Genomic DNA, 56221 nt, shown 5'->3' on the forward strand with positions numbered 1-56221 from the left:
ACCTAGCGAATACGAGGAGGCCCTATGGAAAGCCCGCTACGCGACCTTGCTCCCGCAGACTTGGTGATCATCGAAACACTGGGCTACACGCCCAAAGACGGCTTTGCGCGGCTCGGGTTGCACATGGATCGCGCTGTACGCACTTGTGCGCAATTGGGTGTGCCGTTCAATCGCGGCGAAACGCTTTATGCGCTGGGCACGGCGGTGGATGCGCTGCCAGCACGGGTGCGCATGACCATTAATTTGGCAGGTGAAGTAGGCGTGACAACAGCTGAATTGACCCAGACGCCCGATGTTTGGGTTGTTGCGATCAGCGATCAGGTTTTGCGATCTGATGATCCGTGGCTTGGTGTGAAAACATCGCAGCGTAAATTGTATGATCAAACGCGGGCCGAATTGCCAAACGGTCTGGATGAATTGATTTTCATTAATGAAAACGGCCATTTGTGCGAAGGCACCATCACTAATCTGTTCGTTAAGCGTGGGGATGTATTGCACACACCGCCCCTATCAGCAGGGGTGTTGCCCGGGGTGTTGCGCCAAGATCTGCTCGACAATGGTGAAGCGGTTGAAGCCGATTTGACCGTTGCAGACTTGGCGGATGCAGAGGTGTTTGTCGGCAATTCCCTGCGGGGTTTGATCAAGGCGCAGATGATATGAAAACCATGCGCTGGGCCGAATTAATCCTGATGTTTGTGGGGGTGCCGTTCGTGCTTGCGGTTTTTTTGCCGCCACGTGCGCTCTATCCCGTGCTGGGCACTGGGGCAGTGGTTGGGATCATTCTGTTGCATTTCACCGCGGGGTTCCGTTGGCGGGACCTGATTGGCCCCGTGCGATTTTTGGAAACCCTGGCTTTGGGCGTTGTGACATTCGTGTCGGCAACGGCGCTGTGTTGGGTGATCCTGCCAGAGCGGTTGTGGTATATTCTGATCCATGCGCCACAGATCATGATTGGCATCGCGATTTTGTACCCTTTAATTCAGGTAATTCCCCAAGAACTGGTCTATCGCGCCTTGTTTTTTGAGCGTTATGGGCATCTGTTTGCGTCACAGCGGCAGGCGATTTTTGTAAACGCTGTGCTGTTTTCATTCGGGCATCTGATGTATTGGCATCCAGTGGTTTGGATTGCCACGTTCATTGGTAGCTTTCTGTTTTCACACGCCTATTTTCGCCCGCGCGGGTTTTTACAGGCCTGCGCATTGCATAGCATTGCTGGTGTGGCCATCTTTGCCAGCGGGTTGGGGTGGCTGTTTTACTCAGGCGGCAATGTCGCGCAATAATCACGTTTTGCGATAGACCAGCACGTTGGCCTGATCCTTGCCATGAGGGCTGTTCGGATCAGAAAATATCGGCACGGTTTCAAGCAATGGGGGGCTGATAAGCCCCTGCGACCGCATCGCATCCAATGCAGGGCCAAACCCTTTTGCCACATAATGTTGCGCGTTCACCCCAATGCAAAACAGTGCATTTGGTGCGGCCAAAGCCAGCAGGTTTTTCAGTGGATCAGGGCCCAAATGTCCATGAGTGAACGTGCCTGCTGAAACCACCGCGCCAAAAACTGCGGGGGGTGTGAACGGCGCGGTCAGATCAACAGTGTGCAATCCTGCATAAAGCCCCTTGCGGCGGGATTTTTCCAACATATCAGGGGAAATATCAAAACCGTGAATAATGTCTTTTGGCAGGTTCATCGCCTCTGCCACCAGTCCCGTTCCACAGCCGATATCGGCCACAGGGCGATCTGCAGGCTCTGCATGTTTGTGATAAAACTCTGCAATGACAGCAGGATAGATGTAACCAAGTTTTTTCGCGAACTCCGCATCATAGTGGTCGGCAAAGTCTTCGTAGTAGTCCAGATTGTCCTTTGGCGTTTCAATCGCGTAGGCCCCTTGGAGCAGTTCTGTCGGTGTTCGTTTTTTCATCATAGGGCGATGATTTTCCGTTGATCGCATTTTTGCAAGGATTCGCTGTGAAATCAGGGCAAAACGGGTGCAATGGCTTGACAATACGGCCCCAACACCGTCAATGCGCGGAAACCTAAACGACGCCAGAGGATATCCCCATGCACGCCTATCGCAGCCACACTTGTTCAGAGCTTACCGCAGCGAATGTTGGGGATAATGTGCGCCTGTCTGGCTGGGTGCATCGTGTGCGCGACCACGGTGGCATTTTGTTTATTGATTTGCGCGACCATTACGGCATGACGCAGGTGTTGGCCGACCCTGATAGCCCTGTGTTCAAAGACGTTGAGAAAGTCCGCTCGGAATGGGTGATCCGCATTGATGGCAACGTTATGGCCCGTGATCCAGAACTGGTGAACGACAAGCTGCCAACGGGCGAGGTTGAGGTGTTTATTCGCGATATCGAAGTGCTGGGCGAAGCAGCTGAACTGCCATTGCCTGTGTTTGGCGATCAGGAATACCCTGAAGAAACCCGCCTGAAATACCGCTTTATTGATCTGCGCCGCGAAAGCCTGCATGACAACATGATGCTGCGCTCTAAGGTGGTTTCCTCCATGCGTCGTCGTATGGAAGGGCAGGGGTTCAACGAATTCCAGACACCGATTATTACTGCATCTAGCCCAGAAGGGGCGCGGGATTTCCTCGTGCCGAGCCGTTTGCACCCTGGCAAGTTTTATGCGCTGCCTCAGGCTCCGCAGCAGTTTAAGCAGCTGATTATGGTTGCGGGCTTTGACAAATATTTCCAAATCGCCCCGTGTTTCCGTGACGAAGATCCTCGTGCGGATCGCTCCCCCACTGATTTTTATCAGCTGGATATGGAGATGTCCTTTGTGGAGCAGCAGGACGTTTTCGACACGATTGAACCTGTGTTGAAAGGCGTGATGGAAGAGTTTGGCGGCGGCCGTCCCGTGAACCAAGAGTGGCCGCAAATCAGTTATAAAGACGCGGCATTGTGGTATGGGTCGGACAAACCAGACCTGCGAAATCCTATTAAAATGCAGGTGGTTAGCGAGCATTTTGCGGGATCAGGGTTTAAGATTTTCGCAAGCCTGTTGGAGAATGAAGGCACGGAAGTGCGTGCCATTCCAGCGCCGACTGGCGGGTCACGTAAGTTCTGTGACCGTATGAACAAATTCGCCCAGCAAGAGGGTCTGCCGGGGATGGGGTACATCTTTTGGCGCGATCAGGGCGAAGGCATGGAAGCGGCGGGGCCATTGGCGAAGAACATCGGGCCAGAGCGGACGGAAGCGATCCGTCAGCAATTGGGGCTCGAAGTTGGGGATGCGGCGTTCTTCCTTGGCGGGAAACCATCCGCGTTTGAAGGCGTTGCAGGGCGTGCGCGCAATGTGATTGGCGAAGAGCTGGGGCTGACGAAAACGGACACGTTTGAGTTCTGCTGGATCGTTGATTTCCCGATGTACGAAAAAGACGAAGAAACGGGTGAAATCGATTTCAGCCACAACCCGTTTTCGATGCCGCAGGGCGGTATGGACGACCTTATGAATAAGGAACCGACCGAGATTTTGGGTTATCAGTATGACCTTGCGTGTAACGGCTATGAGCTGATTTCGGGTGCTGTGCGGAACCACAAGCCAGAGATCATGTATAAAGCGTTTGAACTGGCGGGTTATCCGAATGAAGAGGTGGACAAACGCTTTGGCGGGATGGTCAATGCGTTCACCTATGGTGCGCCGCCCCATGCAGGGTGTGCAACGGGTATCGACCGTTTGGTGATGCTGTTGGCTGATGAGCAAAACATCCGTCAGGTGATCATGTTCCCAATGAACCAGCGGGCAGAAGATTTGATGCTGGGCGGGCCGTCTGAACCGACAAACGAACAGCTGCGCGAATTGGGTTTGCGGGTCATTCCGCAAGAGGATTAACACATTCGTTAACGGGGGGATTGGAAGAAAAGCAAACCACCCAGCAACGTACCCGCAAACCACCCAGCTTTCGTGACGGGTTTTGCCAAAGGTTAAAGTGTTAACGGCGTTGCGTGTGAACCACGCAACGCCGTTTCTTTTTCAGTTTCGGGTGTCAGGCTAGCGGCGAGCGGCGCTGCAATTTAAGATTGAGTTAAACCACAAAGTCGACGAGATCATGACAGCAGAACCGACAACATTGGGCGAAAAGCTCGCGCAGCTTGCGCCCAAGGAACAGGCGCCTGTGATGGTGAAAATGCACCCGATACAACGGGTGGCAAATTGGGTATTTTTGGCCGTGTTCGGAGCGGCAATTTTTTGGTATTCTGTGCAGCCTGTTATGGACCTTTGGATCCTGCTTGGGGCCGTAGTGGTGTGGGTAGGTTTGGCGTGGTTGCTGTTTCGTCCCAAAACCGCGCAACGCAGTCGCGCTGCGGCTGTTGATCGCCATTTCCTGTTGGCGGGGGATCGTCAGGGGGTCATGGTTGATTTGAGTCTGCGCGAGAGAACAGCGGTGATAGACGGGAGCAATATCTATCACTTTGGCCACCAAAACCAATTGGATGCACAGGTTTTGGGTATGATTGCGGATCAGCTGCGTGCGCAAAAATTTCGCATTGTTTGTTTTTTCGACGCGAGCATTTTTTACACCTTATCCGAGCATGGCGCATTTTTAGACCGTGAGCCGCATTCATGGGACTTGCTGTGCGATATTTTCGGACTGAACCAACACGAGATTTATGTGGTGCCAAGCGGGGTGCAGGCGGACAAGTTCATCCTGAGTTGTTTGCGGCATTTACCAAAGGCAGTGGCTGTTACCAACGATCAGTTTCGGGATTACACCAAGACGTATTCGGATGTGATGAAGGGCGATGAGTGGCGCAAAGGGATTTTCATTTCAAAGAATGAAATCAAAATGCACAAACATCGGTTCAAAGAGCCACTTTTTCTGGCCTAGCTTTTAACATCCGACCCAATCGGTTTTTTCGGGTAGATGCCTTTGGGGTGCAGGATGACTTTGGTGTCCATGGCGGTACGGTTGTATAAATCGACCGCGTGCAGGTTCACCAATCGGGCGCAGCCGTTGGACACGTCTTTGCCGATTGTGTTGGGCTTGTTTGTGCCATGCAGGCGCAAAAAGCTGTCGCCGCCATTGGGGTAGAACAGGTAAAGCGCACGCGCGCCAAGGGGATTATTCGGGCCACCTGGCATGCCGTCTTCGAACCGTTTGTAGGATTTTGGGGATCGTTTGATCATATCCTGCGTCGGGGTCCAGCTGGGCCATTCTTTTTTGGCTTTCACATAAAACGTACCGCTTTCGTACAGGCCATCGCGGCCCACGCCCACATAGTACCGGATTGCCTTGTTCTTTTCGATGGTCAGGTACAGCGAATAATGATCGGGAACCACGTGGATTTCGTTTTCATTGCCACCTTTGATGCGCACCACTTTGGGTGCAAGGATATCGGGGATTGGCGGTTCCTTGGCGATGGTGCTGTCAAAGGCACGCGCAATGTTTGGTGCAAACAGGCCAGCGGCTGTTGCGGACACGATGAAGTCACGTCGTTTCATTATTGTTTTTCCCCTTAATAACTTTTGAAAAGCCTAGCGCATTGGCTGGAATTATTTAACCTCTTTTTCATCGCAATGTCGTGAGGATAGGGTATCAGAGGTAGGCGAGATTGCTTTGCGACTAAATCTGGAAGGGAAAGAGATGAGAATTGTTCGAACCATTGGCGTGGTCGCGGCAATATTCTGTGCCTTGGCAAGTGGTGCAATGGCGCAAACCGTGCAGGCCGGGTTCAACGATGAGGATATCACTTGGGTCGATTTCCAAAACGGTTTGGAACGCGCCCGATCAGAATGCAAACCTGTGTTTGTGCTGTTTCACACGGATTGGTGCCCCCATTGCAAACGGTATCGGGCCGCGTTCAAAGAACCTTCGATTGTGGAATTGTCCAAGGATTTCGTGTTTGTGATTGTGGATCGGGACCATGAGGAAGCGATCAATGATCGATATGCGCCAGAAGGTGGATATGTACCACGATCTGTGATGTTGAACGGGGCAGGGGTTTTGCAAACCCAAATTTCAGGGCCAAGAACGGATTACAAGTATTTCTTGGACCCTGATAATTACCGCGAACTGGAAGGGTTTTTGACCCGTGCAAAAGCAGAGTTTGATCCCGCACACTGCGATTTCAAACCTGTGTAGCTTGCGTGGATTTAAGGCGCGATGATTGGCTGGGCCTTTAGATCAGAATCGCGTGTTGGCACATCTTTAAAGGTTGAGCCGTGTTCAAACCAACTGCGCGGGGCGGCGGCGCCCCAGAGGGTTTGGCGTTGGGGGTCTTTGAGGTCCCAATTGATCGGTTCGTGATCGGGATCAACGGTTTGATAATCTGAACAATAGATTTCCGTGCGATGTCCATCAGGGCAGAGAATGTACAAGAAAAACGCGTTTGATATGCCGTGGCGGCCTGGTCCGCGTTCGATATTTGCAACGTAACCCGTAGTGGCCATCAGATCGAGCAGGTCGATAATGTTCAGCGGTGTGGGAACCCAGAAGGCCAGATGGTGCAGACGCGGGCCTGTTCCGTTGGTGAAGGCCACATCGTGAACGCCCCCTTTTCGGTGCATCCAAGCAGCCCAATTTCGGCCCGTTTCCGCATCAGACGTGTGTTCAGTGACGCGAAAGCCCATGTCGTTCCAGAACGCGATGGAGGCATCCACATCGGGAGAGAAATAGTTGAAATGGTCGATGCGCAGCGGTTTGACGCCATTGTAGAGTTTGTATTTCTGATGGATCGACGGCAGGCGTTCCATTTTGTGATAAAATTCAATCGGCATACCCATGTTATCGCGTGTGCGCAGGGTGCGGCCTTGGTGGGGGCGGGTGATCCATTCGGTGGGCAGGCCCTTTGATTTAAAAAAGGTTTCAGCGCGGTCGAGGTCTTCTTCGTCGTAGACTTTGAATCCGCAAACGTTCACGCAGGGTGTGTCGCCTTTCATCAGGATGACGCAATGGTGGCCGCGTTCTTCCATCGCACGCAAATAGATGTGGGTGGAATCTTCGTAGGTGATTTGTAGGCCGAGCGTGTCCACATAGAACGCTTTGGATTGCGCGAGGTCGGTGACAACCAGTTCGATGTGGGACAGGCGGATGATGTTGAAATCGGGATAGAGGTTTGGTGCGGGAAGAGCCATGTTCAGCCTCCGAGTTTTGGGATTTTGTGATCGGACATGGCAAAGGCGATGTTTTTGGTTTCCATGTAAAAATCAAAAGACCAATCGCCGCCGTCGCGGCCAATGCCACTGGCCTTAGCGCCGCCAAATGGGGCGGGCAGGTGGCGGGTGTTTTCGGAATTAACCCAGATCATACCTGCCTCTAGCGCATCGGAGAAGCGCAAGGCGCGGGTGACGTCGGAGGTCCAGATGTAGCCTGTGAGTCCGTATTCCGTGTCGTTCGCCATGTCGAGCGCGTGAGCTTCGTCCGTGAAAGGGATGGCCGTGAGGACGGGGCCGAAGATTTCTTCGCGTGCGATGCGCATGTCGTTGGTGGCGTTGGTAAACAGAGTTGGTGCGATGTAGCAGCCTTTGCCGAGGCCATCGGGTTTGAAACCGCCTGCGGCGATCGTTGCGCCTTCTTCGGTGGCCAGGTTGATATAGCTGTTCACCTTATCTTCATGCACGGGATGGATGAGGGGGCCGACGGTTGTGTTTGGATCAAGCGGATGGCCAACGGTGATGTTCTTGGCTTTTTTCGCGACTTTGGCGGTGAAATCGTCATAGATGCTTTCGTGCACTAACAAGCGCGAGCTGGAGGTACAGCGTTCGCCGTTGAGCGAATAGATCATGAACACGGCAGCGTCTGCAGCGCGTTCCAAGTCGGCGTCGGGAAAGACGATGACGGGGTTTTTGCCACCGAGTTCAAAGTGGAAGCGTTTGAGCGTGGCAGAGGCTTGGCGCATGATGTGGGAGCCTGTGGCCCCTTCACCGACAAAGCCTATGGCCTTGATCGCGGGGTGTTCGGTGAGGGCCTTACCTGCGTCTTCGCCCATGCCGTTTACGAGATTCCACACACCTGGTGGCAAGCCGGCCTCTTCGGCGATTTCGATGAGCAGGCGGGCGGTGAGGGGGGAGAATTCGGCGGGTTTGTGAACCACAGTGCAACCGCAGGCAATCGCGGGAGCGATTTTCCAAGTGGAGAGCATGAAGGGCGTGTTCCACGGGGTGATGATGCCAACGGGGCCAATGGGTTTGCGGCTGGTCACGTTGAGTTGGTTCGGGGCGTAAAGGGATTTGCCGTCGCGGGCTTCGACCGCCTTGTCGGCGAAAAAGCGAAAATTCACGGCGGAGCGGATCGCGGCCTTTGACATGAAGCGCAGGGCTTGGCCTGTGTCCATACATTCGGTGAAAGCGATTTCTTCGGCGCGGGCTTCGATGCCATCTGCGATGCGGTGCAGAATGGCGGCGCGGTCTTTGGGATCGGTTTCAGACCAGCCTTTGAATGCGGCAGCGGCGGCCTGTGCGGCCTTGTCGATATCAGAGGCTTTGCCGTGGGCGACTTCTGCCAATGGCTGTAAATCCACGGGGGAGATGGTTGTGAAGGTTTCACCATCATCTGCTGGCACAGCTTGCCCGTTGATGTGGTTTAACACGCCGTTTTGGGCAAAGCGGGCGAGGTATTTTTCGGCCCTTTTGAGATTGGTTTTCAAATCAGACATTTTTGATCTTTCACGTCTTTTGCGCACGAATGCGCGGATGAATGGCGTTTTTCTTCCAGCTGAAATCAGGGTCGATTTCGCGAATTTCCATGGTTAGAGCGAAGTGAGGTGTTTCAAACTGAGGGGCGAGGAAATCCGTTAATGCGGCCCAAATGTGATTTCCTGCCGCTTTTTTCGTATCTTCTGCGCGCCCTGCACCGATTGAAATAGTCAGATGGAGAAAGCCGTTTTGAGGTAACAGGTCCGCAACTGCATAAGCCGTTGATTTAAGGGCGCGAACCCGCAATGCGCCAAGTTCAAACATGCCTGTTTCCAAAGCAGCCGAGTGCAGGGCCACGCAAAGTTTTTCGTGGTTTATGACGCTGTCTAAATTGGCGGAGTATTCATAAGAAAGATGGGGCATGGGTCCTCATTAATGTTAACACGTTAATTACATTTGTTGCGCAACAGAGTCAATATCGCTGTTGAAATGGGCGTCTTGCGGTTTTGGTGTCTCTCCGTTTTTGAGTATGAGGCTGCGGCTCGCTCTCCCTCAGGTTATGCAGAAGGACTTGCTATTCCACTGAAAATCAATTTATTTAATGTGTTAAATGATTTCGGATGACCAAAGGGTATTGAAGTGACGGAGCAAACGACAAAGTCAGAAGAATTAGGGTTGATGCCCGTTGGCCGAACCCTTCCTATTTTGTTGGTCCGCGCCCGAGAAGTTTTGCTATCCCATTGGCGCGATGTGTTGACAGATATGGGGTTCACGGAACAACAGTGGCGCGTGTTGCGCGTTACAGCAGAGCTTGGCCCGCTTGATATCAGCAAACTGTCCGAAGAAACGGCCCTACATATGCCAAGTGTCACGCGGATTTTGCGCACGTTGGAAGAGGGCGGTTTTGTAAGCCGCCGCCGCGATGAAATGGACTCGCGGCGGTCTTGGATTGATGTGACCGACAAAACCCGCGAAAAAATGGCGCAAGCCGCGGTGCATTCGGATGTGATTTACAAAGAGATTGGCAGCAAGTTCGAAGCGGACAAGATGAACGATTTGATCAAGCTGCTGAATGAGTTCACCGAGATTCGCAAATAACAATTCTGCACGTTCGCTGTGTGATCTGTACTCTTGCACCAAACCGCGCTAGGTTCTGCGCAGTTAAAAAACTGTGGGCAAACCACACGAGCGGCAGGCCATCCATCCTATGACCAAGACATTGTTTCTGATCCGCGCTTTGCGATTTGATCCTGTTGCCGCGCAACTGGCTGATACATTGACTAAAGCAACGGGGCAAAAGGTTGTTTTTGTCTGTGATGAAAGCCGCGGTTCGACCGATACAGCAGGGTATGACAAGATTGCATTGACGCCCGGACGGTTGAAAACCCTTGGTTTGGCCAAAGCGCCTGATGATTGGGGCTGGTTTTGGGGCGATGTTTGTTATTACGCCGCTTTGGCGCGATATGCGGAATACGATTATTACTGTTTGATAGAGTCCGATGTGTTTCTGTCAAAAGATGCGGCGGCACAATTTGTGGATCGGTTAAGCCGCCAACACGAAGACGCATTGGCCGTGCGGTTGGGCCCAATGGACGCGCCACAAAAGTATTCCCGCCCGTTAGAGTTTTTAGGGCTCGACCCGAAATGGGGCTGTATTTTTCCTGTGAGCCGCGTGCATCGCAGCGTGATCAGATCCATGTTGAAGCTGCGGAAACGATCCATTGAGCAAACCCCGAACGGGCGATTGAACGACGAAGGTGTGTTGGTTGGTGCGATCCAAGAGGGGGGTTATAGCCATGCCGCGCTCGATCAGATTTTGCCTGATGTGTTTCGCCCCAAGACCTTTGACACCAATCCCCCCCATTTGTTCGAACCACTGATGGATGGGCCTGATCTGGGTCATGCGTTCCACCCTGTTGTACGTTTTGAAACGGTGATGGAGCGGATTGAAAACAAATACAAAAACTATGGTCGCCACAGGTTGCGTATGGTGCTGCGCGCAGCATCGCCCGACATGCGTGCAAAAATCGAAGCGGTGCTGGATTAAATCAGAAGTCTTCGCCGAAACCACAAAAGCCGCAGCGTGTTGCTGCGGCTTTTGTGGTTTCGAATTGGAGCGGGCGATGAGATTCGAACTCACGACCCTAACCTTGGCAAGGTTATGCTCTACCCCTGAGCTACGCCCGCGTCCTTTTCGTGAGGCCGTCTATAACGAGTTGGCAGCGCATAGGGCAAGGGGAAAATGCACATGAATTGCGAAAAAATTGGGTCTGGGTGATTATGCGTCTGGCATGGCATCCGCAGAGGGCTGTACATCGTCTTCTGCAAGATCGAAATCTTCGGAGTGGGCGATGATTCCGTCAGCGGTTAACAAGATCACGCCATAGGCGGCGGGTTCTGGTGTGGACAGCGACAGATCGGGGTTTTCCAGCGCGAGCGGCATCTGATGGCAGGTGCTTTTAACCACGGTGAAGCCGTGGCCATGCCAACTGCCTGAAATGGTGCGATGCACGTGGCCGCAGATGAAATGCACGTCCACGCCCGCGGATTTCAGAACCTCGGCCATGCGGGTATCATCGCGCATGCGGATTTGATCCATACCTGCGAAGCCGACTTTCATAGGGGGGTGATGAGCAAACAAAGCCACGTTTTGCCCCGCATCTTTGGCCTGTTGCAGCTGATCGGTGAGCCAAGCAAAGCGTTTGTCGCAATACTGGCCGAGATGCGCATAGCTGACGAAAGGGGGGCCGAATTGCGTATCAGTGGTCAGCACGCGGGTTGTGCCATAAACGAATGCGTCTTGGACAAAGCCGTTGTCATCTGTGCTGGCCCAGGGAAAGGCCGCCGTGAGGTTATCCCGTTGATCGTGATTGCCGCACATCAAAGTAACGGGAATAGGGCAATCGGCAATGATTTCGCCGACGCGGGCGTATTCTTCGGGTGTGCCAGAGTTTGTCAGGTCACCCATCAGAATCACACGTTCCGCATCAGGATGGTGAGCGATCGCATGGGCCAGCCCCCTTTTGAAGTTTTCAAATGGGTCGATTCCGATGATTGTCTGCCCTTCGGGCTTCATATGGATGTCGGTGAGGGCGAGGAGTTTGGTCATAGCTTTGGCTCTGTAAGGATGGGCCAAATATACGGTGCAATGGGCGGATTCCTAGCGGAATTTCCTGCGTTTCAAAGCAGATATCCTGATCGGCGTTATTGTTGGATGGTTTGTTCTTTGTTCACAGGTTTCGCTGAATTGACCGTTTTGCGCCGTTTGGGTGGAGTGGCTTTGCGATTTCGCTTTGGTTTTGACTTTGACACAATGCGCACGGTCGGTGGGGTTTGCGACAGATACCGTTTGTTCACCCATCCTGTAACGGCTTGACCGTCTTTGAGGCCTTCGACTTGAACCCAGTATGTGTTGCGCGACACCACGGTTACTTTTTCGGCAAATGGCAGTTTTTCCAAAACGGCAAAATCTGTGCTTGGCCCTGCGCGCAGGTTCAACAACGACGCGGCAATGTAGGCATCGTTTTCCGTGGCTTTTGCGGGGGCTCCTGCGAGGGTGAAAGTGACGTTTTCTGGCTGTTCCGCAAGATCGCCCTGCGCGCCCACTGGGGCAGGGACGCCAAGGGCGGATTTGCTGGGGGATTTGTCCCAATCGGACACGGCTGTGATGGTATTTGAGAGGACAGTTTTAACCGAACCGCCGTCTGGCGCATTCATGTAGATAGCTGCGGCAAAGGCAACGCTTAGGACAAAAACTGCTCTGAAAATACCGTACAAGACACCCCCCAGTCGTTGCTTTCAGGCTAACGACTGGAAAATGATTCGACCAGAGGTGGTGAAAATACGGGCGGTTATTCGAACTCTACCAGCAAATCCTTGGCGTCCACTTGGCTGCCTGCGGGGGCGTGAACGGCCTTAATCGTACCGTCTGTTTCTGCATGGATGCCTGTTTCCATTTTCATCGCTTCAATCGTCAAAAGCATGTCGCCAGACTTTACCTTTTGGCCAGCGGCCACGACGACGGAAGAAATCACGCCCGGCATCGGGGCGCCGATGTGGGCGGAATTGCCTGCTTCGGCTTTGGGGCGTTTGGCGGTGCTGGCGGCGACTTTGCGGTCTGTTACGCGAATGGTGCGGGGTTGACCGTTCAGTTCAAAGAACACACGGGCTTCGCCGTTTTCATCTGTTTCGCCAATGGCTTGCAGGCGGATTTCCAGCGTTTTACCGGGGTCGATTTCGGCGCTGATCTGTTCGGATGGTTCCATACCGTAGAAAAAGGTTTTCGTCGGCAGGGTGCGAACGGGGCCATAGGTGCGGTGGCGGCCCATGTAATCAAGGAAGACTTTGGGGTACATCAGGTAGCCATTGAGATCTTCGCCATCCACGTCGAAACCCTCGAGCGTTTCTGACAGCTCTGCGCGTGTTGCATCTAGGTCGATGGGTTCCATATGCGCCCCAGGCCGTGTGGTGGCAGGTGTGTCGCCCTTGAGAATTTTCGACTGGATTTTGGTCGGGAAACCACCCGGAGGCTGGCCCAGATTGCCGCGCATCATATCAACCACGCTATCGGGGAAGGCCACGTCGGTTTTGGGGTTTTCCACGTCATCGCGTGTCAGGTTTTGGGACACCATCATCAGGGCCATGTCCCCGACCACTTTGGACGATGGGGTCACCTTAACAATGTCGCCGAACATTTGGTTCACGTCGGCGTAGGTTTGGGCCACTTCGTGCCAGCGATCCTCTAACCCCAAAGAGCGTGCTTGTGCCTTGAGGTTGGTGAATTGGCCGCCGGGCATTTCATGCAGGTAAACCTCGGATGCGGGGGCTGCGAGGCCGCTTTCAAAAGCAGCATATTGGCTGCGCACGCCTTCCCAGTAATCCGAGATTTCGCGCACGGCTGTCATGTCGAGCCCCGTATCACGGTCAGTGTGGCGCAAGCCTTCGACGATGGAACCAAGACAGGGTTGCGAAGTGCCGCCCGAAAACGCGTCCATGGCGGCGTCCACGGCATCGACGCCTGCTTCTGCTGCGGCAAGGATGGTTGCGCCTGCGATGCCTGATGTGTCGTGCGTGTGGAAATGAATCGGCAAGCCGACTTCCTCTTTCAGGGCCTTAACCAGCACACGGGCGGCAGCGGGTTTCAAAAGACCAGCCATGTCTTTCAGGCCGATTAGATGCGCACCTGCGGCTTTCAGCTCTTTGCCCATGTTTGTGTAGTAATTCAGGTCATATTTGGCGCGATTGGGGTCCAAAATATCGCCTGTGTAACAAATTGTGCCTTCGCAGAGTTTGCCGTTTTCAACCACGGCATCCATAGCGACACGCATATTTTCAACCCAGTTGAGGCTGTCGAAGACGCGGAATACATCGACGCCCGTTTCCGCCGCTTGGCGCACAAATTCCTGTACCACATTGTCGGGATAGTTGGTGTAGCCCACGCCGTTGGAGGCGCGAAGGAGCATCTGCGTCATCAGGTTTGGCATCTTGGCCCGCAGGTCGCGCAGGCGCTGCCACGGGCATTCTTGCAAGAAGCGGTATGCTACATCGAATGTCGCGCCGCCCCAGCATTCCACAGAGAAAAGTTGTGGCAGGTTGTGCGCGTAGGCATCAGCCACTTTGATCATATCGTGGCTACGCATACGGGTGGCGAGCAAGGATTGGTGCCCGTCGCGCATGGTGGTGTCTGTTAGCAGAAGTTGTTTCTGATCTGCCATCCAATCGATCACAGCTTCAGGGCCTTTGGATTCGAGCAGGTTTCGCGTCCCTGCCGCAGGCGCGTCGGCGCGAAGTTTCGGAGCCTTTGGGGCCTTGGCGGTCGCTGCTGGTTTTGGGCGACCTTCGACATCTGGGTGGCCGTTCACGGTGATATCGGCCACGTAGGTGAGGATTTTGGTGGCGCGGTCACGGCGCTTTTTAAAGCGGAACAGTTCGGGCGTCGTGTCGATGAATTTTGTGGTGTAGCTGTTGTCGAGGAAGGTTTCGTGTTTCAGCAGGTTTTCCACAAAAGCAATGTTGGTGGACACACCGCGGATACGGAATTCGCGCAAGGCGCGGTCCATGCGGGCGATGGCCTCGGATGGCGTTGGCGCCCATGCGGTGACTTTTTCCAATAGTGAATCATAGTATCGGGTGATGACCGCGCCTGAATAGGCGGTGCCGCCATCAAGACGGATACCCATGCCTGTGGCCCCGCGATAGGCGGTGATGCGGCCATAATCAGGGATAAAGTTGTTTTGCGGGTCTTCGGTTGTAACACGGCACTGCATGGCGTGGCCGCGTAGTTGAATATCCGCTTGGGAGGCAACGCCTGTGGCCTCTGCCAGTGTGGCGCCTTCGGCGATGCGGATTTGGGAGCGGACGATGTCGATGCCTGTGACTTCTTCGGTGACGGTGTGTTCCACTTGGACGCGGGGGTTCACCTCGATGAAGAAAAATTCTTCGGTGTCCATATCCATGAGGAATTCGACAGTGCCAGCACATTCGTATCCCACGTGAGCACAGATTTTGCGGCCCAAGGCGCACAAGGTTTCGCGCTGTTCTTGGGACAGGTATGGGGCGGGGGCGCGTTCCACGACCTTTTGGTTGCGGCGTTGGACGGAGCAATCTCGTTCCCAAAGGTGATAGATTTCACCGTGGCTATCGCCGAGGATTTGCACCTCTACGTGGCGGGCGCGTTGGACGAGGCGTTCGAGGTAGCCTTCGCCGTTGCCAAAGGCGGCTTCGGCTTCGCGGCGGCCTTCGAGCACTTTTTCTTCGAGCTCGTCTGGGGACATGATCGGGCGCATTCCGCGACCACCACCGCCCCAAGACGCCTTGAGCATAAAGGGATAGCCCACTTCGGCGGCCATTTTATGCACTTGATCCATATCGTCGGGCAAAACTTCGGTGGCAGGAACAACGGGAACGCCAGCCTCAATCGCGACGCGGCGCGCGGAGGCTTTGTCGCCCAATTGGCGCATTGTTTCGGCTTTGGGGCCGATGAACGTAAGGCCTGCGTCCGTGCAGGCATCTACGAAATCTGGGTTTTCGGACAGCAGGCCATAGCCTGGATGCACCGCGTCTGCGCCAGACATTTTGGCAACGCGAATGATTTCTTCGATGGAGAGATAGGCGGCGACAGGGCCAAGACCTTCGCCGATTTTATAGGCCTCATCTGCCTTAAATCGGTGTAGACCGAGTTTATCCTCCTCCGCATAAACTGCGACCGTTCGCTTGCCCATTTCATTGGCAGCCCGCATGATACGGATGGCGATTTCACCACGGTTTGCAATTAGGATTTTGGAGAAGTTTTTCATAAATCACGGTCCTTAAGGTGGTGAGTTTCCGTAGGGGTAGCGCCAGTTACATTTTGTTACAATCGGCAATTGCTGCAGTGCAGTAAATGCGACAGGTTTAACGTTAACCGCGAAATGAAGGGAAAGAACATTTTGCGAACATAGACTTTATCTTGTTTCAGGATCGGGTTAGGTAAGAAACCATGAGCAGTTGGGAAGAATCAGACGCCTTTGAAGCGGCGGCCAATATTCCGTTGTCGCAGCGCGCCATGGGCGTGCGGCCTGCGCCCTATTTGGATGGGCTGAACCCAGCACAACGCGAAGCGGTGGAGCAGTTGGATGGCCCTGTTTTGATGTTGGCAGGGGCGGGCACGGGCAAGACCAAGGCGCTGACCACGCGCATTGTGCATTTGATGAACACAGGGCGGGTGCAGCCGAATGAGATTTTGGCGGTGACGTTCACGAACAAAGCTGCGCGGGAAATGAAGAACCGTGTGGGTGGTATGCTCGGCGAGATGGTGGAGGGGATGCCGTGGCTCGGCACGTTCCATAGTCTGAGCGTAAAGCTGTTGCGGCGGCATGCGGAATTGGTTGGGTTAAAATCGAATTTCACGATTTTGGATACGGACGATCAGATCAGACTGCTGAAACAGTTGATCCAAGCAGAGCATATTGATGACAAACGTTGGCCTGCGCGAATGTTGGCGGGGTTGATTGACGGGTGGAAGAACCGTGCGTTGACGCCTGATAAGGTTCCTGCGTCTGACGCAGCGGCGTTCAATCACAAAGGCAGTGATCTGTATGAGGCGTATCAGGAACGGTTGAAGGTGCTGAACGCCTGCGATTTTGGCGATCTGCTGCTGCATGTGGTGACGATTTTTCAGAAATACCCAGATGTGTTGGCGAAGTATCAGCAGTGGTTCAAATACATTTTGGTGGACGAGTATCAGGACACCAACGTGGCGCAGTATATGTGGCTGCGGTTATTGGCGGCGGATCACAAGAACATTTGTTGCGTCGGCGATGACGACCAGTCGATTTATGGCTGGCGCGGGGCCGAGGTGGGCAACATTCTGCGGTTTGAGAAAGACTTTCCGGGCGCGAAAACGGTGCGGTTGGAGCAGAATTATCGCTCGACCAAGCATATTCTGGGCGCTGCCAGTGGTGTGATTGCTGGGAATGAAACGCGTTTGGGTAAGACGCTGTTTACGGACCGCGATGACGGCGAAAAGGTGCGCCTGATCGGGCATTGGGACGGGGAGGAAGAGGCGCGCTGGATCGGTGAAGAAATCGAGGCGTTTCAAAGCGGGACACGCGGGCACGACCCGATAAACCCAGAAAACATGGCGATTTTGGTTCGCGCGTCCCATCAGATGCGGGCGTTTGAGGATCGGTTTTTGACCATTGGCTTGCCGTACCGTGTGATTGGCGGACCACGGTTTTATGAACGGATGGAAATTCGCGATGCGATGGCCTATTTCCGTGTCGCCGTAAGCTCGGATGACAGTTTGGCGTTTGAGCGGATCGTGAACACGCCGCGTCGTGGGGTGGGCGACAAGGCCATTCAAACGATCAATCAGGTGGCGCGGGAAAACGGCGTTTCCATGATCGAAGGCGCTCGGATTGCGGTGCAATCGGGGGCGTTGAAGGGCAAAGCGCTGTCTGGAGTGCGTGAGTTGGTGGCGGGGTTTGATCGCTGGTCTGGGCTGATCCATCAGGACAAACTGAGCCACATCGAAATTGCCGAACAGATTTTGGATGAATCTGGCTACACTGATCACTGGAAAAACGACAAAACGCCCGAAGCGCCTGGACGGTTGGAGAACCTGAAAGAACTGGTCAAAGCGTTGGAATTGTTTGAAAATATGCAAGGGTTTTTGGAGCACGTCAGCCTTATCATGGACAATGAACAGGACGATGGGCAGCCCAAGGTTTCGATCATGACGTTGCACGCGGCCAAGGGTTTGGAATTTCCCGTGGTGTTTTTGCCCGGCTGGGAAGATGGTTTGTTTCCATCGCAACGGTCCATGGATGAAAGCGGGCTGAAGGGGATCGAGGAAGAACGGCGACTGGCCTATGTGGGGATCACGCGGGCCGAGGAGTTTTGCACGATTTCATTTGCATCCAATCGGTTGGTGTTTGGGCAGTGGCAATCATCCATGCCAAGCCGTTTCATTGACGAACTGCCAGAACAGCATGTGGATGTGTTAACACCGCCCGGGCTTTATGGTGGGAATTTTGGCGCTGCGGCCAGCAGTCACACGTCTGAAGGTGCGTCCAAGGGCTCTGATTTGATGGACAAGGCGAGCCGTGCGGATGCGTATAACTCACCTGGTTGGCGGCGGATGCAGGCGCGATCTGCGCAGCGCGGGATGAGCCAACCGCGGGAAGGCGCGAACCTGACTATTGATAGTCAGGCTGTGTCTTCGTTTGGCCTTGGGGATCGGGTGTTTCACCAGAAATTCGGCTATGGCGCGGTGATCGGGATCGAAGGCGACAAGCTGGAAATCTCGTTCGATAAGGCGGGCGTGAAAAAGGTCGTTGGCAGTTTTGTAACCGCCCCTGACGATCTGCCGTTTTAACCTAGCGTGCCGCGAAACATCTGCCAATGGGTGCGGATGGATGGCATGAATATCAGCAAAAAGCCGAGCAAGACAAAGCAGGCGATCATAGCGGGGATCCACAATACCGCACAGACCAACCCGACGAATCCTGCGATTTTAATGGCCCTGTCACGATCAAAAAATCGCATCATGGTCAGGAAAAACAATTTCCCGCCATCCAGCGGTTGCACTGGGATCATATTGAGGCAGAACAGGAAAAAATTGATGCTGTAAAACCAGTAAACGTATTTCCCAAGCCAATAAAAACTGCTTTCGATCACAAACGGATAGGCCAAGCCGAAGATGGCCCACAAAGCGAGATTTACGATGGGGCCCATGGCCACGACGAATTCTTCTTCGGCACGTGGCAGGACGCGATACCCTTCGCAAAAGCCACCGCCGCCGTAAATCATCACCCGTTTGACGCTGTGGCCTTGGACCAATGTGCCCCATGCGTGGCCAAATTCGTGCAGGAAAATCGCCAGAAGGATCAGCAGGAAATAGATGATGTTATCAAGTTGGATGCCATTTTGCGGTTGGATGAAAATAAAGGCGAGCAAGAAAATAGATGCGCCGATTTCAACAGGAACCCCAAAAGGGCCGCGAAATGTGAAAATGGGGGTGTCGTTTGTAAACACGGGAGAGCCTGCTCTTAAATTTGTTTTCCTATGAGTATGGGAAATAAAACTGTGCGGCTATGCGTGAATTGGAGAAAGTTATCTGTTGTGGTGTCTGGGACGCAAGAAAAAGGGTGCCAAGCGGTTTGCAAGGCACCCTTTCGTTTGCAAGCAGACGGCAGCTAACTGTAAAACAATTAGGCGCCGTAAACAGCTTCCATGGCGACTGATTTAATGGCGCTGCGGTTCAAGCCCAGATCGTCCAGTTCTTTTGAAGACAGGTTGTTCAGCTCGGACACTGTTTTGCGATACGCACGGTATTGAACGGCAGCTTCGATGGCGCTGAATACAGGTGTGAACAGGTTTGAGAGGGCAGGTACGGCAGTTGTGTTTGTTGCGAATGTAGACATGGGTCAGGTCCTTTTGTCTGTGTGTCGTTTTCTGCTGCTGAATGTATGGGTTCTGGAAAAATTGAGTAGGCAGATATTGGTCAAAACCGATATGCGCTGGATGCATGGGTCGGGGCGTGATGCTGGGCCTGAGCATAAAAAAACGACGGTGCGAGGGAGGCGCACCGTCGTTAAAAATAAGATTGCGTCAACAGGGAGGAAAAGCGCAATCTGGTATTTCAGCCCAATTCGGCTGCTTGCTAGGGCTACATTCAAGGGACAGCCCGCTTTCGCGGTAGGGGAGGAACTGCTTGTCCATGTTTGCCGAAGCGTTGAGACTAATTTAGGCTGCGGTGCAGCATTGGAGTAGTCAGGTTTTTTGCAATTCCGCTATGCGTTTTTTGCATGGCTTGCGGGGTTAATCCAAAGCTTTGTCAGAAGGGCAAAAGGCTTTGCTGTCTTTTTCTGGCTGCGCGTTAGGGCAAAAAAGTTGTTTGTTTTCAACGCGAAAATTAGAGATAGCCTGTTGGCCTGTTTCAGATGTGATCCAATCCGCGAAGCGCCGAGCTGACTCGACGTCCACATGGGGATGACGTGTTGGATTTACCAAAATGAGACCATAGGGATTGCGCAACACTGGTTGCCCTTGAAACAGAATCTGTAGATTTTGGGTGTTCCCAAAGGACAGCCACGTGCCTCGATCTGACATCAAATAGGCATCCGTTGCGGCCGCCATGTTCAATGCGGCCCCCATACCTGCGCCGATTTCACGATACCAGGCGCCATTTGGGGACAGGCCCGCATCACGCCACATTTCCTGTTCTTTCTTATGGGTCCCACTGTCATCTCCGCGCGAAATAAACAGGGGGGTGGTTTTGGCGAGTCTCTGAAAGACATCTTTCACGCTGGTGGCGTTTGCCACATCCGCGGGATCAGAGGCGGGGCCAATAATGACAAAGTCATTGTACATAACATCGCGTCGATCAATGCCGAACCCTTCCGTCACAAAGGCGTCTTCGGAGGGGCGGTGATGTACCAAGAGCGCATCCGCATCGCCGTTTTCCGCGATTTTAATGGCTTGGCCTGTGCCAACGGCAACCACATTGACGCGAATGCCTGTGTCGGCTTCGAATTGAGGCAGTAGATACCGATAAAGCCCTGAATTTTGCGTCGAAGTGGTCGAGGCCAGCGTGATGGCGTTTTCCGCGAGCGACATGGACCCGCAGAGCATGAGTGCCAAAATGGATCCGATAAAGGAGGTGCTAATTTTCATAAAAGCTGGCCTTGCAGGAAGTGAACGGCGTCGTCGCTTTTTGGCTGTGAAAAGAAGTCTTTGGCAAGAGCGTTTTCGCGCAAACGCCCGTTTGTGAAAAACAAAACGCGGTGGGCCATGCGACGGGTTTGGACCAAATCGTGATGGGCCATGAGAATAGGCGTGGAGCGTGCCACATCAGAGATGATGGCTTCCATGTCTTGGGTTGCGGCGGGGTCGAGGCCCGCAAAGGGCTCATCGAGCAGCAAAACTTCGGGATCAGCAACCAGTGCGCGTGCAAGGTTCATGCGGCGCAGTTCACCGCCTGATAATGTGGCGGCAGGGGTATTGGCGCGATCAGACAGGCGGGCGCGGTGCAAGGCCGCGTCGATTTTGGCTTTGCGGTCAGCGCGCGCGATGCCGTGGGATTGTAAGGCAAAGTCGATGTTGGCCTGTACCGTGCGGCGCAGCACGACAGGCGTTTGCAGCATATAGCCTCGGGTTGCACGGTTCTGATCGGCGGTGATACCACCCCATTGCACAACGCCATCTGACAGGGTTAGTGTGCCGTGGCAGGCCGCCAGAAACAGCGATTTTCCTGCGCCGTTGGGCCCAAGCACGGCTGTGATTCCAATCAGGGACTGATCAAACGTGATCGGCCCGAGCAGGACGTCGTCCCCTGATGATACCGTTAGATTTTCCAAAGAAAGCTGCATTATTGGCGGACCATCTGATATTTTTCACCCATTCGGGCGATGGTGTGGGTCAACAGGTTTACTGAAAAGGCGATGACCAACAAAACGATGCCAAGGGCAAGCGCCAGTTGCAGGTTCCCTTTGGAGGTTTCCAGCGCGATGGTTGTGGTCATCACACGGGTCAGTCCATTGATGTTGCCCCCCACGATGATGACAGCGCCCACTTCGGCCAAGGCGCGACCAAACCCTGCGAGGATGGCAACGGACACGGCAAAACGCGCATCCCAGATGATCGTGCGAATGCGCAAGCTGCGGGGCGTGTCGAGTGCATTAAACAGGCTGATGTATTCGCGGTTGAGCGGTTGCACCGCTTGGTGAGTGAGCGACAGAATGATTGGGAAAATCAAAATGGTTTGCGCGATGATCATGGCCGTTGGCGTGAACAACAAGCCTAGATCGCCAAGCGGACCAGAGCGCGACAACAAAAGGTAAACCGCAAGGCCCACCACCACAGGGGGCAGGGCCATAAAGGCGCTGGAGATTACCAACAACAGACGGCGCCCCGGAAATTGTAGGATAGCGAGTGCAGCCCCTGCGGGGATTGCGAATAAGGCTGCAATCAGCGTGGCAGACAAGGACACCCGCAACGACAATGCGATGATGGTCATCAGGTCTTTGTCACCTGATAGGATCAGACCAATGGCAGTTGTGAAAATTTCCATGGGTTTTGTCTGCGCTTGCGGCGCTTCGCCTCTTGCCCTTTTGTGCGTGATGGACAAGTTAAGGCCTGAGCGCGGTGGAGCGCAACCTCGGATCAAGGAAATCGTCACATGGCACTTACCCAAGCGGAAATTCTCGACGCGTTGAAGGTTTTGAAATTGCAAGATGGCCGCGATGTGGTGGAAGCGGATTTTGTCCGCGCCCTGAGCATCGACGGTGCAACAGTGCGATTTGTGCTGGAGGTTCCGCCAGAGCTGGGCCCGCAGATGGAGCCTGTGCGCCAAGCGGCCGAACAGATTGTAAGCCGCATGGATGGTGTGGAGAAGGCGAGTGTGTTGCTCACCGCCCATGGCCCAGCCCCCAAAGCGCCTGAACCGCCGCAACTGAAAATTGGTGGACACCCAAAGCCAAGCGCAGAGCAAGCCCCTGTTGCGGGTGTTGATCGCATTTTGGCCATTGCATCTGGTAAGGGCGGTGTTGGTAAATCCACAGTGTCGAGCAATCTGGCGGTGGCGCTGGCGAAACAGGGGCGGCGTGTTGGTCTGCTTGATGCAGATATCTATGGGCCGAGCCAGCCGCGTATGATGGGTGTGAGCAAGCGGCCATCTTCGCCTGACGGAAAGACGATTATCCCGCTGAAAGCGCATGGTGTGACCATGATGTCGATTGGCCTGATGCTGGAAGAGGACCAAGCGGTTGTTTGGCGCGGGCCCATGTTGATGGGAGCCTTGCAGCAAATGCTGGGGCAGGTGGAATGGGGCGAGTTGGACGTGCTGATCGTTGATTTGCCGCCAGGCACGGGGGATGTGCAATTGACGCTGGCACAGAAATCCAAAGTGACAGGCGCGATTGTTGTATCGACACCGCAGGATGTGGCGCTTTTGGATGCGCGCAAGGCGCTCAACATGTTTGAAAAGACCAAGACGCCCGTTTTGGGGATGATTGAAAACATGTCGATGTATGTCTGTCCAAGCTGTGGCCACGAGGCGCATTTGTTCGGGCATGGCGGGGCCAAAGAGGAGGCCGACCGGTTGGGTTTGCCCTTCCTTGGGGCGATTCCTTTGGAATTGGATATTCGTTTGGCAGGGGATTCTGGCACACCGATTGCCGCCACAGACAGCCCTGTGGCCGAGGCATACGCCGATATTGCGCGGCGTTTGGTGGGCGGTGGACTGGCCTAACGCATGAAACAGGTGTTTAGCTGGCAATAAGCAACCCAATTGCCCCCTTGTTGGGTTGACAGGTTGGCTGGGTGATGTAGAAGGCCAATTCGAGATTTCGCAGCACTGCCTGCACAGGAGACATGACATGGCTAAGCCTACCACAATTAAAATCCGCCTGAATTCCACAGCGGACACTGGTCATTTCTATGTGACCAAGAAAAACTCGCGTACAATGACTGAAAAAATGGTTGTTCGTAAATACGACCCTGTTGCACGCAAGCACGTTGAATACAAAGAAGGCAAGATCAAGTAATCTGATCTGCTCGATTTGAGAAAAGAAGCCGCGAAGTCGTTCGCGGCTTTTTTCGTTTCATGGGGTGGATGCGCGTGATGCGAAAGAAAGAGGCGACCCCGGGAGAGCCGCCTCAATCAAAAAAATAAATAGGTACTTAAATAAAACGACACCGCGTCGTTACCCTAACGTAAACAATTCAGGGCTGAGTCGCCCGTGAATAGTTCGTTAAAAATTGTGAGTAGATTGTGAAAATCCGCAAAATTCGTCGCTGAAACGAAAAAGGCTGGCAAAAGCCAGCCTTGGATTTCAGATTCAGCGTGAATTACGCAACGTTATGCACGTTCGGAATATTCCATTGTTTCGGTGCTCACGACGATTTTTTCGTCTTGGTTCACGAACGGAGGCACCATGACGCGCACGCCATTGTCCAGTACCGCAGGCTTGAAGCTGTTGGCAGCGGTCTGGCCTTTTACTGCGGGTTCGGTTTCCACCACTGTGCAGGTAACCTTCTGGGGTAGGGAAGCGGAGAGGGCTTCGGACTCGTGGTATTCAATTTGAATGGTCATACCATCCTGCAAAAACGGACGGCGGTCGCCCAGAATATCGGCGGGCAGTTCGATTTGATCGTAGGTTTCCAGATCCATAAACACCAACATTCCGTCTGTTTCATACAGGAATTGTTGATCTTTTTGATCCAAACGCACTTTTTCTACCTTATCGGCAGAACGGAAACGTTCGTTCAATTTGGACCCGTTGCGCAGGTTCTTCATTTCCACTTGTGCAAAGGCACCGCCCTTGCCAGGCTTCACGTGATCCACCTTTACGGCGACCCAGAGACCTGCGTTGTGTTCCAGAATATTCCCTGGCCGAATCTCGTTGCCGTTAATTTTTGGCATGAATTTTACCCTTCGCGCGGTTGAATTTTTCGTCGTTTTGTTCTATATGTATTCCTAATGCTCAATACAACCCACACCACGGTTCAGCTTACGCGCCACACAGGTATGCAAAAATTGCATGGCTCCCCTGCGTTTCAAGCCCTATCGAATCGCCGCAAAGTTGCCATATTGCGCTGACTGCCACAAAAACAAAAAGTAAAGAGGACGTGATGTTCGATTACGTTGATGAGACTGCTATCAACAACGACCAAGGTAAACGCTCGCAAAAGTTGTTTGCTGCTGTTGTACTCGCTGCACTGGATGATGCCATTGCAGACGACAAAAAATACGGAAATGGCGTAGATTCCATTGCACGCTGGGCGCGGTCACGCGACGGGCGTGAGGTGTTGATGTGCGCAGGGATTGAACCCACAGAGCGTTGTGTCAAAGGCATGATGGAATTTGTGGGTCGCGGTGTGCGCACATCTGTTGCGCTGAGCCGTGAAGAAAGCGAACGGCAGCAGGCTGCCAAAGCGGCCTAAACCTGTTCGGTATTGTTAAAAAAACGCCCTGCCTCGCGGGGCGTTTTTTTATGGGTGCTCGGTGTTATCTGCGACGGCGCACAACGGGAATGGTTGTGGGGGCGTTGGTTGGGGGATGGGGTGGATGCCCTTCGGTTCGTTGCCAGAACCTGTTGGCCCCATGAGACACCCAATAGGGCAAAGCGATCAAAAGACCCGCACCAAAGCCGCCAATATGCGCCCAATAGGCAACACCGCCGCCTGTGCTGGGTGTTGAAAGACCACCGAATATTTGCATTCCAAACCAACCACATAAAACGATCCACGCGGGCAGGGTGAAGGTTTTGAAGAAGATAATAAAGATGATGATAATATCGACGCGTGCTTTGGGATAGAGCAACAGATACCCGCCGAGCACCCCTGCGATGGCCCCCGATGCGCCCACCACGGGCACGCTAGATGTGGGATCCGCGATGATTTGGATGGCGGATGCGGCGAGGCCACAAAATAGGTAGAACAGTAAAAACCGGACGTGGCCAAAGGCGTCTTCGATATTGTCGCCAAAGATATAAAGAAACAGCACATTCCCGATCAGGTGCATCCAGCCGCCGTGTAAAAACATGCCCGTGAGCAGGGTCATCAGGTCTTGGCCAGCAACGATTTCTGCGGGAACAATGGCCCAAGTGTCCCAAAACCCGCCTAAAGCATGTGGATCGGTGCTGAGCGCGGGATAATAGGCCAGAAACACCACAATGTTGATGAACAGCAGCGCATAGGTGACATACGGCGTGTTGCGAGAGGGGTTGTGATCGCGGATCGGAAACATCAGTTATCCGTTTGCCGCGATAAGACCGCCAATAATACCCGCAACGATCAGACCAGCGATCACAGCGATGGCAATTTTGACCTTGGAATACGGACGTTCCCCGCGCACCGCGCCCGTTTGGCCGTTCACCACAAACCGATAGGTGGTGCCGCGATATTTATAGGCGGCCATCCAGACGGGCAGCAGGATGTGTTTAAAGGTCACATCGGATACATCTGTGTCGATGTGATTGACCTGCGGCACATCGCCGCCGATATCGAATTTCACATCGCGTAGGATCATGCGGTCCATCACATCGCGGGCTTCGTCAAACCCGTCATCAAGGGGCACGGTGTAGCCTTCGGCGCGTAGCCCTGCGAGGTATTGTGGATTGTAGGGTTCAAGTGCTGAAAGGTCCCAAGGGGCAAGCGCATCAGTGTAGGATTTTGGCAAAGACCGCGATCCTAGCACCAAAACATCATCAAAGAACCGTGCAACGCGACCCCGCGCGGGGGTCCAACGGGTTTTTCGCACTTGGCGGTTTTCGACCACGGATTTGCCGTCACGCTGCACGCGCACCTGTTCTGTGACATAATAATAATCGCCCCGTGCCCCCGAATAGCGCGATTTTGTATCTGCGTCATAGGTCCAGTAGGGGACGTAAATCCCTTGCATGGCGCGTCCTTTGCGCGCGTATTCTTGCAAGCCGTTTGGCGCAAACCACAAGGAGCCGAGCCAATCGGTCATTTGGCGCCGTGCATTTGGTTCTGACAGGGCAAAGGGGACCAATGCGCGGGGTTTGATTTGGCGTTCTGCCCCTGTGTCCGTGACCACTGGGGTGGCGCAGAACGGGCACTCTGACGCATGGGTTTTGGCATCAAATTCCACATGTGCGCCGCAATTTTCGCAAGTGATCGTGCGGATTTGCGCGGTTTCGGATTTTGGCAGCTCTTCGCGCAGGGCCTGTTTGAAATCCAATTCCTTAATTGCGCTGGCTTTGGTGACGGCACCAATGGGATCCACTGCGCCGCAGTGTTCGCACAGCAATTGATCCGTGCCAGGTTCAAACCGCATGTCAGACCCGCAGGTGTTGCAAGGGAATTTATGTTCGATGGGGGCAGCGTCCATTTGGGTCAAAGCCATTTGTGAAAGGTTTTGGGAACCATGATGCGCAAGGCGTTGTCGCGCAAGTAAAAGTGACGCCAAATGTGGAACACGGCGTGACCTGCGATGATAACGGCAAGCGTGTAAAACTGGATAATGTGAAAATCGCCCACCAGCTCATTCATGTGTTTCCAGCCCATTGGTGGAGCGATGGGCAAAAAGCCCCCCGCCTTCAGCAGTACAGAAGAGGTGAGGCCGAGCAGAAAGCCCGTGAAACCAACGCAAAACAAGCCCCAGATAATGGTTTTGTGCATGATCGTGTGGGTTTTGCGCGCCCAAGGGGCCAGTTTGGGGCCAGGACGGCCCGCCAAGCCACGCCGCATCATATCGGCGGTCCATAGGATTGAAATGCTGACAAAAAACAGGGCGAGGTTGGAATGGATTTTGAACGCGAGGCGGCCCATGGGGACCACGTCTTCGGGCTGCATGACGACGAACCAGATTAAAAGGGGCAGCATGATCCAATGGACCCACTTTAGTATGGTGCGGCGGTGGGGCCATTTGGACTGCAAAGTGTGAAAGGCTGCCCGCATGGGCGCTTACGCGGCAGGTGGTGGGGGCGGCATCACTGTAAACAGTTGGGCCAGCTCCATCACATCGGCGGCCCGTTTCCAGCCATCTTGGCCAGCAGTCCAGACATGCGTTTCGCGCGTCAGCGACCCATCGGCGGCCATACGACCAAGGCTGGCGCGGGAAAACGGACCATTGGTTTCGCCGTTTACAGCCGTGTGCCAGACCTTTTCAACGGGTGGCGGTGGAGGAGCCATTGTCTGGGGTTGCACGGGGCGATGGCCCCAGGGTCCTTGGTTCATTTGCTGCGCCATGGCCATGCCCATACCAGCGCCCATACCTGCGGCCATAGACCCGCCAGCGGCGCTGTCAGGGTTGCTCATGGCTTCGGCGGCGGAGTACTTCATGAACTGGTCAAGATCGCCCGCGAGCCCCATTGATGTCCGTTTATCAAGCGCCTCTTCAACCTTTGGCGGCAGTGAGATGTTTTCGATATAGAGGTTAGGCAGTGCGAGCCCGTATTCCGCCAATGCCGGTTCGATTTTGGAGGCCAAAAGTTTGCCCAGATCAATGGTGTTTGCAGCCATATCCAATACAGGAATACCCGAACCAGCGATGGCCGCAGAAAATTGCGATGTGATGATATTGCGGATTTGATAGCTGATTTCATCCATGGTGAATTCGCCATCTGTGCCAACGATTTCCTGCAAGAATTTCGCAGGATCGGCCACTTTGATTTCATAGGTGCCATAGGCGCGGATACGCACGGGGCCGAACTCTGGATCGCGGCAGATCACAGGGTTTTTGGTGCCCCATTTCAGATCGGTAAACCGCGTTGTGTTCACATAGTAAATTTCCGATTTGAACGGGCTTTCAAAGCCGTGATCCCAATATTGTAGGGTGGTCATGATCGGCATGTTGTTGGTTTCAAGCATGTAAAGGCCAGGGGCGAATACATCGGCCAATTGGCCTTCGTGGACCATAACGGCGGCTTGGCCTTCGCGAACGGTCAGTTTGGCCCCGTATTTGATTTCGTGGCCTTCGCGTTCGAACCGCCACACCATCGTGTCGCGCGTGTCATCCGTCCAATGGATCACGTCGATAAATTCACCAGTCAAAAAATCTAAAATACCCATCGGGACCTCCGTTTTAAATTCTGTTCGATTTTAATGCGTCTTCGGCCACAGCGCGCAGCAAGGGGCGGGCGCGCTCAGGGGTCATGCCCACGCGCAGGCGTGGATCGTAGAGCATTTTTAGTAGGATTTCGTCGTGTTTGGTCAGCAAGGCAAATTCTTCGTCGTCGTTAAAGATAGACGGGCGGATATTGGGATCGTCGTTGGCCAGACCAAGGGCTTGGGTCATTTCTTCTTGGATGCAGGAGCGGCGCATGATGTCGCTGTGTTCTGCTTTTACCAGAACAACCGCGCCTGAATAATCTGTTGGGCTGTCCGCGTTTGACAGGGCATAGGCCACGCAAAAGATGTTGCGCGGGCTGGTTTCGATTTCGCGCACGATGGATGGCAACAGTTGCGGTGTGTCTGCGGACAGTTGCAATGGTACGGTGCGTTGTTCATCCCGGTTCAAGAACAACATAACAAAGTTGGCGTTTTTCAAACTTGTAACGCGAATGTTGAGCCCAGTCAGGGCGGCCAAACGCGCCGCAAACGAGCTGACCATTTTTGTATCTTTGGCCCGTTGGCCGGGTGTTACAGAGTCGCCAAAATGCAAGCCAATCCGCACAGGTTTTTGCCAGCGCCGCAGATAGGATGAGGTTTGCTCTTCGATAAAGACGCCTTCTTCGTTGGTGTATTCATCATAAAGCGCGACCCGTTCGAAATTGCGCACCAGATCAGCCGTGGTAAAGGGCGCATCCGCAGGGCTGTGTTCTTGGCGCAATTTGCCTTGGGCCAAAAGACGGGCTTGCACGGATGCGTAATAGGATTTGATCCGTGTGCTTTCCTCGGAAGGGGAGGGTTTGGCAACCACGGGTTTTGGTTTTGGCACGGGGTCGGGTTTGGGTGCGACGCGGACTTCGTCACACCCAATCAAAAGCAGCGATAAGACCAGAAAAATGCGGCCAAATATCATATCAGCAATCGCCCCCGTGGTGCGTTAGGCGTGGTTTAGGCGCCTGTGCTGGTTCCAATGTTGTCGCCTGTGCCTGTTGATTTGGCTTTGGCGGCTGACAGTGTTTTCTTCAACTCGTCTTCCATGTGCAACAGCTCTTTTTCGGCATCGGCACGTTTCGCCTTACCTTCATCCGCAATAGCCAAGCTCTCTTCGATGGTGTCGATAAGATATTGGTTGGCTTTTTTGATGCTTTCGATATCGAACACGCCACGCTCCATCTGCTTGCGCACCTCGCGGTTGGCTTCTTGCAGGTTGGCGGCGTTGGATTCCAGCAACTCGTTGGTCAGATCGTTGGCCTGTTTTACAACTTCGGCCGCTTCGCGTGAGCGATGGATTGTTACGGCTTGGGCCAGTTGGGTTTCCCACAGGGGCACGGTGTTCACGAGTGTTGAATTGATCTTGGTCACCAGTGATTTGTCGTTTTCCTGTACCAAACGAATGGACGGCAGGGATTGCATGGTCACCTGACGTGTCAGTTTAAGGTCATGCACGCGGCGTTCCAGATCATCACGGGCAGCCCGCAGATCGCGCAGTTCCTGCGCCTTGATCACGCCTTTGTCTTTTGGCGCTTTTTCAACTTCTTTTTCTTTGGCAGGGATGGTCTTTGCATCCAGTTCTTTCAGCTTTTCCTCACCCGCTGCGATGTAAAGCGCGAGTTCGTCGTAAAACGCGAGGGTTTTGCCATAGAGCTTATCAAGGGACTTGATGTCTTTGAGCAGCACATGTTCGTGTTCCAGCAGTTCATCCGTGATGCGGTCGATCTGGCCTTGAACATCCTCATACCGCGCCATGAATTTTGCAACGGGCGCAGCGCGACCAAGCAGGCGTTCCCACCAGCTCAGCTTGCGGTTGGGGTTCAACTCATCAATGGAAAAGCCGCGGATGGACGTGACCATGTTGCGAAGCGATTCACCTGCGGGGCCAACGTCTTTGTTGCGCACACCTGACAGCATTTCTTGGGAGATTTCTTGCAGTTCGGCCTGCGCCTTGGAACCAAATTCGATGATGGACTGGGTGTTGTCCATGTCGATTTCATCCATGCGGGATTTGATGGATTTTTGCAGGTCAGGCGTTACCTCGGACACAACAATTAAGTCGCCTTTGGGTTCGGGCAGAACCACCGCGTTGATTTCTTCTACTTCTTTCAAAGCGCCTTCGGCCTTGGTGCGGATATCGGACATTGATGTCTCCTGTTATCTGGCCTTCAGGCCTTCTTGTTTCAGTCGGTCGCGAAGAACCTCGATTTCTACATCAAGGTCGGTTCGGTTATCCAGCATCATGGTTTCACGCTGGGTATTAAAGCTGGCTTCCAGATCGGTAAGCAAGGATTCGTATTTGGTTTTGGCATCAGCATCGCGGCGTTTGCTGTATAGATCGGCAAATTTGATCGTCGCATCGCGCGCGCCCATCAAATAAACGCCCAAGAATTTACGCGCCCCTGACAGATCGCGGGGATCGTCTTCGACGGCGCGGAACATTTCGCGCACGGATGTGGCAAGAGTTTCAACACGCGATTCAATGCGGCGGTCACCGATGCGGCGCGATGCAGCGATGGTTTCGGATAAGATGCCTTCGGCTTTGTCTACAGCTTTGGCCACCCGTTCGGTTTCAAATTCGGACATGCCTTCCATGCCCTTTTTGCGCATCGGATCAAATCCAAAGCTGAAAGCGTGGGCGGCCATGGCGATGAGGGCAAAAACAAGCGCGGCCATCATGCCATCGCCAGTGGCAAAAGCCCCAGCGATGAAGACCCCGAGCCCTGTTAAACCATTGGCGAATAATTTGCGCGGTATGGCAGGGGGGCGAGCCACTTTGCGCTCGTTGTAGGCGGCTTCGGCGATCAATCCGTCCCGCAACAGCCAAGCGGCCAGCAGCAAGATCACAAGGGCGCCGAATTCCACCAGCATTCCTGTGGCATCCCCACGGCGCATTTCGCCAATGCCCGAAAACAACAATGGCATTGGGGCGATAAACAGGAACTTTGATCGAAAACTGGAATTCACAACCCGACGTCCGCGAAATTTGTTCGTCGGGAGGGGCGGTGTTGGGACCGCATTGTTTGGGCTTCCGTCTGGGCTGTGCTGCCCACCAAATCGCTGCGCCATCAGGACAAAGATCCCCAGCTGCCAAACGACACGGTAAATATGGTTACGACCAGAACGATATATGAAATCCACTGCAAAGTTGGTGCAGACACGGTATCCCCCAAGACAAAGACATTTTGCCAATTCTGCCCCAATATAAGGGCCCAGATGCGCGGATACTAGGGTTTACCAGCGGATTTTGTGTATCCACCCAGTAAACCCAATATCTTTTCGGCAATATCCTGCTTTTGGCTATTTGGTTTAGTGGCCGTCAGGTTTGCGTTCATGGCTGAGTTTGCGCTGATAGCCCGTTTGCACAACTTCAACCAAAACCAGCACAACAACCGAGAAATAGAAGGTCGTCTTGGACATTGGCAACAAAGCATAGCCAAAGATTTTGATCTGCAAATCATCGTCGTGCATGGCGTGAGCCGCAGCTGGGCCTGCTTCGCCGAGCAAGACCACACCAACGATCAAAAGGATAAACAGGCCCAAAACTTCGTACATGCGGTTCTTTTGCAAGAAGGTCGTGACGCCATCGGCCAGAACCAGCATCGCGATGCCAGAGGTAATGATCGCAATGGCAAGCACGGGGAAGACATCGGTGATCGCGAGGGCAGACAAGATACTGTCAAAGGAGAAGATCAAGTTCATCAGGACAATCAGCATCACCACTTGGCGCGCCGATTTACCTGATTTGTTTTCCACATCATGGCCCAGCTCGTGAATTGTCAGCATGTGCGTGATCTCTTTGAACGCCGTATACATGATGAAAATACCGCCAAAAATGAACACCACGGTTGAGAAGTTTACACCGCCTGTAATCACACCTGGATAATCAAAGATATAAAACGGGTCTTTGAGCGCGTCGATCAACTGGATCATTGTGAAGAGCAATACAATGCGCAGGGCCACGGCGATAATGATCCCCCAGAACCGAACCCGTGCCTGATATTCCTTGGGTGCGCGTTGGCTTTCGATTGAAATGTAGAGCAAGTTGTCAAAGCCCAAAACGGCCTGCAAAAAGATCAACACACCAAGGTTGGCGAGATTTTCAATTGTCAGTAAGTCAGCCATCGCGCGAAGTCCCCTTTTCGATTGCCATTTGCGGGGCATTTAGCCCAAGACGGCCCATAAGAGCAAGCAGATGTCATCTAACACGTTAGAATCGCGCTAATCTTTCTGTTTTGTGGGAATCGGTCATTCCGATAGGCTGAGGTTACGTTGGGTCAATGGTTTTTGTGCCTTCCAGCCGCACTCTAAGCTTTGGCGCCCCGATTGACCCCGCGCGAAGACTGGCGCAATTTCGCGTCCGTTTAATGCGAAGGGAATACGATTATGCCCAAAGGTGTGGTCAAGTGGTTCAATGCCGACAAGGGGTACGGTTTTATTGAGCCAGAAGGTGGTGGAAACGATATTTTCGTCCACATTTCAGAAGTTCAACAAGCAGGATTGCAAACGCTTGAAAACGATCAAGCGATTGAATTTGAAATGATCGACGGTATGGGTGGCCGTCAGATGGCGGGTAAGCTGTCCGTCGGCGAATAGGCTTAGCGACGGGTATTGCGTGGCTTTGACGGGGCCGCATTGCGCGGTTTTCTCGATACCTTTCGGGACGATTTTTTGACGGCATGTGATGCTGGCGGCTCGATCCCAAGCTGATCGCGCAGCACTTTGCCGCGCACTTCTTCCACTTCGCCTGATTTCAGGGTTTTGAGCTGAAATGGGCCATAGGACACGCGGATCAAACGGTTCACGGTCAGGCCAACCGTTTCAACAGCGCGTCGGATTTCGCGGTTTTTGCCTTCGCGCAGGGCAATGGTCAGCCAGGCGTTCGCGCCTTGCTGTTTGTCGATGCTGATTTGCATCGGTTGAAACCGTTCACCGTCCACTGTTACGCCTTGGCGCAAAGGATTAATGCTTTCATCCGTTGGATTGCCTTTGACCCGCACGCGATATTTGCGCACCCACCCCGTAGAGGGCAGTTCCAGTTTGCGTTTCAGTTCCCCATCATTGGTCAGCAGGAGCAACCCTTCGGAATTAAGATCAAGCCGACCTACGGACATAACACGGGGCAGGGTGTCTGGAAGGTCGTCAAACACGGTTTTGCGTCCCTTTTCATCCCGATCCGTTGTCACCAATCCCAAGGGTTTGTTGTAAAGCCAAACTTTGGCGGGCTGTTTTTCCCCAACGGGTTTGCCATCCACGGTGATGTCGTCTTTGTCGGACACTTTGATCGCAGGTGTGGTCAGGGGTTGGCCGTTCAGCGTGATCCGCCCTGCATCAATCATACGTTCGATTTCACGGCGCGAGGCAACGCCTGCGCGGGACAAATACTTGGCGATGCGTTCGCCGTCACTTGGGAGTTTGTTGGTCATGGGGTTGCTATAGGGGGGAATGGTGTGCTTGTCCAAGGGAAGCGGGCTGTTTAAGCAGAGTTATGGAATTTACGTCTTATATGGATCAGGCACTGGATCAGGCGCGTGCGGCCGCTGATCGTGGCGAAGTGCCTGTGGGTGCGGTTGTGGTGCGCGATGGCGTGGTGCTGGCCGCTGCTGGCAATCAAACGCGGGAACTGAATGATCCAACGGCCCATGCGGAAATCCTTGCCATTCGCGCGTCCTGTGCTGCGCTGGGCGTGGAGCGCCTGTCAGGGGCGGATTTATATGTGACGCTGGAACCGTGCCCTATGTGCGCCGCAGCCATATCAAATGCCCGCATCGCGCGGGTGTATTACGGGGCGGGGGATCCGAAATCGGGTGGCGTGGCGCAAGGTCCGCGTGTGTTTGATCATCCGCAATGCCATCACGTGCCAGAGGTTTATGATGGATTGAAAGAGTCAGAAGCGTCTGCGCTGTTGGTGCAGTTTTTTGCGGATCGGCGATAGCTGGGGCGCTGCCCCAGACCCCGAGATATTTATGCTCAAAAGAAGCGGGGCATAGGGTTGTCTTGGCTCGGCCGTGGCGGTAGATGCTGTGGTTGAAAATAAGTGTTTAACCCGAAGAGGGAACATCCATGTCGATTGACAAAGAAACAGCGCGCCGTGTGGCGCATTTGGCCCGCATCGAAGTGGCCGATGATCAGCTTGAAAACCTTGCGGGGGAGTTGAACGGCATTCTGGGCTTTATGGAGCAGTTGAACGAAGTGGATGTTGAAGGTGTGGAGCCTATGACATCTGTCACGCCCATGCGTCTGCCGCGCCGTGAAGATGTTGTGACCGACGGGGATCAACAGGCGGCGGTTTTGGCCAATGCGCCCGATGCCCGCGAAGGATTTTTTGCTGTTCCCAAAGTGGTGGAGTAAGATCATGAGCACGCTAAACACACTGACCATTGCAGATGCACGTGACAAACTGCGCGCCAAAGAGATTTCTTCGGTCGAACTGACCGAGGCGTGTAACGCGGCGGTGGCAGCGTCTGATCCGCTGAATGCGTATTCTGTAAAAACACCTGAACTGGCGCTTGAGCAAGCGGCGGCGGCGGATGCGCGCATTGCAGCAGGGGACGCGCCTGATATGTGTGGCATTCCGTTGGGGATCAAAGATTTGTTCTGCACCAAAGGTGTGGAGTCCCAAGCCGCATCAAACATTCTGGGCGGGTTTAAGCCAGAATATGAAAGCACAGTAACCACCAAGTTGTGGGATGCAGGTGCGGTGATGCTCGGCAAATTGAATATGGATGAATTTGCCATGGGATCGTCAAACGAGACGTCTGCCTATGGTCCTGTGACCAGTCCTTGGCGGCGTGAAGGGTCTGACGCGGCGCTGACACCTGGTGGATCATCGGGTGGGTCTGCGGCGGCGGTTTCTGCGGATTTGTGCTTGGCGGCAACTGGAACGGATACGGGTGGGTCCATCCGTCAGCCAGCTGCGTTCACAGGTATTGTTGGGGTGAAGCCGACCTATGGCCGCGTGTCACGCTGGGGTGTGATTGCCTTTGCGTCTTCGCTCGATCAGGCGGGGCCGATGACTAAAACCGTGCGGGACAGTGCGATTTTCCTGAATGCAATTTCGGGCCATGACGCGAAGGACAGTACATCCGCCAACCTGCAAGTGCCAGATTTTGAAGCGGCGCTGACGGGGGACATTCGCGGTAAAAAGATCGGTATCCCGAAAGAATACCGTTTGGATGGCATGCCAGGTGAGATTGAAAAGCTGTGGTCTCAAGGGGCAGATATGCTGCGCGATGCGGGCGCGGAAATTGTAGATGTGTCCTTGCCGCACACGAAATATGCGTTGCCTGCCTATTATGTTTTGGCTCCTGCGGAGGCGTCTTCAAACCTGGCCCGCTATGATGGGGTGAAATACGGCCACCGCGCGACGCTGGAAGCGGGTGAAGGCATTCACGAGATGTACGCACGCACCCGCGCCGAAGGGTTTGGTGCAGAGGTTCAGCGCCGTGTGATGATTGGGGCCTATGTTTTGTCCGCTGGTTTTTACGATGCTTATTATCGCAAGGCACAGCGGGTGCGCACATTGATCAAGAAAGACTTTGAAGATGTGTATGCCACAGGTGTGGATGCGATTTTGACACCTGCTACGCCATCTGCGGCCTTTGGCTTGGGCGAAATGGCGGATGTTGATCCTGTGAAAATGTATTTGAACGATGTGTTCACGGTAACGGTGAACCTGGCAGGTTTGCCAGGTGTCTCGGTTCCTGCGGGATTGGATGCGCAGGGTTTGCCGCTCGGTTTGCAATTGATTGGTAAGCCGTGGGAAGAGGCCGATATGCTGAACACCGCCTATGCGTTGGAGCAATCCGCAGGATTTGTTTCCAAGGCTGAAAAATGGTGGTAAACACTTAAAAAACAACCCAAGGGGTGCAGTATGCGGGTCTTATTAACAGCAGTTGCGGTGTGTGGCGTTCTTACAGCCTGTGCCGCGCCACAAGCGCCAAACGATCAGGATCAGTATTTCGATAATATCACACCTGATCCTTCTGCTTTGCAGGCGGAAAACAATCGCCTGCGCTCGGCTGAGACGGGCACGGCCACAGCGCAAACGGTGACGCTGCCCAGTGATACGGCCACCGACACGGTGGTGACGGAAAACGCTGAGATTTCGCGCACCCAAGATTTTAAAGTTGTGACGGAAAAAGAGACCATTGCATCTGACGCGGCCAAATTGGCGGCGTTGAAAGAATCCTATACCGTGATTGAGCCCGAAGCGTTGCCAACGCGCAAAGGCAGCCGTGTGAACTTAGCTGCTTATGCGTTGTCACAAAAACATGCGGTTGGGACGAAAAAGTTCCGCCGGTTCAGCCTCGGTTCTACAGGGTGTTCGCGCTATCGCAAAGATCCAGATGCGGCGCAAATCGCGTTTCTGGAAGCCGGTGGTCCAGCAAAAGATCGCAAACGTTTGGATGGGGATGGCGACGGGTTTGCCTGTGATTGGAACCCGGAAACCTATCGCAGTTTGCTGCAAAACGTTGAGGCCACGCCAGTGGTAAGCGAAACACCCGCATCTGACAGCTAATGTCATCATCGCCTAATTGTGGTCCGCGCAAACACGGGCTGCCCCCTGATATGGTTGTGTTGCACTATACCGCCATGGAAACGGCCGAGGCCGCCATTGAGCGATTGTGTGATCCTGCGGCAGAAGTATCCGCCCATTATGTAATTGCCGAGGATGGCGCGGTCACTCAGTTGGTGGCGGATGGTGATCGAGCATGGCATGCAGGCGCTGGGCAATGGGGCTGGGTCACGGATGTGAATTCTCACTCTATCGGGTTTGAACTGGCCAATCAGGGACCAGACAGCGATGCGCCGCAGTTTCCAGACGCTCAGATGGCCGCGTTGGAGCGGGAATTGGCACGGGTGATGCGGACCTTTGATATTCCGCCAGAACGGGTGATTGGCCATTCGGATATGGCTCCAGGGCGCAAAGTTGATCCTGGCCCATATTTCGATTGGAAGCGGTTGGCTGGTAAAGGGTTGTCGGTTTGGGTGCATTCCGCCGCGCCCGCCACAGATAAAGTACATCGCAGTGCGTTTCGCACGGCGGCGTTTTATTTTGGCTATCGCCCTGCGGATCAATCCGATGAAAGCTGGCAGATCGTGTTGGATGCGTTTCGGCTGCGGTTTCGGCCAGATGGGGCAGGGCCGCTTGATGCGGTGGATGTGGGGATTATCACGCGGTTGGCGGAAAAATGGCCCTGTCAGCCCGTTGACCCGGGCATGCCCATCGAAGTACAGACGTGACTGCGTGGATGGCTGGACGGCCGCACTTGTAAGAGTGAGGAAAGTCCGGACTCCAAAGAACAACGGCGGCGGGTAACGCCCGCCCGGGGCAACCCGAGGGAAAGCGCCACAGAGAACAGACTGCCCGCGCGTGCGCAGGTAACGGTGAAACGGTGGGGTAAGAGCCCACCGCGGTGGTGGTAACATCACTGGCATGGCAAGCCCCGCTGGGAGCAAGACCAAATAGGGATCGCGTGGGCGCAAGCCCGAGGATGTTCTTTCCTCAGCAGATCCGGGTTGGTTGCAAGAGCCTGTTGGCAACAACAGGCCCAGATGAATGGTCGTCTAGGGGCGCAAGCCTTGGACAAAATCCGGCTTACAGGTCATCCACGCTTATTCTTTTTCGCTACATGGGAATTGGTGGGACGAATGTATGAGATTCTATATTTGGTGCGACAGGCGAGATAATTCGCGGTTCTGATAGACAGATTCGAATCAATTTTCCGACTAAAAAGCCTGTGTTCTTAATATGTTCTCATGCTGTCTTAATGCCTCTGGGATTTTATGGGAAAATTACGGGAATTTTTTACGACACTACATATTGTGTGTATTTTTCTGTGAGGAACAATTTAAGCCAAATTTTGCCGAAAATTGTGGATTATTGCGCTGACCCATTGCGCCGCTTGGTAAATATTTCCAATAAATCCCATAAAAAACACTTTCTTTCCATGATTTCCCATGTAATACCTGTTCTCACGATGAAGTTGGGATCATAAGAGGCATCAAGACCTCGCAAATGACCAAGTCAGGTTTCATACAGGCGCCCAGCAGCATCAAATTAGAGATCCGACGTGGGTTGCGAGCAGACACCCCCCCCAAGGTGGCACCACAGTTGGACATCCCTTTACGGGACGAGGGCGGAGGATCAAGCAGTGGCAGCAGCTTGATCCTCCGTTTCCATTTTAAGGCCCCAAAAATCTGGGGTGACGAGGATAAAAAGGAGCACCCTTCGTGGCGCGACGGTTCAGAGGTGAAAGTACCCACAAAGTGGATGCTAAGGGCAGGGTGTCTATCCCAGCCCCGTTTCGCCGCGTGCTGGAAGAAGGTGATCCTGATTGGACCGATGGTCTGAACCCGAACATGGTTTTGGTGTATGGCGGCAAGTCGCGCAATTACATCGAAGGATACACTATGAAATCTATGGACGAAGTGGACGAGCAAATCGCCGCTTTGCCCCGTGGCTCCCGCCGCCGCCGTGCATTAGAGCACATGTTTTCTGGTCAATCGGTGCAGTTGAACGTGGATGAAACAGGCCGTTTGGTTTTGTCCCCTAAACTGCGTGAAAAAATCGGTATCACATCCGAAGCCATCTTTGTTGCCACGGGCGACACGTTTCAGATTTGGGAACCGAGCGCCTATGACGCACATGTTGCTGCGATCGAAGACTGGTTGGAAGAGGAAGTGGATGATTTCGATCCGCTAACCCTGCTTGATGAACCATCATCGGACAGTGCTGAGGGGTAAGCGCGGTATGGAACAGGTTGCACAAACTACTTCCCCGCATATCCCTGTTTTGTTGGACCCCATTTTGGATGCTGTATCACCTGTGTCTGGCCGTTGGGTTGATGGCACATTTGGGGCGGGCGGATATACACGGGCCTTGTTGGATGCGGGTGCGACGACTGTTTTTGCCATTGATCGGGATCCCGAAGTGTTTGAACGGGCCAAAACGTGGTCGGGTGAATACGGTGATCGGCTGCAATTGGTCGAAGGCACTTTTGGGCAGATGGATGCCTTGCTCGATGGTCCGATGGACGGTGTGGTGCTGGATATCGGTGTGTCGTCCATGCAGATAGATCAGGCAGAGCGCGGTTTTTCGTTTCAAAAAGATGGTCCGCTCGACATGCGGATGAGCCAATCAGGCCAATCGGCGGCGGATGTTGTGAACCATGCGTCCGAGGCGGAATTGGCCGATATTCTGTTTCAATACGGGGAAGAGCGCGCATCGCGCCGCATCGCCAAAGCGATGGTGGATGCGCGAAAAATTGCGCCCGTGTTAACCACGTCTCAGCTGGTGGATATCATCGAAAAAACCCTGCCAAAATCAAAACCAGGCATGGCGCATCCCGCAACGCGGTCTTTTCAAGCGTTGCGCATTGCGGTGAATGATGAGCTGGGTCAATTGGTGCGCGGGCTTTATGCAGCCGAGGCCATTTTGGCCGCGGGTGGTGTGCTGGCAGTGGTGACGTTCCATTCCTTAGAGGATCGGATTGTGAAGCGGTTTTTGGCCGCGCGATCAGGGTCCAAACCCAAGGGCAACCGTTGGGCGCCCGAAGAGGCGCGCGATGATCCGCAGTTTGAGTTGATGGGGCGCAAGGCCATTTCGGCGCGCGATGATGAGTTAGCGGCAAATCCGCGTGCGCGGTCGGCCAAGTTACGTGTGGCGCGTCGTACTGAAGCGCCAGTGGGAGAGGTGGATTTTGGCGGGTTAGGTTTGCCAAAATTGAGTTTGAAGAGTGTAAGTCAATGAAAACATTTCTTTATATCTTTTGTGGAGCCATCGTGATCAGCGTGGCCTATTGGGCCTACAAAGAGAATTATCGCACCCAAGCCAGCTTGCGCCGTGTCGCGGATTTGCAGCAACAAATCGCGGCGGAGCGTGAGGCAATTTCTGTACTGACAGCGGAATGGGCGTATTTGAACCGCCCTGAACGTTTGCGCGATTTGGTTGATTTGAACTATGATGAATTGGGCCTGCTGCCATTAATGCCAGAGCATTTTGCCGAGGTGGAGTTGGTGTCTTATCCGCAGGTCACAATCGAACCGAATGAAATATCCGATCCTGTTTCCACCAGTGGCCGCACCGCGGGCCCAGATAAGGAGTTCCCATAATGCGAACGCCCCTGCGCCCCCTTGCTCGTGTATTGGACGCCCGTGAAAAAGGGGAAAACCCTGATGTGATCGAGGCCGAAGAACGGGCCATTCGCAATGTGAAGGTGCAAATGAAAATGCGCCGTCGCGCCGAAAGCCGTTTGCTGGTTTTGGGTGTGTTCTTTTTCGCCGCGTTTTTGGTGGTGGGTGCGCGTATGGCCACATTGGCGGCCACGGAACCGCGTGAACCAGTTTCCACGGCGTCGATCCCGCAGATTGCCAACCAGCGGGCCGATATTATTGATCGCAACGGCGAAGTTTTGGCAACGAACCTTGCCACTACGGCGCTTTATGCGCAGCCGCCTTTGATGGTGGATCCTGCTGCAGCTGCCGAAGGATTGGCGCAAATTTTCCCCGATCTGGATTTGGAAAAGCTGCGCAAGGATTTCAGCGGTAAACGCAAATTCCTGTGGATCAAAAAGAAAATTAGCCCTGAGCAACAACAGCTTGTTCACGATTTGGGTGAGCCAGGTCTGTTGTTTGGCCCGCGCGAAATGCGGTTGTATCCAAATGGTAAACTGGCGGCCCACATTCTGGGGGGAGCAAGTTTTGGCAAAGAAGGCGTAAACGCCGCTGAAGTGATCGGTATTGCTGGGGTGGAGCGGTATTTTGATGAATCCCTGCGCGATCCAGCCCGTGAAGGCGAACCGCTGCAATTGTCCATCGACATGACCGCCCAATCGGCCATGCGCGATGTTCTGGCCGGAGGGGTGAAGCTGATGAGCGCCAAAGGTGCTGGTGCGATCCTGATGGACATTCACACAGGTGAAATTCTGTCCATGGCGTCCTTACCAGACTTTGACCCCAACAACCGCCCACAGGTTTTGACCCAAGGGGATCAGTCCGATAGCCCGCTGTTCAACCGCGCGAGCCAAGGGGTGTATGAGCTGGGCTCGACCTTCAAGATTTTTCAAGCGGGGATTAACCTTGATCTGGGGCTGGTGAATGAAAACACCATGGTGGATACCAAAGGCCCGTTGAAATGGGGCAAATTCAAAATTCGCGATTTCCATGATTACGGCAAACAACTGTCTGTGACCGATGTGATGGTGAAGTCATCCAACATCGGAACCGCCCGTATGGCGTTGGCCGCTGGGGCTGGCGCGCAGCAAGAAATGCTTGAAAAACTTGGGTTTTTTGAAGCGGTTCCCGTTGAATTGGGCGAAGCACGCAAAACGAAACCATTGTTGCCCAAACGTTGGTCAGAGATTTCGACCATGACCATTTCTTATGGCCACGGCATTGCAGCCACGCCGCTGCACCTTGCCACGGCCTATGCCACGATGGGTAACGGTGGGTATAAGGTGAAGCCGACTTTGATCAAACAAGACGGTGTTCAAGCGGACCGCGAACAGATCATTTCGAAGGGCACGTCCGAAAAGTTGGTGAAAATGCTGCGCGCCGTTGTGACACGGGGTACGGCGAGTTTTGGCGAAGTGAAAGGGTATGAAGTTGCGGGTAAAACCGGTTCTGCGGACAAACCAAAACCAAGTGGTGGGTATTACGAAGACAAAGTGATTTCCACATTTGCCAGCGTATTCCCTGCAAGTGATCCAAAATATGTTTTGGTGGTTACCTTGGATGAGCCTTCCATTATGGCCCACGGTGAAGAGCGCCGCACCGCAGGTTGGACCGCTGTGCCTGTTTCCGCCGAAATTATTGCGCGGTTGATGCCAATCCTTGGGTTGCGCCCAAATGTTGCGTCTGCGGGCAATGTCCAATACACGGCGGCAAGAAACTAACCACACCATACGCACGGGGGCGCGCGACGTGATGACCAACAGGACGCTACAAACGCTGGGCCTTACGGCGACTCACGGGGTGATCGGCGATCCCGTTATTTCTGGAATTTGTGTAGACAGCCGCCACTGTAAACAAGGTGATCTGTTTGCCGCAATGCCAGGGGCTGCGGTGCATGGTGGAGAGTTTGTGCAATATGCCCTGCGCATGGGGGCTGCGGCGATTTTAACGGATGCTGTCGGGTTTGATCTGGCCACTGCTGATGTGGGTGAGATTTCTGTTCCTGTCGTGGTGACCACCGACCCGCGCCGTGATTTGGCGCTTGCTTCGGCGCGGTGCTATGCGGGCCAGCCAGCCCATATGGTGGCGGTGACGGGGACCAACGGCAAAACCTCTGTTGCGAACTTTACACGGCAAATATGGGAGCTGCTGGGTCTGTCTGCGGTGAATTTTGGCACCACGGGGGTCGAAGGGGCCTATGCGGCGGCCATGAGCCATACAACACCCGAGCCTGTCACCCTGCACAAGTTGTTAAAAACGCTCAAAGGCGAAGGTATCACCCATGCGGCGATGGAAGCATCCTCCCACGGGTTAGAGCAGCGTCGTTTGGATGGGGTTTACCTGACAGCGGGTGCGTTTACGAATTTCACCCAAGATCATTTGGATTATCACGAAACATTTGATGCCTATTTCAACGCAAAAGCGGGGTTGTTCACGCGGGTTTTGCCCCCCGAAGGATCGGCTGTCATCAATATTGACGATCCTAAGGGCGCGGTTCTGGTGGACGTTGCGCTGTCGCGGGGCCAAGACGTTATTACGCTTGGCACTGGGCAGGGGGATTTGCAGATCCTTGGCATACGGTTTGATGCAACGGGCCAAGAGGTGCGGTTTTCATGGCGTGGTGAAGTGAACACGGCACGGCTGAACCTGATCGGTGGGTTTCAGGCACAAAATGTGCTGACAGCGGCGGCGCTGGCCATTGCATGTGGGGCGCAGAGCGCGGATGTGTTCCGGTGCCTACCTGAATTACGTACGGTTCCAGGCCGTATGCAATTGGCCGCAACGCGCAAAAATGGCGCGTCGGTGTTTGTAGATTATGCCCATACGCCAGATGCGTTGGAAACCGCGCTGAAGGCGATGCGGCCCCATGTTTTGGGGCGTTTGCTGGTTGTGTTTGGCGCAGGTGGGGATCGGGATAAAGGCAAACGGCCCTTGATGGGCGCGGCTGCACGCGATCACAGCGATGTGGCCTTTGTGACGGATGACAACCCACGATCCGAAGACCCAGACGTGATCCGCAAGATGATTTTGGCTGAGTGCCCCGAGGCCAGTGAGATTGGTGATCGGGCGCAGGCCATTTTGACGGCCGTGGATGCGCTTCAGCCAGGGGATGCGTTGTTGATTGCGGGTAAAGGCCACGAAACGGGACAGACCGTTGGCGATGATGTGCTGCCATTTGACGATGTAGAACAGGCCAGCGTTGCGGTTCATGCGCTGGATGGATTGGGCGCATAGGTGGGCGATATGAGTATTTTATGGACAAAAGAGGACGCGGTGGCGGCCACGGGCGGCGAGGCGTTTGGGGATTGGTCCGTAAACGGTGTGTCCATTGATACGCGCGAGTTGGAACAGGGCGATTTGTTTGTAGCACTGAAAGATGTGCGCGATGGTCATGATTTTGTAGCCCAAGCCCTGCAATCAGGCGCGGGTGCGGCGTTGGTATCGCACAGACCCGAAGGTGTGGACGCTGATGCGCCTTTGTTGGTTGTGCCCGATGTGTTGGAAGGTCTTGTCGCCCTTGGGCGGGCGGCACGGGAGCGCACGAAGGCCAAAGTGATTGGCGTGACGGGCTCTGTTGGTAAAACTGGCACCAAAGAAATGTTGCGGGCGGCATTGCAGGTACAAGGCAAGGTCCATGCGGCGGTGCGCAGTTTTAACAATCATTGGGGGGTTCCTTTGACCTTGGCGCGGATGCCAGCGGACACGGATTTTGCAGTGATTGAAATTGGCATGAACCACCCTGGTGAAATTGCACCTCTGGCCCGTATGGCAGAGTTGGATGTGGCAGTGATCACCACAGTGGCCGCTGTGCATATGGAAGCCTTTGACGGTGTGGAGCAGATTGCCGTGGAAAAAGCCGCCATTTTTGAAGGGCTTAGTGCGGATGGAACCGCCGTAATCAATGCAGATATTCCAACGTTTCCGATCCTTCAATCCACGCGGGGCAGCGGCAAAACCGTTTTGTTTGGGAAGTCGGATGACGCAGATATTCGACTAATCCAGTCGAACACCACCGATCAGGGCTCGGCCGTCGAAGCAAATATGCAAGGCGAACCAATCCTGTTCAAAATCGGCGCACCGGGCGCGCATTTGGCTATGAATGCTTTGGCGGTTTTGGGCGCTGTTGATGCCGCAGGCGGGGATGTGGCGCAGGCCATGCTGGCACTTGCCAATTGGCAGGCCCCATCTGGGCGGGGACAACGGTTTATGGTGGAACTGGGCGATACCGGCGGCCATGTGGAACTGATTGATGAGAGTTACAATGCCAACCCCACGTCAATGGAAGCGGCGCTTGACGTTTTAGCCAGCGCCACACCTGCGCAAGAGGGCGGGCGGCGTATTGCGTTTTTGGGCGATATGCTGGAGCTGGGTCCAGATGAACTGGCGTTTCATGCAGGGTTGGCAGACTGCGCCGCGATGGACGCGGTGAGTTTGGTTCATACCAGTGGGGCGCGGATGGCGGCCTTGCACAAGGCACTGCCGGATCACAAACGTGGCCAGCATTTTGAAACAGCAGACCAGATGGCGGATTGTGTGAACAGGCTGCTGGATTCTGGTGACGTTGCCATGGTAAAGGGCTCGCTAGGGTCAAAAGTCGGACAAGTGGTCACGGCAATCAAAAATCTGGGTCAAACCAGCGCGAAATAGGGGCACGACCGTTATGTTATATTTTCTAAGCCAATACGGGGACGGTGGGGATTTTTTCAACCTGTTCCGATACATCACATTTCGAGCAGGTGGTGCGTTTTTCACAGCTTTGGTGCTCAGCTTTATGTTTGGTCAGCCGCTGATTAACTCTTTGAAAAAATGGCAGAAAAAGGGGCAGCCCATTCGTGAAGACGGCCCTGAAACGCATATCATTGCCAAGGCAGGAACCCCGACGATGGGTGGCATGTTGATCCTTGGTACGATGTTGATCAGCACGCTGTTGTGGGCGCGCACGGACAATGGGTATGTTTGGACGGTTTTGTTGGTGACGATGGGTTTTGCGCTGATTGGGTTTTTGGATGACTACCTGAAAGTTACAAAACAAACCGTAGCGGGGTTTTCCAGTAAAGCGCGATTGGCGCTTGGCTTTATGATTGCGCTGATTGCAGCGATTTATGTGTCCACGTTGCACACGGAGGAGCTGTCGCAACAGGTGGCGTTGCCTGTGTTTAAAGATGCTTTGCTGAACCTTGGCCTGTTCTATTTCCCATTTGCTATGATCACCATTGTTGGGGCTGCAAATGCGGTGAACCTGACAGATGGGCTGGATGGGTTGGCGATTATGCCTGTGATGATTTGTGCGGCCACGCTTGGCGTGATTGCTTATGTGGTGGGGCGTACGGATTTCACCGAATATCTGGATGTACATTACGTGGCCGGTACGGGGGAATTGCTGGTGTTTACTTCTGCCATTATTGGCGGGGGGCTTGGCTTTCTTTGGTATAATGCGCCCCCTGCGGCGGTGTTCATGGGCGATACAGGATCGCTCGCGCTTGGCGGCGCGCTTGGGGCGATTGCGGTTTCGATCAAGCATGAAATTGTGCTTGGCATCGTTGGCGGATTGTTTGTTGTAGAGGCCCTGTCAGTGATCATTCAGGTGCTGTATTTCAAAAAAACAGGCAAGCGCGTGTTTCTGATGGCGCCGATCCATCACCACTTTGAAAAGCGGGGCTGGGGCGAGGCGCAGATCGTTATTCGGTTCTGGATCATTTCACTGATCCTGGCGCTGATTGGTTTGGCGACGTTGAAAATCCGCTGATATGGCTGGGGATTTTGCATCCCCAGACCCCTGCAGGATATTTTGAAAACAAAAAGGCGGGATGGCCTGAAGGACGTTTGAGATGATTCCAGTACGTGGATATGACGGACATTCGGTGGCGGTTTTGGGGCTGGGACGGTCTGGTCTGGCCACGGCACGAGCGTTAAAGGCGGGCGGAGCCCTGCCAGTGTGTTGGGATGACAATGTTGCAGCGCAAGAAGCCGCACAAGCCGAAGGGTTTCTGGTTGCCGATCTGCACAAAGACAAAAATTGGGAAGGGATCAGTTGCTTGATTACCTCTCCTGGTATCCCGCATCTCTATCCTGACCCGCACCCCGTAATCGTGAAAGCATGGGAAAACGGGGCTGTTGTTGACAACGACATTGGGTTGTTTTTCCGCAGCTATGGCACGCCCGAATGGGACGAATTTGATGTGCTGCCCCGTGTGGTCTGCGTGACGGGGTCAAACGGTAAATCCACCACAACGGCGTTGATCCACCATGTGCTGGAAGAGGCGGGGCGCGATGTGCAGATGGGGGGCAACATTGGGCGCGGTGTGCTTGATCTGGAACCCGCTTCGGATGGGCAAATCACAGTTTTGGAACTGTCGTCCTATCAAACGGAACTGGCGCGGTCCCTTGGGCCTGATATTGCGGTGTTTATGAACCTGTCCCCTGATCATTTGGATCGCCATGGGGGCATGGGCGGTTATTTCGCAGCCAAGGCGCGGTTGTTTACGGCGGGTGGGCCTGACCGATCCATCATCGGGGTGGACGAGGTTGAAGGCCAGTATTTGGCGGCGCAGTTGCGTGAAACGCAAGGGTCGGGTGAACCGGTTATTCGTATGTCTTCAGGACGCAAACTGCAGGGCGATGGCTGGTCGGTTTTTGTGCGCAAAGGATTTTTGGCGGAGTGGCGCAAGGGGCGGCAGGTTGCGTCCATTGATTTGCGCGATATTCGTGGATTGCCAGGCGCGCACAATCATCAGAATGCCTGTGCCGCTTATGCGGTCTGTCGTTCCATCGGGTTGGCCCCGCGACTGGTTGAGACGCATTTGCGCAGCTATCCAGGATTGCCGCATCGATGCCAGATTATTGCTGAAAAAGACGGCGTTTTGTTTGTGAATGACAGCAAAGCGACCAATGCGGATGCGGCGGCTAAGGCCTTGGGCGCGTTCAAGAATATCCACTGGATTGCAGGGGGTGAACCCAAAGCGGGTGGTATTGCTGACCTGTTCCCGCTGTTTGATCGCGTAAAGCGGGCGTATTTGATTGGTGCGGCGGCGGATACGTTTGCGGCGCAGTTGGGGGGCACGGATTACGTGGTGTCTGGAGAACTGGACATGGCTGTGGCAGCGGCCGCAGCGGCGGCGCAAAAGGGTGATGTAGTTTTGCTCGCCCCTGCCTGTGCGTCTTTTGATCAGTTTGCCAGTTTTGAAGCCCGCGGCGATGCGTTTGTCGCCGCGGTGAATGCGCTTTAGTCGTCCGCTTTTTTCGCAGTAGCTTTTTTAGGCGCTGCCTTCTTTTTCGCCGCTGGCTTTTTGGCGGCTGGTTTCTTTGCTGCGGCCTTTTTCTTGGGCGCGGCTTTCTTTTTCGGGGCAGCCTTCTTTTTCTTGCCTTTGGCGGCGGCTTTTGCGTCCACCAGAGCGACCGCTTCTTCGAGCGTCACTGCTTTTGGGTCAAGTTCCTTTGGCAGAGTCGCGTTGATCTTTTCCCATTTCACATAGGGACCATAGCGCCCGTCCATAACGTTGATTGCGCCGCCCTCTTGGGGGTGTTCACCGAGTTCTTTAAGCGGTTCTGCCGCCTGACCGCGCCCGCCACCTTTGGCGAGTTTTTCGGCGATCAATTCGATGGCACGGTTCATGCCAACTACAAACACCTCTTCTGGGTCTTTCATGTTGGCATAGATTTTGCGCGCGGTTTTCTTGCCTTCTTCGAGCGGCATTTGCCACATCACATAAGGGCCAAAACGGCCAATGGCGGCGGTAACTTCGCCCCCGTCTGGGTGATCGCCCACCTTGCGTGGCAAAGACAAGAGTTTGAGCGCAAGTTCAAGATCGACGTTTTCCAACTCCGTGCCTTTGGGGATTGAGGCGCGGGGTGGTTTTGGCTCATCGTCGGTGGTGTTGCGGCGCTGCACGTATGGGCCAAAGCGGCCTGAACGCAGTGTGATCGGATCGCCATTTTCATCTTCGCCAAGGAGTTTGCCATCTGGGCCTGCGATATCACCCCCTTCAAACTCGCCTGACAAGGGGCGGGTGTAACGGCATTCTGGATAGTTTGAACAGCCGATGAAGGCGCCGCCAGAGCGCGCCGTGCGCATGGACAAACGGCCATTGCCACAGTTTTTACAGATGCGCGGGTCAGAGCCGTCTTCGTTGGCAGGGAAGATGTGTGGGGCCAGAACTTCGTTAATTTTTTCCAACACTTCGGTGATGCGCAGATCGGCGGTTTCGCCAATCGCAGCAGAGAAATCACGCCAGAACCGAGACAAAACGGCCTTATAATCTTCGCGACCACCTGAAATATCGTCGAGTTCTTCTTCCAGTTTTGCGGTGAAGTTATAGCCGACATATTGGCGGAAATAGTTTTCCAAAAACGCAATCACAAGGCGGCCTTTGTCCTCGGGGATTAGGCGGTTCTTTTCCTTGCGGACGTATTCGCGGGTTTGGATTGTGGTGACGATGCTGGCATAGGTGGATGGGCGACCGATGCCCAACTCTTCCATGCGTTTTACCAGTGTCGCCTCGGTATAACGGGGCGGGGGCTGAGTGTGGTGTTGTTCGGGGCTGACGGATTTTTTATCCATCGCTTCCCCTTCGGCCACCTGCGGCAGACGCTTATCGTCGTCATCCACAACCTGATCGTCGCGGCCTTCTTCATAGACACGCAAAAACCCGTCAAACAGGACAACCTGACCTGTGGAGCGCATCACAACTTGGCCATCGCTGGACCCGATATCAACTGTTGTGCGTTCCATTTTGGCAGCCGCCATTTGCGAGGCAATCGTGCGTTTCCAAATCAGATCATAGAGCTTGCGTTGATCCGCTTCTAGCCGTGACAAGCTGTCGGGCGTGACGTCCATGTCAGTGGGACGAATACATTCGTGGGCTTCTTGGGCGTTCTTGGCCTTGTTTTTGTAAACACGGGGTTTTTCTGGAACGTACTTTGCGCCGTAAAGCGATGTGATCGTGCTGCGTGCGGCGGTCACGGCCTCTGGGGCCATGTCGATGCCATCGGTCCGCATATAGGTGATGTAGCCTGCTTCGTAGAGGCGTTGCGCGGTGCTCATGGCTTGGCGTGCGCCCATGCCAAATTTGCGGCTGGCTTCTTGTTGCAGGGTTGATGTCATGAACGGTGGCGACGGGTTGCGCGCGGCTGGTTTTGCTTCGACACTGGTGACGGAGAGGTCGCGCGAATTGATCGCAGCAACGGCCAGTTCAGCCGCTTCGGATGTTTCGATGTCGAATTTATCGAGCTTTTTGCCGCCGAGCACAGTCAGACGGGATTCGAATTCTTGGCCACGCGGGGTCGTTAGGATGGTTTTGACGGTCCAGTATTCGCGTGGTTTGAACGCTTCGATTTCCATTTCGCGTTCAACGATGATGCGCAGGGACACAGATTGCACGCGGCCCGCAGATTTCGCACCGGGCAGTTTGCGCCACAAAACGGGTGAGAGTTTGAACCCAACAAGATAATCAAGAGCGCGGCGCGCGAGGTATGCTTCGACCAGTTCCATGTCCACGGCACGTGGGTTTTGCATGGCGGTGGTCACCGCGTCTTTGGTGATCGCGTTGAACACGACCCGTTCGACCTTGGTCGATTTTTTAATGGCTTTGCGTTTTTTAAGGGCTTCTTCCAGATGCCAAGAAATAGCTTCACCTTCGCGATCAGGGTCGGTTGCGAGGATCAGTTCATCGTCGCCTTTAAGGGCGTCAACGATGGCACGAATGTGCTTTTGGCTGTCACTTGCGACCTCCCATTTCATTTCGAAATCGTTTTCGGTGTCCACCGATCCGTCTTTTGGTGGCAGGTCCCGAACGTGTCCGTAAGATGCTAAAACGGTAAAGTCGTCGCCCAAATATTTGTTTATTGTCTTGGCCTTAGCCGGGGACTCGACGACAACTACTGGCATTATATTTCCTGTGAATCACTGCATTACATTGGCCGCAAAGGGCGTGCGGAAAATGTGTTGTTGCGGTAGGCAATGTCAATGGGGTGTTCGAAATTGGTTTGCAAACGGGCAATTTAATTTTCTGCAGATCACCCCGCGAGTGCCAGCATTCCGCCTGGATGGCGCTGGATTTTCCCTTCCAATTCTAACGTGGTGAGGTGGGGTGTGATTTGCGCGGCGGGCAGACCAACATCGCGGATCAAGCTGTCTTCAGCTACGGCCGTGGGGCCAAGCAGAGAGAGGATTTTTGTGGCCACTTGATCGGGCGGAGTGAGCGGTAAGCGGGGTTGTTTGGGCTGTGCGCGTGGTTGAGGTTCGGGCCGTGCGATGCTGTCGATCACGTCTTGGGCAGAGCGCACCAGTGTGGCGCCATCGCGGATCAAGGCATTGCACCCTGCCGCCCGTGGGTCCATCGGACTGCCAGGAACAGCCATAACATCACGACCCAAATCAGATGCGTCCCGTGCCGTGATCAGCGAGCCAGAGCGAATGGCCCCTTCGACCACCAGCGTGGCCTGCGCGAGCCCTGCAATGATGCGGTTGCGTTGAGGGAAATGGCGCGCTTGGGGAATTAGCCCAAGGGGGTTTTCGGACAGGCGTAATCCTTTGGATGCGATATCGTCATGTAGGGCCGCGTTTTCGCGCGGGTAAACCACATCGACACCGCCTGCTTGTACTGCGATTGTCCCTGTTTTCAACGCCGCTTTATGGGCGGCGGCGTCGATACCACAGGCGAGACCAGACACGATGGTGAACCCTGCTTGCCCAAGATCGCTGACAATTTTGCGGGTCATCCGTGTACCAAGGCTGGAGGCGTTGCGGGCACCGACCACGGCAATGGCGGGTCGTTTTACCAGCTCCAAATCTCCCATCACCCAGAGAACGGGCGGGGGATCAGGAATGTGGCGCAGGATTTCAGGGTATGTGGGATCGGCATAACAGATCAGTTGCAAACCCATCGCGGTGCCGTTGGTAAATTCGTCGTACGCGGCCTTGTGGGAAAAACTGGCGTAGTCTTTGACCCCAGCATCACGGGCGATTTGGGGCAAAGCGTCGAGCGATTTTTCCGCTGTTCCATGTTCACTTAGAAGGCGAAAAAAGGTGGCAGGGCCAACGCGGCGGGATCGGATCAGGCGCAGCCAGTTAAGCCTGTCTGTCTGTGTCAGGGGTTGGTTCTGTGGAATCGTTAACGATGTGTTCATCCTGCGAAGCTGCCACGTCTTGGTTAACGGGTGGTGAATCATCGGATGGCTCTGCGCGGCGTTCGTCTGTTTTTGTAACTTTGCTTGTATCGAGCTTCGCAGATTTTTTCGAACCAGTTACGGAATTTGCCGCAGTTTGACCCTGCATGTGGGCCATGCCTGGCTGTGGAAAGGGATTCACCGCGCGGCTGATACCATAGGCATTGGGGGGTGTTACCACATTATTCTTTACCAGCTCTGAATAGACGCGGGTTGCCACGGATGGGTCCAACTTTAGCAAGCGTTGCAACATGGCGGGTGAGGCATTGTTGTGAACCCGCGTGATAAAGCTGGCCCAAAGATAAGGTTGATCCATCGAAGCTGCCGCAGCGGTGGGAGCCATGCCGGCCAGTGCTTTTGCCGGAATCATCGGCAAGGCGGCAGTCGCGGCAAGATTGGTGAGAAAAGTGCGTCGCTTCATGGGATTAAAGCTCCTTTGTCATGACGATACAGTCCAGCGGGAAAGGGCCATCAAGCGTATCTACGTTGACTGTTTGCAGGCCTTCGTTCTGCCATCCCATTTTTTCATAAAAGGCCCGAGCGCGCGGGTTTTGCGCAATCACATCTAGGCGGGCTTGGTCGTGACCAGCAGCTTTGATCGCGTCACACCCCGCAGAGATTAGGGCGGATGCTGTACCCGTGCCTCGGCCATCTGGGGAAACGTACATCTGGTATATCTCGTTGTTTTTTATGGCACAAAACCCGATTGGAGCACCGATGGGGCCCGACACAAGAGTGGTTTCCAGCATATCCACCAGACGGATATGAAAACTGTCGCGGGTGCGCATTTCGACCAGTTCTTTTGGTACGTGCGCTGCATGGGATTCCACCCAGCCATTGAACCAGATTTCGGTCAGGGCATCGTGGTCTTCGGGCTGTGCTGCGCGAATTTCGGGTGTGTCAGTCATGGTTTTTCTGCCCTTCTTCACCTGCTGTTTGTTCTGTGAGTGTGGGCGGTTAAAATCCCGCTGTCCAAAGGTTTTTGCGGGTTGCTTTGCCAAAAGATCCGGGTGCGCGTGACCTGTTGAAGTCAGCACATTTTCCGCAACCAGTTGAGAATGAATGGTTTTTGCCAGCGCCTTATCCGCCTTAAAGAACGGCGCGAGCATGTCGGGCGTGCAACGATTGTGCATGCGGGTCATGTAATCTGCCCAGAAATAGGCAGATGCAGGGGCCGCACCTGTGGGGGTCGTGGCCAGAGACGCGGCGGGCAATGCAGGTGTTGCAAAGAGGGCCGCGAGGCTTTGTGTAAATTGTCGTCTGTTCATGGGGGGTATATGGGGGTTGGATTTCCAGTTGCGAGTCGTTCGCAGAAAATATCACGGGTTTGTGAGGTGTTAACGAATGCGGGTTTGCGGGCGCCGAAGCCGCCCGCAAACATACCAGAAACCCGCCAGATTTTGCTTACACAGTGAAAAGGTTAATTTTAGCGCGCAACGGCGTGGCGGAGGCGCTCGAATGTGTTGATGAGGCTGAGGTAAAGCCAGAACACCAACGCGTGGATTGCGCCGAGGCTGCACATTAGGATCAGGTAGTCTGTTTGAAGAAAGCTGCGAAAGTTGAAGCCGCCAAAAAAGGTGAAGGCAAAGATCATATATGCAAATGGGCCGAGCAGGCCGCCTGCCAATGTTGTGGGGATCAGGCCGTTGATCCCTTGTCGGGTCAAATGCACGAATGCCAGCGCGAGGAGGGCAAAGCCTGCCCAGCTGGCAATAAATGATGCGCCGCCTGTGAACAGAAAGTCAGCGAAATAGCCTGTTTGGTGGTCGGACAGAGCATCGGTGAGGATAAACAAAAGCGGCGTGCCGATATACGCGGCAAAGCAGGCCAGTGTGATTTGCCCGACGGTTGGCGTGAGCGATGTTCGTAGCCGAAGAAGTGGGGTGAACATGGGTGATCCTTTCGCAAGTTGTGCGTTTGGATAGCGCGTAATTTGCGAAGAGGATCGGCAGGAGGTGTGCAGGAGTTGTGCAGTTTGTTAGGTCAGGCCGTGGAGTGTGCCATTGCGTTTGCGCACGCAAAGCCAACGCAGGAAGAGTGCATAGGCAAACCCATAGATTGCGCCACAGATCAGCAGTTGTGTGGTGACTGCTGCACCGATGCCATCGTCTGAAAAGACATCCACTAGGACAGGCGAAAGAAACAGGCTGAAGGCCCAAGTCATTGCCATGCCGCAAAGCATCATCGGCAAGAGGCCGTCAAATCGCAGGCGGCGCAGGATAAAATGGCACAGGGCCAAGCCCAGCACCACCAACCATCCAAACAGAAACGATAAAAGGCCGATGGTCGAGAAGATGTAAAGCCAGTCCACAAACCCTTGGACGCGTTCCGTGCCCCCCAAAAGGGACGCTGCGCCCAATTCGACGCCCATGACGATGAAAATTAACACGATTGACCCGCCCATGATCGCGACAAAGGCCCACAAAGAGGCCAGAAACGTGGATTGTTTTGTTAAGAATGGGCGCAAGTCAGAATGAATTGAGAACATGGAACGGCTTTCTAGAATAAGTTGATCTAGAGCCGTTGTGACTAGAGATTGTGGTCTTTTTGCGGTCAGGGGGCGATTTTTTGTGTCAGCCACTGAAGGATGAGCCAAAACCCCGCTGCATGGGCCGCGCCGATAATGGCGAAGTAGATGAAAGGGGCTCCACTGAACAAGACGTAGGCTTCGCGGGTGAGGCCGAAAGGACCAAGCGCGAGGGGCAAAACGGCCAAACCGCCGAGAGCCGTGCCGATGATGAGGGTCGGGACAAAGCCCGCGCACGCGAAGCGGTGTTGGATGGCATGGATCGGCAATAGGAGCAGGAAACCTGCCCAATTCAAATTGTAGGACAGGGCAAAGGCAAAGATGAGGGGCGCGATTGCTTCGATCAATGATTGGGGGAGCGAATAGGACGGGCTGTTCGCGGCGTAGATGAGCAGATTGCCGTAGAGATCAAAAGCGAGGGGCGGGTCGATGATCAATTCAACAATCAAGGCGCTGCTGAGACATTGTGCAACGCCCAAGATTGGGAGTGCGATGCCGCAAGCGATGGCCGCGAGGATCATGCGAACGGTAAGCGAGGTGGGTTTGAGTAGTGTTAGGAGGGTGTGTATCATTGTGTGCCTCTGACATTTGGGTCAGAGGCACTGTAGTTGGGGGGAGGTGCAGGGTATTAGGGCAATCCGTGCAGGGTTTGTGCAGTTACACCTGCGATCCGCCTACCGTCAGCCCGCCGATCATCAGGGTTGGTTGGCCCACGCCCACGGGGACCCATTGGCCCTGTTTGCCGCAATTGCCCATGCCCGGATCAAGGGCCATGTCGTTGCCAATGGCGCGGATGTGTTTGAGGGCAGTTGCTCCGTCACCGATGAGCGTGGCGCCTTTGACGGGTGCGCCGATGACACCGTTTTTCACGCGGTAAGCTTCTGTGCAAGAAAACACGAATTTGCCGTTGGTGATGTCCACTTGGCCGCCGCCAAAGCCGACGGCGTAGATGCCGTCTTTGAGGTCGGCGACGATGTCGGTTGGCTCTGTGTCGCCGCCAAGCATGTAAGTGTTGGTCATGCGAGGCATGGGGGCGTGGGCATAGCTTTCGCGCCGACCGTTGCCTGTTGGGTCTACGCCCATGAGGCGGGCGTTTTGCCGATCTTGCATGTAGCCCACGAGGATGCCGTCTTCGATCAGGGTGTTTTTGCCGCTTTGCGTGCCCTCATCATCAAAAGAGATGGAGCCGCGACGATCAGGTATGGTGCCGTCATCCAGCACCGTGACGCCTTTGGCGGCGATTTGTTTGCCCATAAGCCCCGCAAAGGCAGTGGTTTTCTTGCGGTTGAAATCGCCTTCTAGCCCGTGACCAATGGCTTCGTGTAACAAGATGCCAGGCCAGCCAGGCCCAAGGACCACGTCGAATGTGCCTGCGGGGGCGGGCTCTGCATCAAGGTTGACGAGGGCAACGCGCAGGGCTTCGCGGGCGTTGGCCTGCCAGTTTGCGGGATCGAGCAGGCTGGTCAAGCCATAGCGGCCGCCGCCCCCTGATGTGCCGCTTTCACGGCGGCCATCTTGATCAACGATGACAGAGACATTTACGCGAGTCATGGGGCGCACATCGCGAACGCGGGTGCCTTCTGGGCGCAGGATCTCTATTTCTTGCAAAGAGGCAGAGATGGAGGCGGTGACTTGGACGACGCGAGGATCAAGGGCGCGGGTGAAGGCGTCTATTTCGCGCAAAGTATCCACTTTGACGTTGAATTCGGCGTCGGCCATTG

Annotated in this window: 57 protein-coding genes, 1 tRNA gene and 1 other RNA gene (2 of these 59 only partly in view); 27 read left to right on the plus strand and 32 right to left on the minus strand. The window is 54.3% G+C overall.

Annotated features, from left to right (window positions below; genetic code table 11):
• The 3 genes in view from QBD29_RS05895 to QBD29_RS05905 are tightly spaced (each overlapping or abutting the next) and all read left to right on the plus strand, a layout consistent with a single transcriptional unit that may run on beyond the window.
• Positions 1-67, plus strand: the final stretch of a protein-coding gene (locus QBD29_RS05895; RefSeq protein WP_280100382.1) for an aminodeoxychorismate synthase component I. It extends 1094 nt beyond the left edge of the window; 67 of the gene's 1161 nt are visible here — the last part of the coding sequence; its start codon lies off the left edge, out of view; its stop codon occupies positions 65-67.
• Positions 25-660, plus strand: a complete 636-nt coding sequence (locus tag QBD29_RS05900) for an aminotransferase class IV family protein (RefSeq protein WP_280100383.1) — start codon at positions 25-27, stop codon at positions 658-660. The genes QBD29_RS05895 and QBD29_RS05900 overlap by 43 nt, the downstream gene beginning before the upstream one ends.
• A complete protein-coding gene (locus QBD29_RS05905; protein WP_280100384.1) occupies positions 657-1280 on the plus strand; it encodes a CPBP family intramembrane metalloprotease in 624 nt (207 codons plus the stop codon). Before QBD29_RS05900 ends, QBD29_RS05905 begins: the two co-directional genes overlap by 4 nt.
• On the opposite strand, the gene QBD29_RS05910 is transcribed toward QBD29_RS05905, so the two are convergent.
• Positions 1281-1922 (minus strand): methyltransferase domain-containing protein, encoded by a 642-nt coding sequence (locus tag QBD29_RS05910; protein WP_280100385.1) that lies wholly within the window; start codon positions 1920-1922, stop codon positions 1281-1283.
• A 137-nt stretch (positions 1923-2059) separates the two neighbouring features.
• Here QBD29_RS05910 and aspS point away from each other — a divergent pair, with 137 nt between their 5' ends.
• Together aspS and QBD29_RS05920 are read left to right on the plus strand one after the other, a co-directional pair.
• A complete protein-coding gene (gene aspS / locus QBD29_RS05915) occupies positions 2060-3841 on the plus strand; it encodes an aspartate--tRNA ligase (protein WP_280100386.1) in 1782 nt (593 codons plus the stop codon).
• Positions 3842-4058: 217 nt separating this feature from the next.
• On the plus strand, positions 4059-4838 hold the full coding sequence (locus QBD29_RS05920; RefSeq protein ID WP_280100387.1) for a hypothetical protein: 780 nt from the start codon (positions 4059-4061) through the stop codon (positions 4836-4838).
• Here QBD29_RS05920 and QBD29_RS05925 read toward each other — a convergent pair.
• Positions 4835-5452 carry a L,D-transpeptidase gene (locus QBD29_RS05925; RefSeq protein ID WP_280100388.1) on the minus strand — a complete coding sequence of 206 codons (618 nt, stop codon included), beginning with the start codon at positions 5450-5452 and terminating at the stop codon, positions 4835-4837. The two genes, QBD29_RS05920 and QBD29_RS05925, sit on opposite strands and share 4 nt — an antisense overlap.
• Before the next feature lie 142 nt (positions 5453-5594).
• On the opposite strand from QBD29_RS05925, the gene QBD29_RS05930 reads away from it, so the two are divergent.
• Entirely contained in the window at positions 5595-6092 is a 498-nt protein-coding gene (locus tag QBD29_RS05930; RefSeq protein WP_280100389.1) for a thioredoxin family protein, read from the plus strand.
• A gap of 11 nt (positions 6093-6103) precedes the next feature.
• Here QBD29_RS05930 and hpaD read toward each other — a convergent pair whose 3' ends face one another.
• The 3 genes from hpaD to QBD29_RS05945 are packed head-to-tail and all read right to left on the minus strand — an operon-like array spanning position 6104 to position 9007.
• Positions 6104-7084, minus strand: a complete 981-nt coding sequence (gene hpaD / locus QBD29_RS05935) for a 3,4-dihydroxyphenylacetate 2,3-dioxygenase (protein ID WP_280100390.1) — start codon at positions 7082-7084, stop codon at positions 6104-6106.
• Between the two features lie 2 nt (positions 7085-7086).
• On the minus strand, positions 7087-8604 hold the full coding sequence (hpaE, locus tag QBD29_RS05940; RefSeq protein ID WP_280100391.1) for a 5-carboxymethyl-2-hydroxymuconate semialdehyde dehydrogenase: 1518 nt from the start codon (positions 8602-8604) through the stop codon (positions 7087-7089).
• 10 nt (positions 8605-8614) lie between these two features.
• Entirely contained in the window at positions 8615-9007 is a 393-nt protein-coding gene (locus QBD29_RS05945) for a 5-carboxymethyl-2-hydroxymuconate Delta-isomerase (protein ID WP_280100392.1), read from the minus strand.
• Positions 9008-9223: 216 nt separating this feature from the next.
• On the opposite strand from QBD29_RS05945, the gene hpaR reads away from it, so the two are divergent.
• A complete protein-coding gene (gene hpaR, locus QBD29_RS05950; protein WP_280100393.1) occupies positions 9224-9682 on the plus strand; it encodes a homoprotocatechuate degradation operon regulator HpaR in 459 nt (152 codons plus the stop codon).
• A 109-nt stretch (positions 9683-9791) separates the two neighbouring features.
• Positions 9792-10631 carry a hypothetical protein gene (locus QBD29_RS05955; protein ID WP_280100394.1) on the plus strand — a complete coding sequence of 280 codons (840 nt, stop codon included), beginning with the start codon at positions 9792-9794 and terminating at the stop codon, positions 10629-10631.
• A gap of 65 nt (positions 10632-10696) precedes the next feature.
• Here QBD29_RS05955 and QBD29_RS05960 read toward each other — a convergent pair.
• The 4 genes from QBD29_RS05960 to pyc form a co-directional block, all read right to left on the minus strand.
• Positions 10697-10771 (minus strand) — tRNA-Gly (locus tag QBD29_RS05960).
• A gap of 91 nt (positions 10772-10862) precedes the next feature.
• Entirely contained in the window at positions 10863-11693 is an 831-nt protein-coding gene (locus QBD29_RS05965) for a metallophosphoesterase (RefSeq protein ID WP_280100395.1), read from the minus strand.
• Between the two features lie 95 nt (positions 11694-11788).
• Positions 11789-12361 (minus strand): SH3 domain-containing protein, encoded by a 573-nt coding sequence (locus tag QBD29_RS05970; RefSeq protein WP_280100396.1) that lies wholly within the window; start codon positions 12359-12361, stop codon positions 11789-11791.
• 74 nt (positions 12362-12435) lie between these two features.
• Complete coding sequence (gene pyc, locus QBD29_RS05975) at positions 12436-15879, minus strand: pyruvate carboxylase (protein WP_280100397.1); 3444 nt, start codon at positions 15877-15879, stop codon at positions 12436-12438.
• A 182-nt stretch (positions 15880-16061) separates the two neighbouring features.
• Between pyc and QBD29_RS05980 the strand changes: the two genes are divergently transcribed.
• A complete protein-coding gene (locus QBD29_RS05980) occupies positions 16062-18440 on the plus strand; it encodes a UvrD-helicase domain-containing protein (RefSeq protein WP_280100398.1) in 2379 nt (792 codons plus the stop codon).
• Here the strand turns inward: QBD29_RS05980 and QBD29_RS05985 are convergent.
• The 5 genes from QBD29_RS05985 to QBD29_RS06005 form a co-directional block, all read right to left on the minus strand.
• Complete coding sequence (locus tag QBD29_RS05985; RefSeq protein ID WP_280100399.1) at positions 18437-19099, minus strand: site-2 protease family protein; 663 nt, start codon at positions 19097-19099, stop codon at positions 18437-18439. The two genes, QBD29_RS05980 and QBD29_RS05985, sit on opposite strands and share 4 nt — an antisense overlap.
• A gap of 176 nt (positions 19100-19275) precedes the next feature.
• A complete protein-coding gene (locus QBD29_RS05990; protein WP_280100400.1) occupies positions 19276-19488 on the minus strand; it encodes a DUF1127 domain-containing protein in 213 nt (70 codons plus the stop codon).
• Between the two features lie 397 nt (positions 19489-19885).
• Entirely contained in the window at positions 19886-20740 is an 855-nt protein-coding gene (locus tag QBD29_RS05995; protein WP_280100401.1) for a substrate-binding domain-containing protein, read from the minus strand.
• The gene (locus QBD29_RS06000) at positions 20737-21435 is read right to left on the minus strand and encodes an ATP-binding cassette domain-containing protein (protein WP_280100402.1); all 699 of its coding nucleotides are present in this window, start codon (positions 21433-21435) and stop codon (positions 20737-20739) included. Before QBD29_RS06000 ends, QBD29_RS05995 begins: the two co-directional genes overlap by 4 nt.
• Entirely contained in the window at positions 21435-22136 is a 702-nt protein-coding gene (locus QBD29_RS06005; RefSeq protein ID WP_280100403.1) for an ABC transporter permease, read from the minus strand. Before QBD29_RS06005 ends, QBD29_RS06000 begins: the two co-directional genes overlap by 1 nt.
• A gap of 108 nt (positions 22137-22244) precedes the next feature.
• Between QBD29_RS06005 and QBD29_RS06010 the strand changes: the two genes are divergently transcribed.
• Positions 22245-23315 (plus strand): Mrp/NBP35 family ATP-binding protein, encoded by a 1071-nt coding sequence (locus QBD29_RS06010; protein WP_280100404.1) that lies wholly within the window; start codon positions 22245-22247, stop codon positions 23313-23315.
• Positions 23316-23442: 127 nt separating this feature from the next.
• Positions 23443-23610 carry a 50S ribosomal protein L33 gene (gene rpmG / locus QBD29_RS06015; RefSeq protein WP_280100405.1) on the plus strand — a complete coding sequence of 56 codons (168 nt, stop codon included), beginning with the start codon at positions 23443-23445 and terminating at the stop codon, positions 23608-23610.
• 314 nt (positions 23611-23924) lie between these two features.
• Here the strand turns inward: rpmG and efp are convergent, their stop codons facing one another.
• The gene (gene efp, locus QBD29_RS06020; protein ID WP_280100406.1) at positions 23925-24488 is read right to left on the minus strand and encodes an elongation factor P; all 564 of its coding nucleotides are present in this window, start codon (positions 24486-24488) and stop codon (positions 23925-23927) included.
• A gap of 209 nt (positions 24489-24697) precedes the next feature.
• On the opposite strand from efp, the gene QBD29_RS06025 reads away from it, so the two are divergent.
• On the plus strand, positions 24698-25009 hold the full coding sequence (locus QBD29_RS06025) for a DUF6280 family protein (protein ID WP_280100407.1): 312 nt from the start codon (positions 24698-24700) through the stop codon (positions 25007-25009).
• Between the two features lie 64 nt (positions 25010-25073).
• On the opposite strand, the gene QBD29_RS06030 is transcribed toward QBD29_RS06025, so the two are convergent.
• The 8 genes from QBD29_RS06030 to QBD29_RS06065 all read right to left on the minus strand — a co-directional run bounded on the left by QBD29_RS06030 (position 25074) and on the right by QBD29_RS06065 (position 32758).
• A complete protein-coding gene (locus QBD29_RS06030) occupies positions 25074-25814 on the minus strand; it encodes a rhomboid family intramembrane serine protease (RefSeq protein WP_280100408.1) in 741 nt (246 codons plus the stop codon).
• 3 nt (positions 25815-25817) lie between these two features.
• Positions 25818-26921, minus strand: a complete 1104-nt coding sequence (locus tag QBD29_RS06035; protein WP_280100409.1) for a primosomal protein N' (replication factor Y) - superfamily II helicase — start codon at positions 26919-26921, stop codon at positions 25818-25820.
• Positions 26922-26926: 5 nt separating this feature from the next.
• A complete protein-coding gene (locus QBD29_RS06040; RefSeq protein WP_280100410.1) occupies positions 26927-27415 on the minus strand; it encodes a cytochrome B in 489 nt (162 codons plus the stop codon).
• 81 nt (positions 27416-27496) lie between these two features.
• A complete protein-coding gene (locus QBD29_RS06045) occupies positions 27497-28603 on the minus strand; it encodes an SPFH domain-containing protein (RefSeq protein ID WP_280100411.1) in 1107 nt (368 codons plus the stop codon).
• A gap of 13 nt (positions 28604-28616) precedes the next feature.
• Positions 28617-29555, minus strand: coding sequence for a DUF2927 domain-containing protein (locus QBD29_RS06050; RefSeq protein ID WP_280100412.1), 939 nt, complete (start codon positions 29553-29555; stop codon positions 28617-28619).
• Between the two features lie 35 nt (positions 29556-29590).
• The gene (locus QBD29_RS06055; protein WP_280100413.1) at positions 29591-30778 is read right to left on the minus strand and encodes a toxic anion resistance protein; all 1188 of its coding nucleotides are present in this window, start codon (positions 30776-30778) and stop codon (positions 29591-29593) included.
• A gap of 12 nt (positions 30779-30790) precedes the next feature.
• Positions 30791-31600 (minus strand): 5-bromo-4-chloroindolyl phosphate hydrolysis family protein, encoded by an 810-nt coding sequence (locus tag QBD29_RS06060; protein WP_347936347.1) that lies wholly within the window; start codon positions 31598-31600, stop codon positions 30791-30793.
• 342 nt (positions 31601-31942) lie between these two features.
• On the minus strand, positions 31943-32758 hold the full coding sequence (locus QBD29_RS06065; RefSeq protein ID WP_280100415.1) for a TerC family protein: 816 nt from the start codon (positions 32756-32758) through the stop codon (positions 31943-31945).
• 261 nt (positions 32759-33019) lie between these two features.
• Here QBD29_RS06065 and QBD29_RS06070 point away from each other — a divergent pair, with 261 nt between their 5' ends.
• On the plus strand, positions 33020-33229 hold the full coding sequence (locus QBD29_RS06070; protein WP_280100416.1) for a cold-shock protein: 210 nt from the start codon (positions 33020-33022) through the stop codon (positions 33227-33229).
• Between the two features lie 2 nt (positions 33230-33231).
• Here the strand turns inward: QBD29_RS06070 and QBD29_RS06075 are convergent, their stop codons facing one another.
• Positions 33232-34059, minus strand: a complete 828-nt coding sequence (locus QBD29_RS06075) for a pseudouridine synthase (RefSeq protein WP_280100417.1) — start codon at positions 34057-34059, stop codon at positions 33232-33234.
• Positions 34060-34121: 62 nt separating this feature from the next.
• Between QBD29_RS06075 and QBD29_RS06080 the strand changes: the two genes are divergently transcribed.
• From QBD29_RS06080 to murD, 14 genes are all read left to right on the plus strand, one after another.
• Positions 34122-34568: a nucleoside deaminase gene (locus tag QBD29_RS06080; RefSeq protein ID WP_280100418.1), complete on the plus strand. Its 447-nt coding sequence runs from the start codon at positions 34122-34124 to the stop codon at positions 34566-34568.
• Positions 34569-34696: 128 nt separating this feature from the next.
• Entirely contained in the window at positions 34697-34984 is a 288-nt protein-coding gene (gene gatC / locus QBD29_RS06085) for an Asp-tRNA(Asn)/Glu-tRNA(Gln) amidotransferase subunit GatC (protein ID WP_280100419.1), read from the plus strand.
• A gap of 4 nt (positions 34985-34988) precedes the next feature.
• Positions 34989-36476: an Asp-tRNA(Asn)/Glu-tRNA(Gln) amidotransferase subunit GatA gene (gene gatA / locus QBD29_RS06090; RefSeq protein WP_280100420.1), complete on the plus strand. Its 1488-nt coding sequence runs from the start codon at positions 34989-34991 to the stop codon at positions 36474-36476.
• A 30-nt stretch (positions 36477-36506) separates the two neighbouring features.
• Complete coding sequence (locus tag QBD29_RS06095; protein ID WP_280100421.1) at positions 36507-37154, plus strand: hypothetical protein; 648 nt, start codon at positions 36507-36509, stop codon at positions 37152-37154.
• A complete protein-coding gene (locus QBD29_RS06100; RefSeq protein ID WP_280100422.1) occupies positions 37154-37879 on the plus strand; it encodes an N-acetylmuramoyl-L-alanine amidase in 726 nt (241 codons plus the stop codon). The genes QBD29_RS06095 and QBD29_RS06100 overlap by 1 nt, the downstream gene beginning before the upstream one ends.
• Positions 37880-37883: 4 nt before the next feature.
• An RNA gene (gene rnpB / locus QBD29_RS06105) (RNase P RNA component class A) lies at positions 37884-38253 on the plus strand.
• Between the two features lie 616 nt (positions 38254-38869).
• Positions 38870-39382, plus strand: coding sequence for a division/cell wall cluster transcriptional repressor MraZ (gene mraZ, locus QBD29_RS06110; RefSeq protein ID WP_280100423.1), 513 nt, complete (start codon positions 38870-38872; stop codon positions 39380-39382).
• Between the two features lie 7 nt (positions 39383-39389).
• Positions 39390-40388 (plus strand): 16S rRNA (cytosine(1402)-N(4))-methyltransferase RsmH, encoded by a 999-nt coding sequence (gene rsmH / locus QBD29_RS06115; RefSeq protein WP_280100424.1) that lies wholly within the window; start codon positions 39390-39392, stop codon positions 40386-40388.
• The gene (locus QBD29_RS06120; protein ID WP_280100425.1) at positions 40385-40750 is read left to right on the plus strand and encodes a cell division protein FtsL; all 366 of its coding nucleotides are present in this window, start codon (positions 40385-40387) and stop codon (positions 40748-40750) included. Before rsmH ends, QBD29_RS06120 begins: the two co-directional genes overlap by 4 nt.
• A complete protein-coding gene (locus QBD29_RS06125) occupies positions 40747-42531 on the plus strand; it encodes a penicillin-binding protein 2 (protein ID WP_280100931.1) in 1785 nt (594 codons plus the stop codon). The genes QBD29_RS06120 and QBD29_RS06125 overlap by 4 nt, the downstream gene beginning before the upstream one ends.
• 31 nt (positions 42532-42562) lie before the next feature.
• Positions 42563-44044, plus strand: a complete 1482-nt coding sequence (locus tag QBD29_RS06130; RefSeq protein ID WP_280100426.1) for a UDP-N-acetylmuramoyl-L-alanyl-D-glutamate--2,6-diaminopimelate ligase — start codon at positions 42563-42565, stop codon at positions 44042-44044.
• 9 nt (positions 44045-44053) lie between these two features.
• On the plus strand, positions 44054-45457 hold the full coding sequence (murF, locus tag QBD29_RS06135; RefSeq protein ID WP_280100427.1) for a UDP-N-acetylmuramoyl-tripeptide--D-alanyl-D-alanine ligase: 1404 nt from the start codon (positions 44054-44056) through the stop codon (positions 45455-45457).
• 13 nt (positions 45458-45470) lie between these two features.
• Positions 45471-46556 (plus strand): phospho-N-acetylmuramoyl-pentapeptide-transferase, encoded by a 1086-nt coding sequence (gene mraY / locus QBD29_RS06140; RefSeq protein ID WP_280100428.1) that lies wholly within the window; start codon positions 45471-45473, stop codon positions 46554-46556.
• Positions 46557-46638: 82 nt separating this feature from the next.
• On the plus strand, positions 46639-48036 hold the full coding sequence (gene murD, locus QBD29_RS06145; protein ID WP_280100429.1) for a UDP-N-acetylmuramoyl-L-alanine--D-glutamate ligase: 1398 nt from the start codon (positions 46639-46641) through the stop codon (positions 48034-48036).
• Here the strand turns inward: murD and topA are convergent.
• From topA to tldD, 8 genes are all read right to left on the minus strand, one after another.
• Positions 48033-50693, minus strand: a complete 2661-nt coding sequence (topA, locus tag QBD29_RS06150; RefSeq protein ID WP_280100430.1) for a type I DNA topoisomerase — start codon at positions 50691-50693, stop codon at positions 48033-48035. The two genes, murD and topA, sit on opposite strands and share 4 nt — an antisense overlap.
• Positions 50694-50821: 128 nt before the next feature.
• On the minus strand, positions 50822-51934 hold the full coding sequence (dprA, locus tag QBD29_RS06155; RefSeq protein WP_280100431.1) for a DNA-processing protein DprA: 1113 nt from the start codon (positions 51932-51934) through the stop codon (positions 50822-50824).
• Positions 51876-52394, minus strand: a complete 519-nt coding sequence (locus QBD29_RS06160; RefSeq protein WP_280100432.1) for a hypothetical protein — start codon at positions 52392-52394, stop codon at positions 51876-51878. Before QBD29_RS06160 ends, dprA begins: the two co-directional genes overlap by 59 nt.
• Before the next feature lie 4 nt (positions 52395-52398).
• Positions 52399-53241: a GNAT family N-acetyltransferase gene (locus QBD29_RS06165; RefSeq protein ID WP_280100433.1), complete on the minus strand. Its 843-nt coding sequence runs from the start codon at positions 53239-53241 to the stop codon at positions 52399-52401.
• Positions 53242-53399: 158 nt separating this feature from the next.
• The gene (locus tag QBD29_RS06170) at positions 53400-53864 is read right to left on the minus strand and encodes a hypothetical protein (RefSeq protein ID WP_280100434.1); all 465 of its coding nucleotides are present in this window, start codon (positions 53862-53864) and stop codon (positions 53400-53402) included.
• 87 nt (positions 53865-53951) lie between these two features.
• Positions 53952-54461: a hypothetical protein gene (locus QBD29_RS06175; RefSeq protein WP_280100435.1), complete on the minus strand. Its 510-nt coding sequence runs from the start codon at positions 54459-54461 to the stop codon at positions 53952-53954.
• 65 nt (positions 54462-54526) lie between these two features.
• Complete coding sequence (locus QBD29_RS06180; RefSeq protein ID WP_280100436.1) at positions 54527-55072, minus strand: hypothetical protein; 546 nt, start codon at positions 55070-55072, stop codon at positions 54527-54529.
• A gap of 85 nt (positions 55073-55157) precedes the next feature.
• Positions 55158-56221: the 3' portion of a metalloprotease TldD gene (gene tldD / locus QBD29_RS06185; protein WP_280100437.1), read on the minus strand. Its footprint extends 364 nt past the window's final position; 1064 of the gene's 1428 nt are visible here — the last part of the coding sequence; its start codon lies beyond the right edge, outside the window — the gene reads right to left on this strand; its stop codon occupies positions 55158-55160.

The organism is Amylibacter sp. IMCC11727, assembly GCF_029854195.1.
Lineage (GTDB): Bacteria > Pseudomonadota > Alphaproteobacteria > Rhodobacterales > Rhodobacteraceae > Amylibacter.

Coding starts and splice junctions, on each gene's coding strand:
- QBD29_RS05900 (WP_280100383.1), top strand. CDS start 25: ATGGAAAGCCCGCTACGCGACCTTGCTCCCGCAGACTTGGTGATCATC.
- QBD29_RS05905 (WP_280100384.1), top strand. CDS start 657: ATGAAAACCATGCGCTGGGCCGAATTAATCCTGATGTTTGTGGGGGTG.
- QBD29_RS05910 (WP_280100385.1), bottom strand. CDS start 1,922: ATGATGAAAAAACGAACACCGACAGAACTGCTCCAAGGGGCCTACGCG.
- aspS (WP_280100386.1), top strand. CDS start 2,060: ATGCACGCCTATCGCAGCCACACTTGTTCAGAGCTTACCGCAGCGAAT.
- QBD29_RS05920 (WP_280100387.1), top strand. CDS start 4,059: ATGACAGCAGAACCGACAACATTGGGCGAAAAGCTCGCGCAGCTTGCG.
- QBD29_RS05925 (WP_280100388.1), bottom strand. CDS start 5,452: ATGAAACGACGTGACTTCATCGTGTCCGCAACAGCCGCTGGCCTGTTT.
- QBD29_RS05930 (WP_280100389.1), top strand. CDS start 5,595: ATGAGAATTGTTCGAACCATTGGCGTGGTCGCGGCAATATTCTGTGCC.
- hpaD (WP_280100390.1), bottom strand. CDS start 7,084: ATGGCTCTTCCCGCACCAAACCTCTATCCCGATTTCAACATCATCCGC.
- hpaE (WP_280100391.1), bottom strand. CDS start 8,604: ATGTCTGATTTGAAAACCAATCTCAAAAGGGCCGAAAAATACCTCGCC.
- QBD29_RS05945 (WP_280100392.1), bottom strand. CDS start 9,007: ATGCCCCATCTTTCTTATGAATACTCCGCCAATTTAGACAGCGTCATA.
- QBD29_RS05955 (WP_280100394.1), top strand. CDS start 9,792: ATGACCAAGACATTGTTTCTGATCCGCGCTTTGCGATTTGATCCTGTT.
- QBD29_RS05965 (WP_280100395.1), bottom strand. CDS start 11,693: ATGACCAAACTCCTCGCCCTCACCGACATCCATATGAAGCCCGAAGGG.
- pyc (WP_280100397.1), bottom strand. CDS start 15,879: ATGAAAAACTTCTCCAAAATCCTAATTGCAAACCGTGGTGAAATCGCC.
- QBD29_RS05980 (WP_280100398.1), top strand. CDS start 16,062: ATGAGCAGTTGGGAAGAATCAGACGCCTTTGAAGCGGCGGCCAATATT.
- QBD29_RS05990 (WP_280100400.1), bottom strand. CDS start 19,488: ATGTCTACATTCGCAACAAACACAACTGCCGTACCTGCCCTCTCAAAC.
- QBD29_RS05995 (WP_280100401.1), bottom strand. CDS start 20,740: ATGAAAATTAGCACCTCCTTTATCGGATCCATTTTGGCACTCATGCTC.
- QBD29_RS06000 (WP_280100402.1), bottom strand. CDS start 21,435: ATGCAGCTTTCTTTGGAAAATCTAACGGTATCATCAGGGGACGACGTC.
- QBD29_RS06005 (WP_280100403.1), bottom strand. CDS start 22,136: ATGGAAATTTTCACAACTGCCATTGGTCTGATCCTATCAGGTGACAAA.
- QBD29_RS06010 (WP_280100404.1), top strand. CDS start 22,245: ATGGCACTTACCCAAGCGGAAATTCTCGACGCGTTGAAGGTTTTGAAA.
- rpmG (WP_280100405.1), top strand. CDS start 23,443: ATGGCTAAGCCTACCACAATTAAAATCCGCCTGAATTCCACAGCGGAC.
- efp (WP_280100406.1), bottom strand. CDS start 24,488: ATGCCAAAAATTAACGGCAACGAGATTCGGCCAGGGAATATTCTGGAA.
- QBD29_RS06025 (WP_280100407.1), top strand. CDS start 24,698: ATGTTCGATTACGTTGATGAGACTGCTATCAACAACGACCAAGGTAAA.
- QBD29_RS06030 (WP_280100408.1), bottom strand. CDS start 25,814: ATGTTTCCGATCCGCGATCACAACCCCTCTCGCAACACGCCGTATGTC.
- QBD29_RS06035 (WP_280100409.1), bottom strand. CDS start 26,921: ATGGACGCTGCCCCCATCGAACATAAATTCCCTTGCAACACCTGCGGG.
- QBD29_RS06040 (WP_280100410.1), bottom strand. CDS start 27,415: ATGCTGCCCCTTTTAATCTGGTTCGTCGTCATGCAGCCCGAAGACGTG.
- QBD29_RS06045 (WP_280100411.1), bottom strand. CDS start 28,603: ATGGGTATTTTAGATTTTTTGACTGGTGAATTTATCGACGTGATCCAT.
- QBD29_RS06050 (WP_280100412.1), bottom strand. CDS start 29,555: ATGATATTTGGCCGCATTTTTCTGGTCTTATCGCTGCTTTTGATTGGG.
- QBD29_RS06055 (WP_280100413.1), bottom strand. CDS start 30,778: ATGTCCGATATCCGCACCAAGGCCGAAGGCGCTTTGAAAGAAGTAGAA.
- QBD29_RS06065 (WP_280100415.1), bottom strand. CDS start 32,758: ATGGCTGACTTACTGACAATTGAAAATCTCGCCAACCTTGGTGTGTTG.
- QBD29_RS06070 (WP_280100416.1), top strand. CDS start 33,020: ATGCCCAAAGGTGTGGTCAAGTGGTTCAATGCCGACAAGGGGTACGGT.
- QBD29_RS06075 (WP_280100417.1), bottom strand. CDS start 34,059: ATGACCAACAAACTCCCAAGTGACGGCGAACGCATCGCCAAGTATTTG.
- QBD29_RS06080 (WP_280100418.1), top strand. CDS start 34,122: ATGGAATTTACGTCTTATATGGATCAGGCACTGGATCAGGCGCGTGCG.
- gatC (WP_280100419.1), top strand. CDS start 34,697: ATGTCGATTGACAAAGAAACAGCGCGCCGTGTGGCGCATTTGGCCCGC.
- gatA (WP_280100420.1), top strand. CDS start 34,989: ATGAGCACGCTAAACACACTGACCATTGCAGATGCACGTGACAAACTG.
- QBD29_RS06095 (WP_280100421.1), top strand. CDS start 36,507: ATGCGGGTCTTATTAACAGCAGTTGCGGTGTGTGGCGTTCTTACAGCC.
- QBD29_RS06100 (WP_280100422.1), top strand. CDS start 37,154: ATGTCATCATCGCCTAATTGTGGTCCGCGCAAACACGGGCTGCCCCCT.
- rsmH (WP_280100424.1), top strand. CDS start 39,390: ATGGAACAGGTTGCACAAACTACTTCCCCGCATATCCCTGTTTTGTTG.
- QBD29_RS06120 (WP_280100425.1), top strand. CDS start 40,385: ATGAAAACATTTCTTTATATCTTTTGTGGAGCCATCGTGATCAGCGTG.
- QBD29_RS06130 (WP_280100426.1), top strand. CDS start 42,563: ATGACCAACAGGACGCTACAAACGCTGGGCCTTACGGCGACTCACGGG.
- murF (WP_280100427.1), top strand. CDS start 44,054: ATGAGTATTTTATGGACAAAAGAGGACGCGGTGGCGGCCACGGGCGGC.
- mraY (WP_280100428.1), top strand. CDS start 45,471: ATGTTATATTTTCTAAGCCAATACGGGGACGGTGGGGATTTTTTCAAC.
- murD (WP_280100429.1), top strand. CDS start 46,639: ATGATTCCAGTACGTGGATATGACGGACATTCGGTGGCGGTTTTGGGG.
- topA (WP_280100430.1), bottom strand. CDS start 50,693: ATGCCAGTAGTTGTCGTCGAGTCCCCGGCTAAGGCCAAGACAATAAAC.
- dprA (WP_280100431.1), bottom strand. CDS start 51,934: ATGAACACATCGTTAACGATTCCACAGAACCAACCCCTGACACAGACA.
- QBD29_RS06160 (WP_280100432.1), bottom strand. CDS start 52,394: ATGAAGCGACGCACTTTTCTCACCAATCTTGCCGCGACTGCCGCCTTG.
- QBD29_RS06165 (WP_280100433.1), bottom strand. CDS start 53,241: ATGAACAGACGACAATTTACACAAAGCCTCGCGGCCCTCTTTGCAACA.
- QBD29_RS06170 (WP_280100434.1), bottom strand. CDS start 53,864: ATGTTCACCCCACTTCTTCGGCTACGAACATCGCTCACGCCAACCGTC.
- QBD29_RS06175 (WP_280100435.1), bottom strand. CDS start 54,461: ATGTTCTCAATTCATTCTGACTTGCGCCCATTCTTAACAAAACAATCC.
- QBD29_RS06180 (WP_280100436.1), bottom strand. CDS start 55,072: ATGATACACACCCTCCTAACACTACTCAAACCCACCTCGCTTACCGTT.